Origin of the sequence: Reyranella sp., from assembly GCF_004297265.1 — a bacterium.
Classification (GTDB): Bacteria; Pseudomonadota; Alphaproteobacteria; order Reyranellales; family Reyranellaceae; genus Reyranella.
This window is the reverse complement of record NZ_SCUT01000030.1, coordinates 1-55593: the sequence shown is the minus strand read 5'-3', so window position 1 is coordinate 55593 and position 55593 is coordinate 1. Positions and strand designations below refer to the sequence as shown.

54 protein-coding genes, 1 tRNA gene and 1 riboswitch (1 of these 56 only partly in view) are annotated in these 55593 nt (G+C 65.4%); of the genes, 29 read left to right on the top strand and 26 right to left on the bottom strand.

Annotated features, from left to right (window positions below; all coding sequences use genetic code 11):
• From pyrC to EPO41_RS14130, 4 genes are all read right to left on the bottom strand, one after another.
• Positions 1-224, bottom strand: the 5' end (the start) of a protein-coding gene (pyrC, locus tag EPO41_RS14145; RefSeq protein ID WP_296326086.1) for a dihydroorotase. The gene continues 1126 nt to the left of window position 1, outside the view; only the first 224 of its 1350 coding nucleotides appear in the window; its start codon is at positions 222-224; its stop codon lies beyond the left edge, outside the window.
• Positions 221-1186 (bottom strand): aspartate carbamoyltransferase catalytic subunit, encoded by a 966-nt coding sequence (locus EPO41_RS14140; protein WP_296326084.1) that lies wholly within the window; start codon positions 1184-1186, stop codon positions 221-223. Before EPO41_RS14140 ends, pyrC begins: the two co-directional genes overlap by 4 nt.
• 74 nt (positions 1187-1260) lie before the next feature.
• On the bottom strand, positions 1261-1800 hold the full coding sequence (locus EPO41_RS14135; protein WP_296326082.1) for a cysteine hydrolase family protein: 540 nt from the start codon (positions 1798-1800) through the stop codon (positions 1261-1263).
• Positions 1801-1811: 11 nt separating this feature from the next.
• Complete coding sequence (locus EPO41_RS14130) at positions 1812-3017, bottom strand: citrate synthase family protein (RefSeq protein ID WP_296326081.1); 1206 nt, start codon at positions 3015-3017, stop codon at positions 1812-1814.
• 83 nt (positions 3018-3100) lie between these two features.
• Here EPO41_RS14130 and EPO41_RS14125 point away from each other — a divergent pair, with 83 nt between their 5' ends.
• Positions 3101-4186 (top strand): citrate synthase/methylcitrate synthase, encoded by a 1086-nt coding sequence (locus tag EPO41_RS14125; protein ID WP_296326079.1) that lies wholly within the window; start codon positions 3101-3103, stop codon positions 4184-4186.
• Positions 4187-4189: 3 nt separating this feature from the next.
• Here the strand turns inward: EPO41_RS14125 and EPO41_RS14120 are convergent, their stop codons facing one another.
• Positions 4190-4744: a hypothetical protein gene (locus tag EPO41_RS14120; protein WP_296326077.1), complete on the bottom strand. Its 555-nt coding sequence runs from the start codon at positions 4742-4744 to the stop codon at positions 4190-4192.
• Between the two features lie 12 nt (positions 4745-4756).
• Positions 4757-5647, bottom strand: a complete 891-nt coding sequence (locus tag EPO41_RS14115) for a phytanoyl-CoA dioxygenase family protein (RefSeq protein WP_296326075.1) — start codon at positions 5645-5647, stop codon at positions 4757-4759.
• A gap of 45 nt (positions 5648-5692) precedes the next feature.
• On the opposite strand from EPO41_RS14115, the gene EPO41_RS14110 reads away from it, so the two are divergent.
• From EPO41_RS14110 to EPO41_RS14095, 4 genes are read left to right on the top strand one after another with little or no spacing between them, the layout of a single operon-like run.
• Complete coding sequence (locus EPO41_RS14110; protein WP_296326073.1) at positions 5693-6325, top strand: TIGR02466 family protein; 633 nt, start codon at positions 5693-5695, stop codon at positions 6323-6325.
• A 10-nt stretch (positions 6326-6335) separates the two neighbouring features.
• Positions 6336-7154, top strand: a complete 819-nt coding sequence (locus EPO41_RS14105; protein WP_296326071.1) for an amidohydrolase family protein — start codon at positions 6336-6338, stop codon at positions 7152-7154.
• On the top strand, positions 7151-7552 hold the full coding sequence (locus EPO41_RS14100) for a hypothetical protein (protein WP_296326069.1): 402 nt from the start codon (positions 7151-7153) through the stop codon (positions 7550-7552). The genes EPO41_RS14105 and EPO41_RS14100 overlap by 4 nt, the downstream gene beginning before the upstream one ends.
• Entirely contained in the window at positions 7549-8724 is a 1176-nt protein-coding gene (locus tag EPO41_RS14095) for a cytochrome c peroxidase (protein ID WP_296326067.1), read from the top strand. The genes EPO41_RS14100 and EPO41_RS14095 overlap by 4 nt, the downstream gene beginning before the upstream one ends.
• 39 nt (positions 8725-8763) lie before the next feature.
• On the opposite strand, the gene EPO41_RS14090 is transcribed toward EPO41_RS14095, so the two are convergent.
• From EPO41_RS14090 to EPO41_RS14080, 3 genes are all read right to left on the bottom strand, one after another.
• Positions 8764-9078 carry an H-NS histone family protein gene (locus EPO41_RS14090; RefSeq protein ID WP_296326064.1) on the bottom strand — a complete coding sequence of 105 codons (315 nt, stop codon included), beginning with the start codon at positions 9076-9078 and terminating at the stop codon, positions 8764-8766.
• A 154-nt stretch (positions 9079-9232) separates the two neighbouring features.
• Positions 9233-9709: a Holliday junction resolvase RuvX gene (gene ruvX / locus EPO41_RS14085; protein WP_296326062.1), complete on the bottom strand. Its 477-nt coding sequence runs from the start codon at positions 9707-9709 to the stop codon at positions 9233-9235.
• Positions 9710-10477: an alpha/beta fold hydrolase gene (locus EPO41_RS14080; protein ID WP_296326061.1), complete on the bottom strand. Its 768-nt coding sequence runs from the start codon at positions 10475-10477 to the stop codon at positions 9710-9712.
• Between the two features lie 66 nt (positions 10478-10543).
• On the opposite strand from EPO41_RS14080, the gene EPO41_RS14075 reads away from it, so the two are divergent.
• The 4 genes from EPO41_RS14075 to EPO41_RS14060 all read left to right on the top strand — a co-directional run bounded on the left by EPO41_RS14075 (position 10544) and on the right by EPO41_RS14060 (position 16776).
• On the top strand, positions 10544-13054 hold the full coding sequence (locus EPO41_RS14075) for a cation:proton antiporter (protein ID WP_296326059.1): 2511 nt from the start codon (positions 10544-10546) through the stop codon (positions 13052-13054).
• An 89-nt stretch (positions 13055-13143) separates the two neighbouring features.
• Positions 13144-13461: an Asp-tRNA(Asn)/Glu-tRNA(Gln) amidotransferase subunit GatC gene (gene gatC / locus EPO41_RS14070; protein WP_296326057.1), complete on the top strand. Its 318-nt coding sequence runs from the start codon at positions 13144-13146 to the stop codon at positions 13459-13461.
• A 3-nt stretch (positions 13462-13464) separates the two neighbouring features.
• A complete protein-coding gene (gene gatA / locus EPO41_RS14065; protein WP_296326055.1) occupies positions 13465-14937 on the top strand; it encodes an Asp-tRNA(Asn)/Glu-tRNA(Gln) amidotransferase subunit GatA in 1473 nt (490 codons plus the stop codon).
• Between the two features lie 123 nt (positions 14938-15060).
• Complete coding sequence (locus EPO41_RS14060) at positions 15061-16776, top strand: amidohydrolase family protein (protein WP_296326054.1); 1716 nt, start codon at positions 15061-15063, stop codon at positions 16774-16776.
• A 134-nt stretch (positions 16777-16910) separates the two neighbouring features.
• Here the strand turns inward: EPO41_RS14060 and EPO41_RS14055 are convergent, their stop codons facing one another.
• Positions 16911-17894 carry a tripartite tricarboxylate transporter substrate-binding protein gene (locus tag EPO41_RS14055; RefSeq protein WP_296326052.1) on the bottom strand — a complete coding sequence of 328 codons (984 nt, stop codon included), beginning with the start codon at positions 17892-17894 and terminating at the stop codon, positions 16911-16913.
• Between the two features lie 69 nt (positions 17895-17963).
• Positions 17964-18437, bottom strand: coding sequence for a GNAT family N-acetyltransferase (locus EPO41_RS14050; RefSeq protein ID WP_363246969.1), 474 nt, complete (start codon positions 18435-18437; stop codon positions 17964-17966).
• A 196-nt stretch (positions 18438-18633) separates the two neighbouring features.
• Here EPO41_RS14050 and gatB point away from each other — a divergent pair, with 196 nt between their 5' ends.
• Together gatB and EPO41_RS14040 are read left to right on the top strand one after the other, a co-directional pair.
• Positions 18634-20082, top strand: coding sequence for an Asp-tRNA(Asn)/Glu-tRNA(Gln) amidotransferase subunit GatB (gene gatB, locus EPO41_RS14045; RefSeq protein WP_296326050.1), 1449 nt, complete (start codon positions 18634-18636; stop codon positions 20080-20082).
• A 2-nt stretch (positions 20083-20084) separates the two neighbouring features.
• Positions 20085-20852, top strand: coding sequence for an N-acyl homoserine lactonase family protein (locus EPO41_RS14040; RefSeq protein WP_296326048.1), 768 nt, complete (start codon positions 20085-20087; stop codon positions 20850-20852).
• A 15-nt stretch (positions 20853-20867) separates the two neighbouring features.
• On the opposite strand, the gene EPO41_RS14035 is transcribed toward EPO41_RS14040, so the two are convergent.
• On the bottom strand, positions 20868-21986 hold the full coding sequence (locus tag EPO41_RS14035; RefSeq protein ID WP_296326046.1) for an acyl-CoA dehydrogenase family protein: 1119 nt from the start codon (positions 21984-21986) through the stop codon (positions 20868-20870).
• Between the two features lie 73 nt (positions 21987-22059).
• Between EPO41_RS14035 and EPO41_RS14030 the strand changes: the two genes are divergently transcribed.
• The gene (locus EPO41_RS14030; protein WP_296326044.1) at positions 22060-23109 is read left to right on the top strand and encodes an AraC family transcriptional regulator; all 1050 of its coding nucleotides are present in this window, start codon (positions 22060-22062) and stop codon (positions 23107-23109) included.
• Positions 23110-23118: 9 nt separating this feature from the next.
• On the opposite strand, the gene EPO41_RS14025 is transcribed toward EPO41_RS14030, so the two are convergent.
• Entirely contained in the window at positions 23119-23871 is a 753-nt protein-coding gene (locus EPO41_RS14025; RefSeq protein WP_296326042.1) for a VOC family protein, read from the bottom strand.
• Between the two features lie 76 nt (positions 23872-23947).
• On the opposite strand from EPO41_RS14025, the gene EPO41_RS14020 reads away from it, so the two are divergent.
• A complete protein-coding gene (locus EPO41_RS14020; RefSeq protein WP_296326040.1) occupies positions 23948-24574 on the top strand; it encodes a glutathione S-transferase family protein in 627 nt (208 codons plus the stop codon).
• Here EPO41_RS14020 and EPO41_RS14015 read toward each other — a convergent pair.
• Entirely contained in the window at positions 24571-25614 is a 1044-nt protein-coding gene (locus tag EPO41_RS14015; RefSeq protein WP_296326038.1) for a GTP-binding protein, read from the bottom strand. The genes EPO41_RS14020 and EPO41_RS14015 overlap by 4 nt on opposite strands.
• A 113-nt stretch (positions 25615-25727) precedes the next feature.
• Here EPO41_RS14015 and EPO41_RS14010 point away from each other — a divergent pair, with 113 nt between their 5' ends.
• Positions 25728-26810, top strand: coding sequence for a cyclase family protein (locus tag EPO41_RS14010; RefSeq protein WP_296326036.1), 1083 nt, complete (start codon positions 25728-25730; stop codon positions 26808-26810).
• A 21-nt stretch (positions 26811-26831) separates the two neighbouring features.
• On the opposite strand, the gene EPO41_RS14005 is transcribed toward EPO41_RS14010, so the two are convergent.
• The gene (locus tag EPO41_RS14005; RefSeq protein ID WP_296326034.1) at positions 26832-28622 is read right to left on the bottom strand and encodes a fatty acyl-AMP ligase; all 1791 of its coding nucleotides are present in this window, start codon (positions 28620-28622) and stop codon (positions 26832-26834) included.
• A gap of 78 nt (positions 28623-28700) precedes the next feature.
• A riboswitch (cobalamin riboswitch) is annotated at positions 28701-28903 on the bottom strand.
• Between the two features lie 61 nt (positions 28904-28964).
• Here EPO41_RS14005 and EPO41_RS14000 point away from each other — a divergent pair.
• The 5 genes from EPO41_RS14000 to EPO41_RS13980 all read left to right on the top strand — a co-directional run bounded on the left by EPO41_RS14000 (position 28965) and on the right by EPO41_RS13980 (position 32671).
• Entirely contained in the window at positions 28965-30254 is a 1290-nt protein-coding gene (locus EPO41_RS14000) for a serine hydrolase domain-containing protein (protein WP_296326032.1), read from the top strand.
• Positions 30255-30325: 71 nt separating this feature from the next.
• Positions 30326-31006, top strand: a complete 681-nt coding sequence (locus tag EPO41_RS13995) for a DUF2076 domain-containing protein (protein WP_296326029.1) — start codon at positions 30326-30328, stop codon at positions 31004-31006.
• A gap of 38 nt (positions 31007-31044) precedes the next feature.
• The gene (locus EPO41_RS13990; protein WP_296326027.1) at positions 31045-31671 is read left to right on the top strand and encodes a glutathione binding-like protein; all 627 of its coding nucleotides are present in this window, start codon (positions 31045-31047) and stop codon (positions 31669-31671) included.
• Positions 31672-31791: 120 nt separating this feature from the next.
• On the top strand, positions 31792-32094 hold the full coding sequence (locus EPO41_RS13985; protein ID WP_296326025.1) for a DUF3574 domain-containing protein: 303 nt from the start codon (positions 31792-31794) through the stop codon (positions 32092-32094).
• Between the two features lie 58 nt (positions 32095-32152).
• Complete coding sequence (locus EPO41_RS13980) at positions 32153-32671, top strand: DNA starvation/stationary phase protection protein (RefSeq protein WP_296326024.1); 519 nt, start codon at positions 32153-32155, stop codon at positions 32669-32671.
• A 22-nt stretch (positions 32672-32693) separates the two neighbouring features.
• Here the strand turns inward: EPO41_RS13980 and argE are convergent, their stop codons facing one another.
• On the bottom strand, positions 32694-33854 hold the full coding sequence (gene argE, locus EPO41_RS13975; RefSeq protein ID WP_296326022.1) for an acetylornithine deacetylase: 1161 nt from the start codon (positions 33852-33854) through the stop codon (positions 32694-32696).
• Positions 33855-34003: 149 nt separating this feature from the next.
• Here argE and EPO41_RS13970 point away from each other — a divergent pair.
• Positions 34004-34096 (top strand) — tRNA-Ser (locus tag EPO41_RS13970).
• A 108-nt stretch (positions 34097-34204) separates the two neighbouring features.
• On the opposite strand, the gene EPO41_RS13965 is transcribed toward EPO41_RS13970, so the two are convergent.
• Positions 34205-34408 carry a hypothetical protein gene (locus EPO41_RS13965; RefSeq protein WP_296326020.1) on the bottom strand — a complete coding sequence of 68 codons (204 nt, stop codon included), beginning with the start codon at positions 34406-34408 and terminating at the stop codon, positions 34205-34207.
• 574 nt (positions 34409-34982) lie between these two features.
• Here EPO41_RS13965 and EPO41_RS13960 point away from each other — a divergent pair.
• Both EPO41_RS13960 and EPO41_RS13955 read left to right on the top strand, forming a co-directional pair.
• Positions 34983-36260 carry an acyl-CoA dehydrogenase family protein gene (locus EPO41_RS13960; RefSeq protein WP_296326018.1) on the top strand — a complete coding sequence of 426 codons (1278 nt, stop codon included), beginning with the start codon at positions 34983-34985 and terminating at the stop codon, positions 36258-36260.
• A 78-nt stretch (positions 36261-36338) separates the two neighbouring features.
• Positions 36339-36701, top strand: coding sequence for a hypothetical protein (locus EPO41_RS13955; RefSeq protein WP_296326016.1), 363 nt, complete (start codon positions 36339-36341; stop codon positions 36699-36701).
• 9 nt (positions 36702-36710) lie between these two features.
• Here the strand turns inward: EPO41_RS13955 and EPO41_RS13950 are convergent, their stop codons facing one another.
• From EPO41_RS13950 to EPO41_RS13940, 3 genes are read right to left on the bottom strand one after another with little or no spacing between them, the layout of a single operon-like run.
• Positions 36711-37154, bottom strand: a complete 444-nt coding sequence (locus tag EPO41_RS13950) for a hypothetical protein (protein WP_296326014.1) — start codon at positions 37152-37154, stop codon at positions 36711-36713.
• An 11-nt stretch (positions 37155-37165) separates the two neighbouring features.
• Positions 37166-38770 carry a GMC family oxidoreductase gene (locus tag EPO41_RS13945; RefSeq protein WP_296326011.1) on the bottom strand — a complete coding sequence of 535 codons (1605 nt, stop codon included), beginning with the start codon at positions 38768-38770 and terminating at the stop codon, positions 37166-37168.
• A 13-nt stretch (positions 38771-38783) separates the two neighbouring features.
• On the bottom strand, positions 38784-39794 hold the full coding sequence (locus EPO41_RS13940) for an SGNH/GDSL hydrolase family protein (RefSeq protein WP_296326009.1): 1011 nt from the start codon (positions 39792-39794) through the stop codon (positions 38784-38786).
• 72 nt (positions 39795-39866) lie between these two features.
• Here EPO41_RS13940 and EPO41_RS13935 point away from each other — a divergent pair, with 72 nt between their 5' ends.
• Positions 39867-41366, top strand: a complete 1500-nt coding sequence (locus EPO41_RS13935) for an NAD(P)/FAD-dependent oxidoreductase (RefSeq protein ID WP_296326007.1) — start codon at positions 39867-39869, stop codon at positions 41364-41366.
• A gap of 35 nt (positions 41367-41401) precedes the next feature.
• Positions 41402-42655, top strand: a complete 1254-nt coding sequence (locus EPO41_RS13930) for an MFS transporter (protein WP_296326005.1) — start codon at positions 41402-41404, stop codon at positions 42653-42655.
• A gap of 227 nt (positions 42656-42882) precedes the next feature.
• Here the strand turns inward: EPO41_RS13930 and EPO41_RS13925 are convergent, their stop codons facing one another.
• From EPO41_RS13925 to EPO41_RS13905, 5 genes are read right to left on the bottom strand one after another with little or no spacing between them, the layout of a single operon-like run.
• Complete coding sequence (locus EPO41_RS13925) at positions 42883-43782, bottom strand: transglutaminase domain-containing protein (RefSeq protein WP_296326002.1); 900 nt, start codon at positions 43780-43782, stop codon at positions 42883-42885.
• 7 nt (positions 43783-43789) lie between these two features.
• On the bottom strand, positions 43790-44767 hold the full coding sequence (locus tag EPO41_RS13920; protein ID WP_296326000.1) for a tripartite tricarboxylate transporter substrate-binding protein: 978 nt from the start codon (positions 44765-44767) through the stop codon (positions 43790-43792).
• Entirely contained in the window at positions 44764-45735 is a 972-nt protein-coding gene (locus EPO41_RS13915) for a 2-hydroxyacid dehydrogenase (protein ID WP_296325999.1), read from the bottom strand. The genes EPO41_RS13920 and EPO41_RS13915 overlap by 4 nt, the downstream gene beginning before the upstream one ends.
• Before the next feature lie 11 nt (positions 45736-45746).
• Complete coding sequence (locus EPO41_RS13910; RefSeq protein WP_296325997.1) at positions 45747-46712, bottom strand: peptidyl-alpha-hydroxyglycine alpha-amidating lyase family protein; 966 nt, start codon at positions 46710-46712, stop codon at positions 45747-45749.
• Positions 46713-46723: 11 nt separating this feature from the next.
• Positions 46724-48427: a GMC oxidoreductase gene (locus EPO41_RS13905; RefSeq protein WP_296325996.1), complete on the bottom strand. Its 1704-nt coding sequence runs from the start codon at positions 48425-48427 to the stop codon at positions 46724-46726.
• A gap of 119 nt (positions 48428-48546) precedes the next feature.
• Here EPO41_RS13905 and EPO41_RS13900 point away from each other — a divergent pair, with 119 nt between their 5' ends.
• The 4 genes from EPO41_RS13900 to EPO41_RS13885 all read left to right on the top strand — a co-directional run bounded on the left by EPO41_RS13900 (position 48547) and on the right by EPO41_RS13885 (position 53660).
• Positions 48547-48957 carry a nuclear transport factor 2 family protein gene (locus EPO41_RS13900; RefSeq protein WP_296325993.1) on the top strand — a complete coding sequence of 137 codons (411 nt, stop codon included), beginning with the start codon at positions 48547-48549 and terminating at the stop codon, positions 48955-48957.
• The gene (locus EPO41_RS13895; RefSeq protein ID WP_296325992.1) at positions 48957-50675 is read left to right on the top strand and encodes an amidohydrolase family protein; all 1719 of its coding nucleotides are present in this window, start codon (positions 48957-48959) and stop codon (positions 50673-50675) included. Before EPO41_RS13900 ends, EPO41_RS13895 begins: the two co-directional genes overlap by 1 nt.
• A gap of 112 nt (positions 50676-50787) precedes the next feature.
• Positions 50788-51504, top strand: coding sequence for a class I SAM-dependent methyltransferase (locus EPO41_RS13890; protein ID WP_296325990.1), 717 nt, complete (start codon positions 50788-50790; stop codon positions 51502-51504).
• Positions 51501-53660: a hypothetical protein gene (locus EPO41_RS13885; RefSeq protein ID WP_296325988.1), complete on the top strand. Its 2160-nt coding sequence runs from the start codon at positions 51501-51503 to the stop codon at positions 53658-53660. The genes EPO41_RS13890 and EPO41_RS13885 overlap by 4 nt, the downstream gene beginning before the upstream one ends.
• Here the strand turns inward: EPO41_RS13885 and EPO41_RS13880 are convergent.
• Positions 53657-54688, bottom strand: a complete 1032-nt coding sequence (locus tag EPO41_RS13880; protein ID WP_296325986.1) for a 5-methyltetrahydropteroyltriglutamate--homocysteine methyltransferase — start codon at positions 54686-54688, stop codon at positions 53657-53659. The genes EPO41_RS13885 and EPO41_RS13880 overlap by 4 nt on opposite strands.
• A 64-nt stretch (positions 54689-54752) precedes the next feature.
• On the opposite strand from EPO41_RS13880, the gene EPO41_RS13875 reads away from it, so the two are divergent.
• The coding region (locus tag EPO41_RS13875; protein ID WP_296325984.1) for a hypothetical protein at positions 54753-55593 on the top strand (841 nt) is incomplete at its 3' end.

The window sequence follows — 55593 nt, the reverse complement described above, 5'->3', positions numbered from 1 at the left end:
TCGACCAGGCCGGGTGCGAGATAGTAGCCGCGGCAGTCGACCGACTGGATGCCGTAGGGCGCGCCGGAGGCGAAGAGATTGGGGCCGAAGTCGGCGATCTTGCCGTCGCTGATCAGGACGGCGCCGCGATACTCGGTGTTGCCGGTCGGGTCGACGATGCGGGCGTTGATATAGGCCGTCGAGCCGGCGTGCGGCGGTGCGAGCTTGTCGATCTTGCCGCTCATGCCCCGTTCCCGATCTGATTACGCTGCCCGCCGATCAAGGCGTCGAGGCAGGCCATGCGCACGGTGACGCCCATCTCGACCTGCTCGTGGATGACGCTGCGGTCGAGATCGTCGGCGACTTCGGAATCGATCTCGACGCCGCGGTTCATCGGGCCGGGATGCATGATCAGCGCGTCGGGCTTGGCGTATTGCAGCTTGGCGCGGTCGAGGCCGAAGAAATGGAAGTATTCGCTGATCGAGGGGACGAACGAGCCTTGCATCCGTTCAGTCTGCAGCCGCAGCATCATGACGATGTCGACGTCCTTCAGGCCGGTTTTCATGTTGTAGTGGACCTCGACACCCATCTTGTCGACGTCGGTCGGCATCAGGGTCGGCGGCCCGACCACGCGCACGCGGGCGCCCATGATCTGCAGAAGGTGGATGTTCGAGCGGGCCACGCGGCTGTGCATGATGTCGCCGCAGATCGCCACCAGGAGACCTTCCAGGCTGCCGCGTCGTCGTCGGATGGTCAGCGCGTCGAGCAGAGCCTGCGTGGGATGCTCGTGCTGGCCGTCACCGGCGTTGATGACGGCGCAGTTGACCTTCTGCGACAGGAGATTGACGGCGCCGGATTCGTGATGGCGCACGACGATGGCGTCGGGCCGCATGGCGTTCAGCGTCATCGCCGTATCGAGCAGGGTTTCGCCCTTGCGCACGGAGGAGGTGGCGACATCCATGTTGATGACGTCGGCCCCCAGCCGCTTGGCGGCGACCTCGAAGCTCGTCCGCGTGCGCGTCGAGTTCTCGAAGAACAGATTCATGATCGTGCGGCCGGCGAGCCTGTCGCGCCGTTTGTCCACGGACCTATTCTGGTCGATGTAGGTTTCAGATAGGTCGAGCAAGCCCGAAATCGTTTCAGGCGAAAGACCTTCGATGCCGAGAAGGTGGGGCAACCTCGGCACGCCCGCGCGTTTGTTTGTCACTAAAGCGCGACGTTAAGCACGTGCGCGCGACCCTCGCAAGAAAGCGTTTTGGTGGATAACCGTCGAGATCAAATTCAGGCGTCCAGGAGGTCCGCGCAGGGACGTACCAAGGCCGGTCCACGCGGTGCAATGAAGTCCGCCCAGATCGCATTGTGATGCTCGATGATCTTCACCGCTGGCAGGTGAGGGCGGTCCGACGCGGTGTGACCATCCGAGGGCACGACCGTCGCGTGACCACGCGCCAGGGCGCTTCGAACGGTGGTGTCGACGCAATAGTCGGTGGCCCAGCCGGTGATTATCAGCCGGTCTATGGCCTGTGCGCGCAGGAATTCCTCGAGCGAGGTCTGCAGGAAGGCGTCACAGGATGTTTTGCGGATGACGGCGTCGGTCGGGCGACGAGCCAGCTCGTCGATCAGTGGCCAGCCGGGCATGTCGGGATGGAAGGGATCTCCCGGCGGGCCGTCGTGCTGGATGAAGACGACGGCGCCACCGCGATTGCGGACGGCGGCGGCGACCCGGTTCAGGCGGCCGACCAGGCCCGCGGCATCGTATTTGGGTGTCGCGTCGACGAACGCGGCCTTCTGCATGTCGATGATGATGAGCGCATCCTTCATGCGACGGCCTCTCACGCTCCCCGTCGCGGACCCGTATATCGGGCGCGCGGACGAATCAACGCGCCATGCGCGGCCTGCTCGATCGCGTGCGCGATCCAGCCGACCGTGCGGCCGAGCAAGAAGAGCGCCAGAGCCGAATCCCTGGGCAGGCTCAGCACGCGTTCCAGGGTGACTGTCGCGAAGTCGACATTCGCCTTGCGGTCGATCTGCTGCTCGACGGCATGCGCGACGCGCTCCGCGAAGGCGAGCTGGGGAGCGCCGGGAGCGAGTTCGCGCATCATGGCGAAGAGGGCGGCGGCCCGAATGTCACCGTCCGGGTAGAGCTGGTGGCCGAAGCCCGGAATGTAGATCCGCTCGCGCACCCGACGCGCCAGCTCGGCTTCGATGTCGACTGCTTCCTCAAGATCGGCGAGCAGGCCTGCCACCCGTCGCGTCTGGCCACCGTGACGCGGGCCGTTGACGGCAACCAGACCAGCCATCGTGGAGGCGTAGAGATTGGCGCCGGTCGACGCCACGACACGGGCGGCGAACGCCGAGGCGTTGAACTCGTGGTCGGCCGAGAGGACGAGCGCGGCCCGGATCAGCGCCGCGTGCTCCGCCGGGACGTTCCAGGCCGCGGCCACCTGCTCGTGGATCGGCCGGTCGGAGAGCGGCTGGCCGGTCACCGCGGCCGCCAGCAGCCGGAGAATACGTGCGCCGGTCTCCAGCATGGCGGGGCGATCCTCGACCCAGCTCGGATGGTCCCAGCGCGCCGCCGCCGGCAACAGTACGAGGCAGGCATCGACCGGTGGCAGTGCCGAGGCGGCCTGCCAGGCGCTGCGTAGCGCCGCCGACATCGGCGGCAGGTTACGGGCGGCGAAGGGCCGGTCGTCGCAATCCCAGAGAAGCTGCGCGACCTGCTCGAGTGAGCTGTTGCGCGCCAGCCGCGCTGCGTCCTGGCCGCGATAGAACAGGCGACCGTTCTCGATCAGCGTGAGTGACGATTCGAGAACGGGCGTGCCGAAGTCCAGCGCATTGGCGGCGATCGATTCCGCCTTTCGGCCGACATCGCGGCGACGCTTGAGCTGGGCGACATCATCGGCCCGGTAGCGCCGCTCGCGCTGCCCGTTGGTGCCTTCGGAGCGCAGCAGGCCGCGGCTCACATAGGCGTACAGCGTGGCGGCGGAGACACCGAGGCGTTGCGCCGCTTCCTTCGAACTGAGCCATTCCGTAGCCATGTCTTATTATGGATTAAATCAGTCAATATTGACAATACATATGCTGGACCGAATGTTGGGCGCGTACCAGCAAGGAGATTGCGATGCTGCAGACACGAGTGGACAGCGGGCTCGACGGCGTAATCGTGGCCGACACGGTGATGAGCGAGGTGGACGGGGAGGCCGGTCGGCTGATCGTCCGCGGACAGGCAATCGAAGACCTCGTCCGGGCGCGCGGATTCGAGGGCGTGGCGGCGCTGCTCTGGGAAGGCTTTGCCGAGGGCGGCGGCGACGAGGCGGCGGTCCAGGCCGGCCTGGCCGCGGCGCGTGTGCGCGCCTTCGCGGACGTCCCGAAACTGCTGAACGCCGCCACAGGGCTCAATCCCGTCGAGGGGCTGAGGGTCGGCCTCGGCATGCTGCCCGATTCGGATCCCCTGCCGCACCACTATCTGGTCTGTGGTGCGCTGCCGGTCTTCCTGGCGGCGCTGCTGCGGGCGGCCGACTCGAAGCCTGCCCTCGCACCAGATCCGACGCTCACGACGGCGCAGGATCTGCTGCGCATGATTCGTGGCCGGCGCGCCGATGCGGCGTTCGAGAAGGGACTCGATACCTATCTCGCCACGGTGACCGATCACGGGTTCAACGCCTCGACCTTCACGGCGAGGGTCGTCGCCTCGACGCGGGCCGGTTTGATTTCCTCTGTGCTGGCCGCGCTCTGCGCTCTCAAGGGTCCGCTGCATGGCGGGGCACCCGGTCCCGTCCTCGACATGTTCGACGAGATCGGGTCGCCGGAGCGGGCCGGGGCGTGGCTGGACGACGCTTTCGCCAAGGGCACGCGCCTGATGGGCTTCGGCCATCGCGTCTACAAGAAGCGCGACCCGAGAGCCGACGTGCTGAAGAACACGGTGGCGACGCTGCCGCAGACTGCAGGTCGTCTGGCCTTTGCGGTGGAGGTCGAGCGCAGCGCCATTTCAGCCTTGCGGAAGCACAAGCCGAAGCAGCGGCTGGACACCAACGTCGAATATTACACCGCGCTCCTGCTGGAGGCGCTCGAGGTGCCCCGCAGCGCCTTCACCGCCCTGTTTGCCGTTGGTCGCGCTGCCGGATGGTGTGCGCACATCTTCGAACAGGAGAAGGGCGGGCGCCTGATCCGGCCGCAATCGACATATGTCGGACCGCGGCCGGCCTGAGCCTCAAACTCGCCGGACCGTTGAGCCGCGCCAGGTGCGGGCCCGCGTGCCGGTGGCATCGAAGACCCAAAGGATCACGTCGGCACCCGCCGGCGTGAAGGTGGCCGTGAAGTAGCGGCGCCAGAAGCTGCCGTCGGCGTGGGTGAACAGCGCCTCCGTGCCGAGCTGGTTCGGCCGCACCGTCAGGCTGGCCGACCGCGGCAGGGCGCGCGCATCGGCCGAACGCAGCATCGCCACCCCGTTCGTCACGGGGCCGAAGAGCATCGTTTCACCGAGTTCGTCGGTCTGCATCGGCCCGCTATCGATCCGTAGCCAGACGCCCGGGCTGCCATCGACGCTGCGCACGGTGAACTGGATCACGAAGGGCCGGCCATCGTCGTATTCCTCGCGCGGCGATGTCGGCGGCGGGACGATGTCCTCCAGCGGGATCGAGCGGTAGAAGCGGGCGGTGCCAGAATAGGTGCCGAGCCAGTCGGCCCACCGAACGTCTTGGGCGTGCGCACAGGGCGCGGCAAGCAGCAGGCCGGAGGCCACCAGTGCGCGCCGCCGCGTGATCATGAGCGCGCGGTCCTAGCCGGCAAGAGCGGGCTGCTCCTCGTAGGTCGCGAAGAAGCGGCGGCCGGATCCCCGCTGGTTCTCGTAGATCGAACCCTGGTGATCGGCCGGCGGCAGGGGCATGCGCACCGGCGCCGGCCGCACGCGCGGCTCGATCGTCGGCTCGCCCAGCACCATGCGGCTGTTGAACTCGTCGAAGTCGGCTACCCCCATCAAAGGCCAAGCATCGGCGGCCGCATATTCATGCAGCAGGAGCCGGCGCTGGCGATTGGAACGGTTGAGCGCGGAGCCGTGCACCAGCCGCGCATGATGGATCGTCATCGAACCGGCAGGGCCCATGAGCGGGACCGCCTTCGCGATGTCGATGCCGGCTGCCTGCGGATCGAACGCGCCGCAGAACCGGCCGTTGGCATGGTGGTCGTGGACAGGGCCGTGATGGCTGCCGGGCACCACCATGAGAGGGCCGTTCGCCTCGTCGCAATCGTCGAGATAGATTCCGGTCGCCAGCACGTCGTCGTTGCTGTGCGGATAGAACGCCCAGTCCTGGTGCCATTCGACCGGCGAACCGTAGCCCGCCGACTTCATGTTGAGCTTGCCGCCGTGCAGACGGATCGACGGTCCAATGAGCTGCGCGAGCAGGGACGTAATTTTGGGGTCGCGTGCGAGCGCGCCGAAGAAGGCGTGGCGCTTGAAGATGGCCGGCTTCAGCCGGCGCACCCTCGGCATGGTGGCGCTGTGGCTGGGCTCCAGATCATAGAGCTCGTCGTTGGCCGAGATGCCACGTGCATCCGCCACCAGGCGATCGGTGAGCGAGCGCAGTTCGGCGAGCTGTTCTCCCGCTATTAGGCGCGGGATCACGAGATAGCCGTCGCGGCGGTAGGTCTCGATTTGATGATCGGTCAGCATGCGGAAAACATAGCACGCGATCGCCGCATCATCGATAATTGCTGGATGACGAGCCGTGCCCTTTTTCCGACCCTTGTCTATCGCGAGTCGCTGGTCGACCGGCGCTGGCGGCGCTTCAACCAGGATCTCGCCGACGAATGCCAGTCGCTCGCCGCTTCGGACGCGGCGGGACAGCGCTGGTCGGCCAAGCATTATCTCGGCGGCTATACCTCCTACGGCTCGCTCGACCGGCTGCACCTCGTTTCCTCGCTGTTCGATCGGCTCCGCCGCCGCATCGATCCCCATGTGAAGACGTTCGCGCGCGACCTCCACTACGATCTTTCCGGCCGCGCATTGGCGATGACCGATTGCTGGGCCAACCTGATGCCGGCCGGCACGGTCCACTCCATGCACATCCACCCGACCTCGTTCGTCAGCGGCACCTATTACGTGTCGGTGCCCAACGGCGCGGGGGCGATCAAGTTCGAGGATCCTCGGCTCGGCTACCAGATGGCGGCACCGCCGCGCCGCGCAGATGCGCCGGAGGCCTATCGCGCCTTCATCAGCGTGGCGGCGCATGACGGCGATCTTGTGCTGTTCGAGAGCTGGTTGCGCCACGAGGTGCCGCCCGCGCACTTTTCCGGCGAACGCATCTCGATTAGCTTCAACTATGCCTGCCCGCCAAGGGCCGGTCGCTGACGGAGCAACGATGCGCTTCCTTGCCCTGGTCCTTCTTCTCCTGGCAGCCGCCGGCATGTCCGCCGCGCGGGCGGCCGACGAGCTGCCGATCTTCGACGCCCACATGCACTACAGCCACGATGCCTGGTCGGTCGTGCCGCCCCGTGAGGTCGTTGAGATCCTGAAGAAGGCGGGTATCAAGCGCGCCATGGTGTCCAGCTCGAACAACGACGGCACCAGGATGCTTCAGGACGTGGCGCCGGGACTGATCGTGCCGGAGCTGCGGCCCTATCGTTCGCGCGGCGAGATATCGACTTGGGCGAAGGATCCGACCCTGATTCCCTATCTCGAGGACCTGCTGTCGAAGCGCAGGTACAGGGCGATCGGCGAGTTCCACATCTACGGCGCCGATGCCGACTTGCCAAACGTGCGGCGCGTGGTGGAGCTCGCGAAACAGTACGGGCTCTTCCTGCACTCGCATTCCGATGCCGACGCCGTGACTAGGCACTTCCAGCAGGACCCGGGTGCCAAGGTCCTGTGGGCGCATTCGGGCTTCGAACGACCGGAGAAGGTGCGCGAGATGCTGCGCCGGTATCCGACCCTGTGGTGCGACCTTGCTTTCCTCACATCGCACGTCTCGAACGGCAAGGTGGCGCCGGGCTGGCGCGATCTCTTCATCGAGTTTCCCGACCGCTTCGTGCTGGGCAGCGACACCTTCACGCCGGAGCGCTGGCACTATGTGATCGAGAATGCCCGCTGGTCGCGGCAGTGGCTTTCGGACCTGCCGCCTGACGTCGCTCGCAAGATCGCTTACGAAAACGGAGACCGGTTGTTCGGGAGCGCGCAATGAAGCTGGCCGTCGCGTTGCTGGGATTTCTTCTCGCGACGCCGGCCTGGGCCGATTGCCCGCTCGACCTTGGCCGCGGGACGGGCTGGGTGATCTATTCCGATCACTATCTGTTGGCGTTCCGTCCCGATCCACTGCGCATCGAGGTTGGTGAGCCGTTCGCGCTGGTCCTCAACGTATGCACCAAGAGCGGCGAGCCGGCCGAGTTGCTGGCCGTCGATGCAAACATGCCCGAGCATCGACATGGCATGAATTACCGGCCCGACATCGTGGCGAAGGGCGACGGCCGTTTCAGGGCCGAGGGCATGCTGTTCCACATGCCCGGCCGCTGGGAGATCACCTTCGACGTGCGCGCAGGCGAGGAAAGCGAGCGCCTGACGCACGACATCATCCTCAAGTGATCCGGTTCCCGCTGCTGCTGTTGTCGCTGCTGGGCCTTTGGGCCGGCGGCGTCTTCGCGCAGCAACTGCTCGACTGGACACCCGAGGAGATCAGGACCGTGGAGAAACACGGCCCGTGGCCGCCATCGCCGGTGCGAGATCCCTCGAACAAGGTGTCGGGTACGCCGGCCGGTATCCTGCTCGGTGAGCATCTCTTCAACGATCCCCGGCTGTCCGGCGATGGCCGCGTGAGCTGCGCCACCTGCCATCAGGCCGGCCGCGAGTGGAGCGACGGCCTCGCGAGGGCGCGCGGGACGGTCGAACTCGACCGCCGTACGCCGTCGCTGTGGAACATCGGCTACCTCCACTGGTTCGGCTGGGACGGAGCAGGCGACTCGCTCTGGGCGCAGAGCATCCGTCCACTGCTCGATCCGCGCGAGATGAACGGCGGCCCCGCGCGCGCCGCCGAACTGTTGCGCGGCGACGCTGCGCTCGCGTGCGGCTACGAAAAGGCGTTCGGCAGCGCGCCCGGCACCGACGACGAGCGGCTGCTGGTCGACACGGCCAAGGCCCTGGCAGCCTTCGAGGCGACGCTGGTCAGTCCGCGCACACCCTTCGATGATTTCCGCGATGCCCTCGTGGCCGGCAATCGCGAAGGGGCATCGCGTTATCCGCTTGCCGCGCAGCGCGGCCTCAAACTTTTCATCGGCGACGCCAATTGCAACCTCTGTCATCTCGGTCCGCGTTTCACGAGCGGCGAGTTCGGCGACATCGGGATTCCGTTCTTCGTACGGCCCGGAGAGGTCGACCCCGGTCGCCTCGGCGGGTTGGGGCGGCTGGCGGCCAGCCCCTTCAACCTGCTCGGCAAGTACAATGACGATGCCACCGGCAACAACACCCGGCGCACGCGGCACGTCCAACGCCAGCATACGAACTTCGGGGAATTTCGTGTGCCCGGCCTGCGCCAGGTGGGCCGCAGCGGCCCCTATATGCACAATGGCAGCCTTGCGACCCTCGAAGACGTTGTAAGGCACTATTCGGAGGTAAGTCCGGATCGCCTCCACAGCGACGGCATCCCGCTGGTGCGGCCGCTCGGCTTGACGGCGGAGCAGAGCGCCGATCTCGTGGCCTTTCTCCGCTCGCTCGACGCCGAGCCATTGGCTCGCCCAAGGCCAGCGCCGCTCTGCCCCTAAGGCGTATTCGACGCCACGACCCAAGGCATAGTCTTCGCCCTACTTGATGAGAAAGCTTTCCAGCTTTTTTCCGCTCTTGAGTGCCGCCGTGAGCCATCTCGGGCGATTGCCACGACCGGCCCATGTTTCTTCGGCATTCTTCGGATTGCGATAAAGGGGCGGCAGCTCTCTTCCCTTGAGGGGATGCGCTTTGCCGCGACGCTCCGAGCCGCCCCTGGTGGGGACAGTTCCACGAAGGTCCGCAATAGCTTCGATCAACTTCATGCGCTGCTTTGAAATACGCGTCTCGATCTCGGCTTCGATCTGCGCCCGCATCACCACCAAGTCATCAAAGGCCATCGACTTGATCTTCATGCTCGCCCTTCCTCATCGTTCATGTAAGTCGCAACTGAAGTACGCGCGAAGCTGCAACAACGCAACATGGTTGCATGGCGCGAAGTATGCGTCCGTAGTGCAGACTTATTCGCTCGGCTGAACTTAGGGTCCGTACTCGCGAGCCTGACAAAGGTCAGCGCAGTCGCGCGATCACGCCTTCCAGAATCCAGGCAGCGGCAGCAGCATCGACGCGCTCGGCGCGCTTGGCGCGCGTCATGTCGTAGTCGTCGATCATGCCGCGCGTCACCGCCGCGGTGCTGAGTCTCTCGTCCTGGAAGACGATGGGAAGACCGGCGAGCGACGGCGCACCATGGTTGTGGATGTTGGTCACGAACTGACGCACGGACTGGCAGCGCGGGCCCTCAGTGCCATCCATGTTGAGAGGCAGGCCGACCACCAGCGCCTTGACGTCGTGCTTGCGCGCGAGTTCGGCGAGGGCGGCGAGATCGGCCGCCAGCTTCGTGCGCTTCAGGGTGGTGAGGGGCGTCGCCAGCATTCTCATCACGTCGGATGTCGCGATGCCGATGGTCTTGCTGCCAAGGTCGAGCGCCATCAAACGGCCGTCGCGCACGAGCAGTGCCTTGAGTTCGGGAAAGTCGATGAGCGGCATTCAGGACGCCTTGGCCTTGAGCCAGGCCTCGGCGTGATCCGCAACGCGCTCCCACCCCGGCTGTCCAAGCACCCAATGTCCCTGGCCGTCAAATTCGGCATAATCGGCGACGTGGGCGAATTGCTTCGCGGTGCGCCGCACGACGCCGGGCGGTACCAGCCTGTCCCTTCCGGCCGCGACGAAGAGCAGGGGCACTGTCACGCGCCGCGGATCGACCGTCGCGGCCTTGGCCCTATCGAGCCAGGGCAAGGCGATCTCGAGCAGTGCACGTCCCGATTCGTGGACGAACGCCGAATGCTCCTTCGCGCCCATGGCGCGATCCGCGGTATTAAAGGTGTAGGAAAGCGCCTCGCCGAGACTCGCCCTGTGGGGCTTTCGCCACCATCCCCAGCGCGCCTGGATCTGGGCGAAGGCCATCACGTTGGACGGCCTGATCGCAAGAGTGCCCGAGGGCGGGGCAGGGGTGAGCAGGACACCGGCCCGTGCCAGGCCTCTGGCACACAACAGCAGCGCCAGCAGCCCGCCCATCGAATGGCCGATCACGACTGGCTTCTCCGGGAGAGCCAGGATCATCTTCTCGAGATCGGCGACATAATCGAGCAAGCTTGTTTTGCCCAGTTCATCGGGAGCTGCTTCCGGCGGCACGTCATGGTGCCTCAGCGAGGGTGCAATCGTTTGCCAGCCGCGCTCATCGAGGACCGGGCGCCAATGATGCCAGACGCCAGATGTTCCCCACATGCCGTGAATCAGGACTGCCAAGCGAGCCATGGCCAAGGTTATAAGGTGTGCAGCGGACCGGGTCGACACGGCCTGACGGAAAGGTGCTCGGACAAGGTGACAGATACTCTTTATGCCCTGCTGGCGATTGCGATCGTCCTCACCGTCGTAAGTGTGCTGGTGCCCCTCGCCGAGCGATTCCGCCTGCCGCACACCGTGCTGCTGGCGATTGCCGGCATGGGCATGGGCTTTCTCGGGTCGTGGATCATCAGCCGTGGCATTCACCTCGGAGTCCTTTCCGACGCTTTCGTCGGCCTCGACAAGCTCGAAGTCGGGACCGAGGTGTTTCTGCCGCTTTTCCTCCCACCGCTGCTGTTCACAGCTGGTCTGACGATCGACGTGCGGCGCCTGATGGACGAGATCCACGCTGTCCTCCTGCTGGCCGTTGTCGCGGTGCTGGTCTGCATCGCCTGTGTTGCAGGCGTGGTGCATTTTGCGACCGGCATCGATATCGTGATCTGCCTCCTGCTGGGTGCTGTCGTCTCGACGACGGATCCGGCGGCGGTCATCGGCATTTTCCGCGACGTTGGCGCCCCCAAGCGGCTGTCGATCCTGGCCGAGGGAGAGTCGCTGCTCAATGACGCGGTGGCGATCGCGGCCTTCGGCCTTTTCATGGGCATTCTGGTGGCGCGCGCATCTGGCGATTCCGCCATGCCCGCGGATCCAACGGCGGCCGTGGGCGTGTTCCTGCGCGAGTTCGTCGGCGGTCTGGTGCTGGGCTTTGCCATGGCGCGGGTGGCCATCATGATCCTGCCGCGGTTGGGCGAGTCCGACGCCGCGATTGCCTCGGTCACGGTAAGTCTCACCTATCTCTGCTTCATCATCGCCGACCGTTATATCCACGTTTCCGGCGTCGTCTCGGTCGTCATGGCCGCGCTCACCGTGGCGGCCTACGGGCCGACGCATCTCCATCCGCGGCAATGGACGGCGCTGCGCCAGGTCTGGGCCCAGCTCGAATTCTGGGCGAACTGCCTCATCTTCGTGTTGGCTTCGATGCTGGCGGCCGACGTATTGCTGAAGATCACTTGGCTCTATGCTTGGGGCGTCGCGGCCGTCGCGGTTGGCGCCTTCTCGGCGCGAGCGCTGGTCGTATTCGGCATGCTGCCGGTCCTCGAAACCTTCAAGCTCGTCCAGCCGGTGAACCGCCGCTACAAGGCAATCCTGGTATGGGGTGGCCTGCGTGGCGCGGTGACGATCGTGCTGGCCATGGTCGCCGCGGGCAACGAGCGGCTCCCCGAGGCCACCCGCGACTTCATCGCCATTTCAGCCGTCCTGTTCGTGCTCTTCACCCTGTTCGTGAATGCAACGACCCTCGGGCTCGTGATGCATCTGTTCGGCCTCGACAAGCTCAGCCGCCTCGAACTGGCCTTGCGCGACCGGGTGCTTGCCCTCTCGCGCATCAATGTCGAGCGGCATCTCCGGCAGATCATCCGCCAGCACAATGAACGCACCGACGGGTTCGCCGTCGATCCGGCCTCGGCAGGCGATCCTGCCGTCGAGCCGGTGCCGCCGGACCTGGCGCTGGATCTCGAGGAGCGCGTCAAGATCGGCCTGGTGACACTCTGCACACGCGAGAAGGAACTCTATCTGGACCAGTTCCAGCAGCAGATCCTGTCACGCCGCATGGTGGCCATCCTGGCGGCAAGTGCGGACCGCTTGATCGACACGGTCCGCGACAAGGGGGTTCAGGGCTACGAGGAGTGGCTCGAGGAGATTTCGAAGCCCAACTACGGCTTCCGCGTCGCGCTCTGGCTGCATCGGCGCTTCGGCTTCGAGCGTATGCTGACCGACCGGCTGGCCGACCGTTTCGAGATCCTGATGGTGTCGCTCAGCGTGTTGAGTGAGCTCGCTGTGTTCAACGCGAACTCGATCGCCGACCTCCTGGAACACGACGCCGAGGAGCGCCTCGCTAGCCTGATAAGTACCCGTCAACTGGGCGTGGAGGGCGCGCTCCGGGCGCTCTCGCTGCAGTATCCCGGTTACTCGGAGTCGGTGCAGCAGCGACAGCTCGAGCGGGCCGCGATTCGTTTCGAGGCGGCAGAGTATGTCCGCCGGCTGCACGAGGGCATCATCAGCAGAGAAGTCTACAACGATCTCCGGGATCAACTCGCCGAACGGCGCGGCGCCGTGAGCCAGCGCCCGCCGCTCGACCTTGGCCTCGAACTGCAGGCCATGATCGGTCGCGTGTCGCTGTTCGCGGCGCTCGACCGGGAGACCATCGTTCAGGTCGGCAAGCGCCTTCGCGCCCTGGTTGCCTTCCCGGGTGAGAAGATCATTCGGGTCGGCGGACCGTCCGATGCCATGTACTTCGTCGCCGCGGGCGAGGTGGTCGTGCACGTGCGCAACCTCCAGGTGACGCTGAAGGAGGGTGATTTCTTCGGCGAGATGGGGCTTCTTACGTCGCAGCCGCGAAATGCCGACGTCATCGCCAACGGCTACTGCCATCTGCTCGTCCTCGAAAAACGGGACTTCAACAAGATCCTCGCGCGCCGGCCCGACGTGCGTCAGGAAGTTGAAGCGGTCGCGGCCCGCCGCATCGCGGAGAACGAAGCCAAGGCGGCGTCCTAGTCGGTTCGTCCTGGTCGGTTGCTCCTGCAGGGCAAACCGGCTACCAACCGCGAATACTGCTTTGTTTCCGGGCGTTTTGGAGTGCTGGAATGTCGCTCGACAAGGAGACCGTGGCGCGCATCGCGCGGCTGGCCCGTCTGAAGGTTCCTGAGGAGGAGTTGGCGCCGCTGGCCGGCGAGCTTTCGGGCATTTTTGCCTGGATCGAGCAGTTGAACGAAGTCGACACCAACAATGTCGAGCCGATGTCGTCGGTGTCCGACGTCACGCTTCCGATGCGCGCCGACAAGGTCACCGACGGCGGTATCGCCGCCAGGGTGCTGGCCAACGCGCCGGGTGGCGCGGTGTATATCGACCCCGCCGACAAGAATGCCGGTGGCTTCTTTAGCGTGCCGAAGGTGGTGGAGTAGACGATGGCGGCTCTTACCGATCTCACCATCGCCCAGCTCACGTCGGCACTGGCCAAAAAGGAAGCGAGCGCCGTCGAGGTGGCCGACGCGCACCTCGCGAAGCTCGACGAGCATCGCACGCTCAACGCCTTCATCACCGAGACGCCTGACAAGGCGCGCGAGATGGCCAGAGCCTCCGACGCGCGCTTGGCGAAGGGTGAGGCCGGCCTGCTCGAGGGCGTGCCGCTCGCGATCAAGGATCTGTTCTGCACGGAGGGTGTCCAGACGACAGCCGCATCGAAGATCCTCGAGGGGTTCGTGCCGCAATACGAGAGCACGGTGACGGCAAACCTTTGGAGGTCGGGTGCGGTGATGGTCGGCAAGACCAACCTCGACGAGTTCGCCATGGGCTCCTCGAACATGACCAGCCATTTCGGTGGCGTCGAGAATCCATGGAAGCGCCGGGGCGACAACCGCAAGCTGGTGCCGGGCGGCTCCTCCGGTGGCTCAGCGGCGGCCGTCGCCGCCTACATGGTGCCCGGCAGCACGGGAACGGATACCGGCGGCTCGATCCGCCAGCCGGCGGCTTTCTGCGGTATCGTCGGGCTGAAGCCCACCTATGGCCGCTGCTCGCGCTGGGGCGTCGTAGCCTTCGCGAGCTCGCTCGACCAGCCCGGGCCTTTCGCCCGCACGGTCGAGGATACGGCGCTGCTGCTGCGAGTCATGTCGGGCCACGATCCGAAGGATTCGACGTCGGCGCCGCTGCCGGTGCCGGATTTCACTGCCGCGGCGCGCAATCCCGACATCCGGGGCATGAAAGTAGGCATCCCCAAGGAGTATCGGGTCGACGGCACGTCCGAGGAGATCGTGACACTGTGGTCCAAAGGTATGGAGATGCTGAAGGCGGCCGGCGCCGAGCCGGTAGAGGTCTCGCTGCCGCACACCAAGTACGCGCTGCCGGCCTATTACATCGTGGCGCCGGCGGAATGCTCGTCCAACCTGGCGCGCTATGATGGTGTGCGCTTCGGCCTTCGCGTGCCGGGCAAGGACCTGACCGAGCTGTACGAGAACACCCGCGGCGCAGGCTTCGGCAAGGAAACCCGCCGACGCATCCTGATCGGCACCTACGTGCTCTCGGCCGGCTACTACGACGCCTACTACAAGAAGGCACAGCAGATCCGGGCGCTGATCGCGCGCGATTTCAAGCAGGCGTTCGAGACGTGCGACGTGTTGCTGACGCCGACCGCGCCGACGGCCGCCTTCGCGGCGGGCGACAAGATGGATGATCCGGTGACCATGTACCTCAACGACATGTTCACGATTCCGGCGTCGATGGCCGGCCTCCCAGGCATCTCGGTGCCAGTGAGTCTCGACAAGGACGGGCTGCCGCTCGGCCTGCAGCTCATCGGCCGTTCCTTCGACGAAGAGACGCTGTTGCGCGCCGCCGCGGCGTTGGAGAAGGCGGCCGCGTTCGGCGGTCGCGCGGCGGGGTACTGATGCCCACCGTTTTGCGTCGTCTCGCGAAATGATGCGCTCGTCCTGCAGTTCGGCCAGAAGCTGCCCAGGAGACGCATCCATCCCGAAGGCGTAAAATTCCGGCAACCCCGGGAGTAAACGAACATGGCGGACTTCGATCTCGTAGTGCGTGGCGGCAACCTTGCGGACGGCACGGGCGCGGCGATTCGTGAAGCCGACGTCGCGATGAAGGACGGCAGGATCGCCGCTGTCGGCAAGGTCAGCGGACAGGGCCGGGAAGAGATCGACGCAAAGGGCATGCTCATCACGCCCGGCTTCGTCGACATCCATACTCACTATGACGGCCAGGCCACCTGGGATTCCTACCTGCAGCCCTCGAGCTGGCACGGCGTCACCACGGCCGTGATGGGCAATTGCGGCGTGGGCTTTGCGCCGGTGAAGATCGAGGATCGGCAGCGCCTGATCGAGCTGATGGAAGGTGTCGAGGACATTCCCGGCGCTGCGCTCGACGAGGGCCTCAACTGGTCGTGGGAATCGTTCGGCCAGTATCTCGATGCGCTCGATGCCAAGCCCCGCGACATGGATCTGGGTGCCCAGCTGCCGCATGGCGCGCTGCGCGTCTTCGTGATGGGCGAGCGTGCCGCTCGACTGGAGGAAGCGACGTCGGAGGAGGTGGCGCAGATGCGCGCGCTGACGGCGCAGGCGATGCGCGACGGCGCACTGGGCTTCTCGACCTCGCGCACGCTAAACCATCGCACGGTGAAGGGCGATCCGACGCCGTCGCTGCGCGCCTCCGAGGCGGAACTGCTCGGCATCGCGCTCGGCATGAAGGATGCGGGCCGCGGCGTCATCGAGTTCATCTCCGACTTCAACACGCCCAACCCGGAGAGCGAGTTCGAGATGCTGGACCGGCTGCTGACGGCATCCGGCCGGCCCTTCTCCGTGTCGCTGGCGCAGCGACATTCGCGGCCCGACGGCTGGCGCCGCCTGCTCGGCCTGGTCGAGGGGCTGGTCGCCAAGGGCCACAGTGCCAAGGCGCAGGTGGCGCCGCGGCCGATCGGGGTGCTGCAGGGCTTGCAGGCGAGCCGCATCCCGTTCTCGATGTGCGCCGCCTACAAGGAGATCCAGAACAAGTCGGTCGAGGAGCGGCTGGCGATCATGCGCGATCCGGCCTTCCGCGCCCGCATCCTGAAGGAGAGCCACGAGCCGCTGCGTTCGGAGATGGCGCAGCGCCTCACCGACTTCGATCGGATGTTCCCGCTGGGAGATCCGCCCAACTACGAGCCGCCGCAGGAGACCTCGTTCGGTGCCCGCGCCGCGCGCGAGGGCCGCGATCCGCGCGAACTGATCTACGACTATCTGATCGAGGGCGAGGGCAGAAACTTCATCTTCGCGCCGTTCGCCAACTACGCCGCCTACAATCTCGACTGCTGCAGCGAGATGATGCAGAGCCCGCACACGCTGATCGGCCTCGGCGACGGCGGCGCGCATGTCGGCCTGATCTCCGACGGCTCCTATCCGACCTACCTGCTGCAGCACTGGGGCCGCGACCGCAAGCAGGGCCGGCTCGACGTATCGTGGCTGGTGAAGCGTCATACGCAGGACAATGCCAAGGCCGTCGGCCTCGGCGATCGCGGCGTCGTGGCGGTCGGCAAGAAGGCCGATCTCAACGTCATCGACTTCGACAGGCTGCGTGTCGAGGCTCCCATCATGAAGTGGGACCTGCCGGCGGGTGGCAAGCGCCTGCTGCAGCGGGCAACCGGCTACCGCGCGACCGTCGTGTCGGGGCAGGTCACGTATCGTGACGGCGAGGCGACCGGCACGCTGCCCGGCCGCTTGGTCCGCGGCGCGCGAGCCTAGAGAAGGACGGATACCTCCCCATTCAAATGGGGAGGTGCCCCGCAGGGGCGGAGGGGTCATGACCCCATCGCCCTCGTAAGACGAGGGCACTTCCCCCGTTGACGGGGGAAGCAAGGCTCGATCGTCGAGGGTGACTAGTCCCCCTTGATGTCGTTGTCCTTGATGACCTTGAACCAGCGCTCCTGTTCGCTCTTCTGGTAGGCGGCGAACTCCTCGGGCGAGGTCGTCAGGATCTCCATGTTGAACTGGTCGACGAACTTCTGCGTCACGTCGGGCGCCAGGACCGCCTTCTTGATCTCCGCATGCATGCGGTCGACGATCGGGCGCGGGGTGCCGGCCGGCGCGTAGACGCCCCACCAGGAGTAGGAGGGGAAGCTCTTCACACCCTGCTCGATGAGGGTGGATGTATCGGGCAACGCCGGCGTGCGCTTCTCACCGGTGACGGCCAGCGCGCGCACCTTGTTGGCGCGAACGTGCGGGCTGAAGGAGGTCAGGCTGCCGATGGCGACGTCGGTGACGCCCGCCAGGATGTCCTGGTTGAGCGGCCCGCCGCCCTTGTAGGGAATCAGGTTGAGGTCGACGCCATTCTCTTTCTTGATCAGTGTCATCAGCACAAGCGCCTGGCTGGCGCCGAGCACACCGACATTGACCTTGCCCGGCCGCGCCTTGGCGTCGGTGATGACCTCGGCGAAGGTCTTGTAGGGCCGGTCGGGATGCGCGCAGATCGCCTGCGGCGTGCGGCCGATCAGCATGACGTTGAAGAGTTCGGAATCCTTGTAGGGCAGGCCGGTCGCAAAGGCAGGGTTCAGGATGTGGCTGTCGAAGGTCAGCATCCAGGTCTGGCCGTCGGGGGCCGCCTTGGCGGCGATCGCCGAGCCGACCGCCCCGGTGCCGCCCGGCTTGTTGTCGACGAGGATGTTCCAGCCCGTATTCTCGATCATCTTGGCCTGGATGATGCGCGCCACCGGGTCGGTCGAGCCGCCGGGCGGGAAGGGTACGATGATCTTGAGGGCCCCCTTGGGCCAGTCGGCCGCACCCTGGGCACGAGCGAGGCCGGGTGCGCCCAGCGCCGCGGCGGCAGTGCCGACGAGCAGCGTACGGCGATTGAAGGTCGTCATCTAGAATCCTCCCTGCGGATACGTCTTGTTTTGGGCGGCGCCGACGGCGACCGCCCCTTATCCACGCTTTTACTTCAGCATCTTCCGCATCGGAAAGCCCGATGTTGTGCCGAAATTGTGGCGCGCTGGACCTGTTTCCGCATAGCCGTTCGCGAGATAGAAGCTCCGCGCCGTTGCCGTGCTTGTCAGCGTGCAGATCGTATTGCCGCGTTCGGCTGCGCGCCTTTCCAGTTCGGCGAGGAGGGTCCGACTGATGCCGCGGAAACGGGCGTCGGGTGAGACATAGTTCAGGGTGATCTCACCGCGGTCGGTGACGGCGCCGACGGCGAGCACCGCTCCGTCCTCCACGGCGACCATGAGGGAATTGCCCGGCTGGGTGAGCCATCCCTTGAAGGCATCGGGATGCTTGTTGGCGAGCCAGCGGGCCAGGATTTCGGCCTTGCCCTGGTGGTCGGCGAAGCAGAGTTCGCGGATGGACCGCTGCATGACCTCGCAGCCCTGAGCCGCATCGGCCTCCGCCGCCTCGCGTATTTCAATCGTCACTGGCGGTCGGAGACACATAGGAGATTGCCGTCCGGATCCTTGTCTTTGCAACGCACCAGCCCTGCACCTTCGATGAGTTTCGACATCCTAGCACCTCGGCGGATCAGTTCCTGGCGCGCGGGGGCCCCAATTCCGGGACAGCAGGGCACGGATCGATTTTTTTGCCAAGCTGGGCGGCATTGGCTATTTACCGGTCATGTCGCTCATCAAAGGTGAAACCGGCGAGTGGGAGATCGTCCTGGGGTTGGAAGTCCATGCCCAGGTGATCTCCGACGCCAAGCTCTTCTCCGGCGCGCCGACGACGTTCGGGGCCGACCCCAACACCCAGGTGTCGCTGGTCGATGCCGCCATGCCCGGCATGCTGCCCGTGATCAACGAGCGCTGCGTGGAGCAGGCGATCCGGACCGGCCTCGGTCTCAACGCGAAGATCAACCTGCGCTCCATCTTCGACCGGAAGAATTACTTCTATCAGGACCTGCCGCAAGGCTACCAGATCTCCCAGTACAAGGATCCGATCGTGGGAGAGGGTGCGGTCGAGATCGATCTGCCGGACGGCAAGACGCGCACCATCGGCATCGAGCGGCTGCATCTGGAGCAGGATGCGGGCAAGAGCCTGCACGACCAGCATCCCAGCCAGACCTATGTCGACCTGAATCGCTCGGGGGTGGCACTGATGGAGATCGTCAGCAAGCCCGACATGCGCTCCGCCGACGAGGCAGCGGCGTATCTCACCAAGCTACGCTCGATCGTGCGCTATCTCGGCACCTGCGACGGCAACATGGACGAGGGCTCCATGCGCTGTGACGTCAACGTGTCGGTGCGCAGGCCAGGCGGCGAGCTGGGCACGCGCTGCGAGATCAAGAACGTGAACTCGATCCGCTTCGTGAAGCAGGCGATCGAGTACGAGGCGCGCCGCCAGGTCGAGGTGATCGAAGGTGGCGGCAAGATCAAGCAGGAAACCCGGAACTTCGATCCGGGGCGCGGCGAGACGCGTTCGTCGCGTTCGAAGGAAGATGCGCAGGACTATCGCTACTTCCCCGATCCCGACCTGCTGCCGCTGATCTTCACGCAGGATTATGTCGACCAGATCCGCGCGACCCTGCCGGAGCTGCCGGATGCGCGGAAGAACCGCTACATCAAGGATTTCGGCCTCTCACCCTATGATGCGGGCGTGCTGACGGCCGAGAAGGCGACGGCCGAGTTCTTCGAAGCCGTCGCCAAGGGGCGCGACGCCAAGCAGGCGGCCAACCTGGTGACTGGCGATTTCTTCGCCATGCTGAACCGGCGCGGCGCCACCTTCGAGACCTCGCCGATCAGCGCCGCCAACCTCGGCAAGCTGCTCGACCTGCAGGCCGACGGCACGATCTCAGGCCGCATCGCCAAGGATCTGTTCGCCGCCATGGAGGAGACGGGCAAGGATCCGGCCGTCCTGGTCGAGGAACGCGGCCTGAAGCAGGTGACGGATACCGGCGCCATCGAGGCCGCCATCAAGGCGGTGATCGACGCCAATCCGGGACAGGTCACCGCTTACAAGGCCAAGCCCACGCTGTTCGGCTGGTTCGTCGGCCAGGTGATGAAGTCGACCGGCGGCAAGGCCAACCCGAAGGTCGTGAACGAGCTGCTGAAGAAAGCGCTCGACGCCTGACCATGACCGTCAAGCTCTACGCCATGACCTGTGGCCGGTTGGTCGGCCGCCTCAAGGACATGATCGAGGGCGAGGACGGGCAGGTTGCGCTGCCCATTCCATCCTACCTGATCGAACATCCCAAGGGCCGGGCGGTGTTCGACACCGGCATGCACCCGCAATGCCGCACCGACGCGGCCGGCCGCATGGGCGCGCAGGTCGCGCGGATCTTCGGCTTCGAGCAGTACGGTCCCGAGGATGATATCAAGTCACGGCTGGAATCGATCGACCGCGATCCAGGCAAGGTCGACTTCATCGTGAACAGCCACCTGCATTTCGACCACGCCGGAGGCAACGAGCTGGTGCCCAATGCGACGATGGTCGTGCAGAAGCGCGAATGGGAAGCGGCGCAGGATCCGGAGACAGCCGCCAAGGTCGGCTTCTTTCGCGCCGACTTCGACCATGGCCATAAGGTGAAGCAAGTCGAGGGCGAGCACGACCTCTTCGGCGACGGCTCCGTGGTCTGCATCCCGACCTACGGCCACACGCCGGGCCATCAGTCGCTGAAGGTTCGCACCGAAGCAGGCGAGATCGTGATCACCGGCGATGCCTGCTACTTCTGCCGGACCCTGCGCGAGCGCCGCCTGCCGCGCTTCGTCTACGATCGCGACCAGATGCTGGCCTCGCTCGACCGCCTCGAAGTGCTGGAGAGAGGCGGCGCGCGCCTGTTCTTCGGGCATGATCCCGAGTTCTGGAAGGACGTGCCCCAGGCGCCGGTTCCGGCGTTCTGAAGCACGTCCAAGACCTCAACCGTCGATCGGCAGGCCCAGCGCCACGCGACCGGCCAGCTTCTGCTGCGGGCCATCCTGCAGCGGATGGAAGCGCGCGGCCTGGATGTCGCGGAACAGACGCTCCAGGCCGGTGCTGCGGAAGTAGCCCTCGCCACCGGCCGCGATCATCGCCAGCTCGACCGTCTTGATCGCGCTGCGGGCAACCAGCGCTCGATGCATAAAGATCGTGTTCGTGGTCTCCGCGCCCGGAGGCGAGGTCTCGGCAAAGGCGATCATGCTCCGGTGCGCGATGCGCGTGGCGGTCAGCTCCGTGTCCATACGACCCACGGCGTCGACGACATCTGCGGAACGCTTGCGGCTGGCCATCGTGAGGGCGATGTCTCGCGCCGCCTCGGCGATGCCGGTGTAGACCGCGTAGATCAGCGGGAACGCGACCATCGAGATCAGATGGAACGAGGGATGCCAGAGGCCGCTGGGGCGGCGCGCGGCGATCGCGGCATCCGCCACAAACACCTCGTCGAGCTTCACGCTGTGCGAGGCGGTACCACGCATGCCGAGCGTATCCCAGTTCTCGACGATGGAGATGCCGGTGCTCCTTACCGGAATGCCGAACTGCAAGGCCGTCGGGCCGTCCGCCGTTTCCTCGACCGCGCCGGTCATGAAGAGGTCGGCCGAGGGAGCGCCGCTGGCGAAGATCTTCCGGCCGTTGACCTTGTAGCCGCCATCGACCTTTTCCGCGGTACCGGAGCCCGTGAGCCAGTCCGAACCGCCGGATGAAAGGAGCTGGAGGCGCTCTGCGGCGACGCGCTTCAGCAGGCCATCGACCGGAGCTTTCTGGTTGTGCCAGCGCCAGGTTGCGGCCGCGACGGTATGGGTATGCATGGCCAGTACCAGGGCGGTGGCGCTGCAATGATGCGCAACTGTGCGAAGCATGGCCGCCAGTTCCAGACGCGAAAGGCCGCCGCCGCCGAGTTCCAGCGGGACTGCCAGCTCTAGAAACCCATGCTCCCGAAGCAGGGCAATATTGGCGCCGACATAGCGTTTCTCCGCGTCGCAAGCGCGGCCTTCCTCGGCGATCCGGGGTGCGATTTTCACAAGCTCGTTTGTCCAATTCATCGGGGCGAGCTTGTGCAAAGTCTGTACGGACATTTTTGCCTCCTTCACAATTCGACGAGGCGATGTATCTTCCTTGCGGGAAAATCACACAATGTCTGCAACGCCGCCTTCCTTTGCCGAGACGCCGGCCGCAGTGGTGCTGGCCGACATGTTGCGCGCGGTAAGGCTGACGGGCGCCATCTTCCTCAAGGCGAGCTTCACCGAGCCATTCGGCGTCCTGTCGCCGCAGCGCTACGATGCGTCGATTCCGATGGCGCATCTGCGTCACGTCAGCGTCTTTCATCTGATCGCGTCCGGCGGTTGCATGATCGAGACGGCCGGTGGCGAGCGCCGGGCACTCGAGGCCGGCGACCTTGTGCTGTTACCCTACGCTGCCGAGCACAAGCTGTGGCGCGGCGACTCGCCGAAACTCGTGCCGGCGTCAACCATCGTCACGCGCGATCCGAAGGAGGGCGTATGGACGTTCAGCCATGGCGGCGGCGGCACAGAGACACGTTTCGTCTGCGGCTTCATCGAATCGGCCGAGATGATGTTCTCGCCCATGTTCCGGTCGCTACCGGAAGTGCTGATCGAACGGGCCCACGATGACGCGATCGGCTCGGGCATCGCCTCCGTCATCTCCGATCTGCTGGCCAGGGTCGAATTGCTCGACCGCGGCGCGGAGCTTGCGCTCGGACGGATGATGGAAATGCTGTTCGTCGAGATGCTGCGTCGTCATGTCGAACGGCTGCCGGCCGGCAGCAAGGGCTTGCTGGGCGCACTGAACGATCCCGTGGTCGGGCGGGCGCTGCAGCTCCTCCACGGTGCGCCGGCGCGGGACTGGACGGCGGAAATCCTGGCGCGCGAGGCAGGATCGTCACGCACCGTGCTCGGCGAGCGCTTCAATCAGCTGCTCGGCAAGCCGCCGATCGAGTATCTCACGGGGTGGCGCATTCAGCTCGCGGCCGATCGGCTGCGCAACAGCCAGGACGGCATCGCCCGAATCGCCAGCGACATCGGCTACGAGTCCGAGGCGGCCTTCAATCGTGCGTTCAAGCGCGAGACCGGGATGACGCCGGGCCGCTGGCGGAGAGGCGGCGGCGACAGCCCCCGGCACATGCCGTTGCAGTTCAAATCGCCGCTGATTCCCCCGAGCGCCTGAATACCCGCGTCAGTTTTGCGGGATGAACTCGATCATCAGGCCGCCGGTTTGCTCCGGCGCGACCAGGACCCGATCACCCTCGGCCAGGGCGAAGGGCACGTTGTTGGCGCTGAGCAGGCCCTGAAGCGGACGCGCGCGCTCGATGGCGATGGCGGCGCCGATGACCGCCGGCAGCTCGCTCGGTGGCATCATCTCGAGCGCCTTGTATTCGAGCTGGAAGGCGAGCGGGGACCAGATCAGCAGCTCGACCGAACCCGCCTTCACGACGGTACAGCCGTCGAAGATCTCCTCGACCGTGGCGCCCCAGGCGGCCTTCAGCGCCTTGGCTGTCTCCTTTGGCGTCTCGGCGATGGCATGAACGGCCATCATGCCCAGCGCGCCATTGGGATGTACGATCCATTCCGGCTCCATGAAGGCGTCCGGCGTCTCGTGCTTCACCGGGAACCAGGGCAGGGGGCCTGCGCTCTCGCCCACCACGACGCCGGCATCGACCTCGAAGCCGTCCTCGGTTTCCCAGGCATGCGTGCGCTCCTCTCCCTCGAGCTCCGCCACGTTCAGTGCGAGTGAAACCTGCGCCGGATCGTCCTGCAGCAGCTCGATATAGTTCGGGATGTCGTCGCGATCCGGTTGGAAGCAGATGCAACGCGGCTCGACGCCTTCGGGCGTGAGATTGAAGCCCAGCCGGCCCAGCCGGTTGGCGATATCCGCCGGATCGGAAGCGGTCACGGAAAGATGGTCGATGTCGCGTGCTGAAATTTTCATGCCCGCTCATATAGGCTTACCCCCACCTCGCTCAAGTGCGATGCTGCGGGGCCTGAATCACTGGAGGAATGGATTTATGTCCAAGATGACGCTTTACGGCATTTGGCTGAGCGGCCCGACCTACAAGGTGGGACTTGCCCTCTCGCTGATGGGGCAGCCCTTCGCCTACAAGCATGTTGACCTGCGGGCTGGGGCGCACAAGCAGCCGGACTACCTCGCCATCAACCGCTTCGGGCAGGTGCCGGCACTGGTCGACGGCGACCTCAAGCTCTGCCAGTCGGGCTCGATCCTGCTCTATCTCGCCGACAAGTTCGGCAAGATGGGCGGCAAGACGCCGGAGGAGAAGGCGCGCGTGCGCGAGTGGCTGTTCTGGGAGTTCGACCGACTGGCGTCCAACATCTATCGCCCGCGCGCGATCAAGCGCGGCTTCATGAAGGCCGACGACAACGTCCATCAGATGTACGTGAACCAGGCGACCGATGCGCTCAAGGTGCTCGAGACGGCGTTGGCCAAGTCGGACTTCCTGGTCGGTAGCGAGGTGACCATCGCCGATGTCGCGGTCTATGGCGACGTGGCCTACGCCGAAGAGGGTGCGATCGATCTCACCCCCTATCCCAGCGTGAAGGCGTGGATGGCCCGGGTCGAAGAGCTTCCTGGCTTCAAGAAGTACGAGGACGTCCTGCCCAAGCAGGACGCCGCCTAGGGCAGAACGGCTTCGTGCATCTCCGCCCAGCTTGCCTCGACCGCGGCGCGGTCGAGGTCCCGGGTGATGAACACCAGCCGGGACCGGTGGTCTTCGTCGGGCCAGGCGGTGAGCAGAGTGGGGGGATGAAAGGTGCGGTGAACGCCGTGGATCACCAGGGGCCGGCTTTCTCCGACGACGTCTAGCACACCCTTCACGCGCAGTAGCCTGTCCCCCCAGGCGGCGCGCACGGCCATCAGCCAGCGATTGAAGAGGTCCCAGTCGAGCGGCGCCTCGAAGGTGAGGCAGAACGAGGCGATGTGTGCATTGTGCCGTGAGCGGTCGTGATGATCGCGGTGCACGTGGTCGTGAGCTTCGGGATTGAGCCATGCCTGCACCTTGTCGCTCTTGCCCGACGGATCGAAAGGGCCCGAGTCGAACAGCAGGGCCGGGTCGATGTCTCCCTGGACGATCTCGTAGAGCGATGCGCCTGGGTTCAGCTCGCCCAGGCGCGCGCGTAATCCGGCGCTGGCGGCGATTTCGGCGAGGTCGGTCTTGCTGATCAGCAGCCGGTCGGCGACGGCCGCCTGCTTCAGCGCCTCGGGATGCTCGTCGAGCTGGCGTGTGCCGTTCACGGCATCGACGGTCGTCACGACGCCGTCGAGCCGGAAATCGTGGCTGATCATCGGGTGATTGAGCAGGAGCTGCAGGATCGGCGCGGGATCGGCAAGGCCCGTCGTCTCCAGAAGCACCCGGTCGAAGGGTGGAATCTCGTCCTTTGCGCGGCGACGCGCGATGTCGCGCAGGGTGTTGTCCAGGTCGCCCTGGATGGTGCAGCAGACGCAACCCGACTGCAGCAGCACCATGTCGCTCCCGACCTGCTCCATGAACAGATGGTCGAGGCCGACTTCACCGAATTCGTTCACCAGCACCAGGCTACGGGCCATGCGCGGGTCGCCGAGTACACGGTTGAGCAGGGTGGTCTTGCCGCTGCCGAGGAAGCCGGTGATCAGCGTCACCGGCAGGCGCTCGGCTGACTTGTCGGGATCGAACAGGCTCATCGCGTGACACCTTCACATACGCATATGTAACAAAGTAACGATGCCGCTTCCGCTTGACGATGCAACCTGCGGGTATGACGCTTCGCAGATCAACAATAAAAGGAGGAGCGTCCATGGACTCGAGATATCTTCAGGACAAGGAACACCTCAAGCAGCCGCAGCCGGGAATAGACGAGGACCGCCGCTCGTTCCTGACGGCGGGGCTGATAGGCGGCGCCGTCGTCGCCGGCACGGTGGTGGCTGGCGTCGCGCATGCACAGCAGGTCGCGCAAGCGCCCGCGCTGACCGACAAGGCCTGGTGGCCGCATCCGAAGTGGGGCAAGGACGACCAGGCTGGCGCCTCGAACTACATGACGCCGGCCAAGGTCCTCGACACGGTGAAGCTGATCAAGGACGGCAAGGTCTATCGTATCGGCCGCATCTATGAATCCTCCATGCCGAAGTTCGGCGAACGCGCCTTCACCTTGCGCATTCCCGGCAGCCCGACCGGCGGCCCGTTCGGCACCAACAGGCTGATCTACAACGACGAGTTCCTGACGACGGAGATCGGTCAGACTGGAACCCAGTTCGACGGCTTGGCCCATATCGGCATCCAGATGGGCAAGGACGGCGACAAGAACGAAATGCGCTACTACAACGGGGTCACCGATCAGGAAATGAACACCGCCTACGGTATGAAGAAGCTCGGCATCGAGAACGTGAAGCCCTTCTTCACGCGAGGCCATCTGTTCGACGTCGAGGCCGTCAAGGGCGCCATGATGGAGGCCGGCCAGGAGATCACCGTTGCCGACCTCAAGGCCGCGCTGCAGAAGCAGAACATGCAGGAAGCCGACATCAAGGAAGGCGATGCCGTGTTCTTCAATACCGGCTGGGGCAAGCTCTGGATGAAGAACAACGACAAGTTCAACGGCGGCGAACCGGGCATCGGGCTGGAGGCCGCCAAATGGTTCATCGACAAGGGCATCGCGCTCACCGGCGCCGACACCTGGGGAACCGAGGTCGTCCCCAATCCCAACAAGGACCTGGCCTTTCCGGTGCATGCCGAGCTGATCGCGAAGAACGGCATCTTCAATCACGAGAACCTGGACTTCACGGGACTCATCGCCGACCGCAAATACCAGTTCGCCTACATCTTCTCGCCTGCACCCATCAGGGGCGCGACGGGATCGAATGGCGGCCCCATCGCGGTGACCTGATCGGGGAGAGGGCGGCGCATGTCAGGTCGAATAGTCGCCGGCGGCGAACTTCGACCTGGCGTGCGCGCGGCTCAGCTTGCCGGATGAGGTACGGGGCAGCCCGGGTTGCCGCTTGATCAGGACGACCCGGCCGTCGACACCCACGGCTTCCTTGACCGCCTGCCGTATGTCACCGACCAGCGTCTCACGCTCTGCCGGCTCGCTGGGATAGGCCTGGACGATGACCACGACGCTCTCGGCGTCGCCGTTGTCGATCGAGAAGGCGCAGGCGTCACCGCGTCCGACCTGCGGCAGCGCTTCGACGGCCCATTCGATGTCCTGCGGCCAGATGTTGCGGCCGTTCACGATGATCAGGTCCTTTGCGCGGCCCGTGATCACCAGCTCGCCCTTGTGCCAGTAGCCGAGATCGCCGGTGTCCAGCCAGCCGTCGCGCAGCACGCCCGCGCTTTCGTCGTTCTTCTGGAAATAGCCCGGCATGACGCTGGGCCCTCGGACGAACAGCCGCCCGATATGGCGTTCGCCCAGCGGCGTGCCGTCCTCGGCACGGATCTCGACGGTGTGTCCGGCCATCACCCTGCCGCAGATCACGAACTCGCGGGTTCGGCCGGACTGCGGATCGGTGAAGCTGTCGGTCCTGGCCCCGCCGAACGGCGCGCTGAAGCTCAGTCCGACGCATACCTCCGCCATGCCGTAGCTCGGCATGAAGGCGCGCTCGTCGAAGCCTGCGGCCTGGAAGGCGTCGGCAAAGCGCCGCAGCACGGGAAGCTGAATCATGTCGGCGCCGACACCGGCCAGCCGCACGCACGACAGGTCGAGCTCGCCCACCGGTCCGGTCTGCGCCCGGCGGGTGAGCAGGTCGTAGCCGAAACTCGGACTGTAGGTGATGGTCGCCCGGCGGCGCGAGATCAGGGAGAGCCACTGCATCGGCCGCCGCGCGAAGTCGCGCGGCGCCAGCAGGTCGACACTGCGCTGCGCGCACATCGGCGCCAGGACGAACCCGATCAGGCCCATGTCGTGGTAGAGCGGCAGCCAGCTCACGCCGGAGTCATATTCGTCCAAGCCCTGCGCCGTGATCGATCCGTCGATGTTCGCCATGAGCTGGTCCTGGCGTATGTCGACACCGAGCGGCGCGCGGGTACTGCCCGAGGAGAACTGCACGTAGCAGGGCAAGCCCGCGCCGAGCGGCCGCAGATCGACCTTGGCCTCGGGGAAGGCGTCGAACACGGCCATGCCGCCGGCATGGCGAGCAGTGGTGTCCTCGGCGGCGCTCCGCGCAAAGTCGATCAGCTCGTCCGGCGCAAGAATGCCCAGCGCCTGCGAAGAGAGGATCTGCCGGCGGAGCTGGAAGATGTAGTGCGCCTTGGCGCCCAGGCCGACCGGGACGGGCACGGGCACGGGCACCACGCCGGCATACTGGCAGCCGAAGAAGGCGACGCAGAAGCCCGGCCAGGTATCCGCTACGATGACCAGCCGCTCGCCGGCTCCGAAGCCGGCGGAGATCAGGCGACGGGCGAAGGACTGCGCCTCGAAGCGGAGCCGCCGGTACGAGAGGCTGCTCAGCAGTTGGCCGCGCGCATCGAAGAAGTTGAGGCCAGTCTCGCCGCGGGCGGCATAGTCCAGCGCCTCGGCCAGGCTCGCGAAGCTGCCGCGGCGGAAGGGCAGCGAGACATTGAGGGTCGGGGTCGGTTCGGCCACCCAGCGGTCGGAAGTCGAAAGCAGGGTGGACGCATAACGGTGCAGATGGCCGGAATGCCTTTCGGCAGGTCGGGCATCGGAAACGGGCGCAGGCAGGATTCCACGGATCGACGTCATCGGACGATCTCCCAAACGGTTCGCACAAAGCGCGTCACCGCTCGGTTGACCGTCCCGTTGGATCATCCCGTCCATCGGAAGAGCGACGCTATCGCCGGCAGGTCTTCTGGCTCGCGGGTCGTAGCTCCTGCCCGTCTTCCCAGACCGAAGTCCAGTGACATATGGGCTCTCGCTCGCCGCTTACAGCTGCGGGTACAGCTGCCGATTGGCTCCCAAAAGGGAGCGGCACGGCATTCCCTGTTAGCCTCCGGTTAGGGAGGACCGTCGATATGCATTCGTTAAGCTTGCGCTTGCCGCCGGTCAATTGCTTTGATGATCCAAACTTCGGGAGGAGACTGCAAAATGTCGATGATTCGGACGGCCCTTGCGGCCGCACTTGGCGTCGCGCTGGCCTGGCCCGCCGCCGCACAGGGAATTCCCAAGGTACAATCCCCGGAGGAAGTGGGATTTCTGTCGACCCGGCTGAAGCGTCTCAGCGACCGCCTCAATGAAGGGGTAAAGAACAACGAGCTGCCTGGTGCGGTCGTCCTGATCGCGCGCAACGGCAAGATCGTGATGTTCGAATCCTACGGCTTCCGCGACAAGGAAGCCAAGGTCGCGATGACCAACGACACAATCTTCCGCATCGCCTCGATGACCAAGCCGATCGTCACCCTGGCCGCGATGATGCTGATGGAGGAGGGCAAGCTCACCCTGGCTGATCGGGTGTCGATGTACATACCGGCCTTCGCCGATACCAAGGTCGCGGTGCCGAAAAAGAAGGACGACGGCACGGTCGAGATGGTGCTCGAGCCGCAGTACCGTCCGATGACGGTGCACGACCTGATGCGCCATACGTCGGGCCTGACCTACGGCGCTGCCGGCGCCAATCCGGTCAAGCAGTCGTATCTGGACATGAAGGTCGCGGATCGCAGCCAGACCAATGCCGAGATGGCCGACAAGTTGGCCAAGTTGGCGCTGCTCTACCAGCCGGGCACGACGTGGGAATATTCGATGTCGACGGACGTGCTCGGCCGCGTCGTCGAGGTCGCCTCCGGCATGCCGCTCGATAAGTTCATCGAGGAGCGCATCACCAAGCCGCTCAAGATGGGCGATACGGCGTTCGAAGCCAGCGCCGACAAGAAGGCGCGTGGCGCCAAGCCGATGAAGGAGGGGCCGAAGAACGAAGTGCCGGCGATCCCGGACGTCACCGAGAAGTTCACCTGGCGCTCGGGCGGCGGCGGCATGGTCTCCACGGCGGCCGACTATGCGCGCTTCCTGCAGATGTTTGCCAACGGCGGCCAGCTCGACGGCGTGCGCCTGATTTCGCGCAAGACCATCGACCTGATGACGGCCGACGCGCTGCCGCCGGACATCAAGATGGGCGCCGACATGTTCCGCTTCGAGGCACTGGAGCCCAGCGCCAACATGGGGCAGGGCTTTGGCCTCGGCTTCGCGGTTCGCAACGTGCAGGGCGTCAACCCGCTGCCCGGATCGCCCAACGACTATTTCTGGGGCGGCGCCTACGGGACCTACTTCTGGCACGATCCGCGCGAGCGCCTGTATGTCGTTTTCATGATGCAGTCGCCACAGGCACGGCTGCGTTACCGCTTCCTGATGCGCGACCTCGTCTACCAGGCGATGGTGAACTAGCCGCCCTTGACGCTCCGCCGACGGACAACCACGTTGGCGGAGCGCCAACGTGAACGGGCGGGAGGCTTGTCATGCAACAGCAGGAACGCGATCTGATCTCGGGTCTGTTCGACCGGCTGAAGCCGTTCGAATCCCAGCCGCGCGATGGTGAGGTCGAACAGTTCATCTGGGACCGAGCGTCGAAGCAGCCCGCTTCAGCCTATCTGCTTGTGCAGACCGTGTTGGTGCAGGAGCAGGCGCTCAAGGCCGCGCAGGACCGCATCGCCGAACTCGAGGCGAAGGTCGCTGCCGCGGCGCAACCGGAGGCCGGTTTCCTGGCCAGTGCGCCGAAGATCGGCCCGTGGGGCGCGCCACGTGCATCGGCGCCTCAGACATCCACCGCTCCCGCGCCTGCGGCGTCGATGGTTCCGTCCGCGCGCTCGCCCTTACAGGCCGCCGTCTCGCCGCAGCAACAGCCGGCCGCGGGCGGGAGCTTCCTGCGCACGGCCATGATGACGGCTGCGGGCGTGGCCGGCGGCGCGCTGCTGTTCGAAGGCATCCGCAATCTGATGGGCAGCAATCCCGGGCCGTTCGGCGGCCAGCAGCAGCAGGCGTTCGGCGGAACCCCGGACGCGACGCCGCCCGAATTGTTGCCGCCCGATTCGTCGGTGCAGCAGCAAGCCTATGCCGATGGTCAGCAGGGACAGGACGACTACGAAGCCGCCTCGCTTGATGACGGTGGCGGTGCAGGGGACGACGATAGCTGGGCCTGAACGGCCTTCTAACTTCAGTAATATTGGGGGATGAAGAGATGATCGAGCTTCATACGTGGGGCACGCCGAACGGCCGGAAGATTTCCATCATGCTCGAAGAGTGCGAACTGCCCTACAGCGTGCACAAGATCGACATCTCCAAGGGCGAACAGCACAAGCCCGAGTTCCTGCGCATCAGCCCGAACAACCGGATTCCTGCCATCGTCGACCCCGACGGTCCGGGCGGCAAGCCGTACAGTCTGTTCGAGTCAGGCGCGATCCTGATCTATCTGGCCGATAAGACGAAGAAGTTCCTGCCGGCCGATGGCGCCAAGCGCTACGATTCGCTCCAGTGGCTGATGTGGCAGATGGGCGGCTTCGGCCCGATGCTCGGGCAGGCCCATCACTTCCTGCGGGCCGCGCCGACCAAGATCGAGTACGGCATCAAGCGTTACGTCGACGAGGCCAAGCGGCTCTACGGCGTGCTCGACAAGCAGCTCTCCGGCAACGCCTTCGTGGCGGGCGAGGAGTACACGATCGCCGATATGTCGATCTTCCCGTGGGCGGCGCGTCACGAATGGCACACTGTGAATCTGGCCGAGTTCCCAAACGTGAAGCGCTGGTACGACATCGTGAACGCCCGCCCCGCCGTTACCAAGGGCATGGCCGTTCCGTACCTGAACTAGATGGTCGGCAGATCCTGTCGTGGAGCGCTCGGGGCAGTCTTGCTCTGCGCGACTATCGTCGCGTGCGCGCAGCCGGGGACGTCGCCGGTTTGTGGCGCTCCTCTCAAGCCTGCCGTTGAGGTGAACCTCTACTTCGGCCGCAACAAGCCGGCAGGCGGGCAGGTGACCGATGCGGAATGGGCTTCGTTCCTGGAAGACACCATCACACCGCAATTTCCGGCTGGCCTCACGGTGATCGATGCGCGCGGCCAGCATCGCGATCCGGCGGGTGTCATCGGAGCCGAGCGCACGAAGCTCGTGGTGGTCGTCGTCTTCGACGCGCCGGCCCATCGGCCGAAGGTCGTCTCGATCGTGGATACCTATACGAGACGCTTCGGTCAGCACGAGGTGTTCCGGGTCGAGCAGCCGGTCTGCGCAGGCTGACGGATTCGCTGAGGCGCGCTAGAGTTCGCGCACAATCCCTTTTCAGGAGGATCAGCCCATGAGCAAGGACGTCAAAGATCGCAAGAAGGCCGCGCTCGCCACCCCGACCGACCTCGGCGAGAACGCCACCAAAGATCTGAGTGGCGGGCTAAACATCCTGCTGGCAGACGTGGCTGCGCTCTACTGGAAGACCAAGAACTTCCACTGGCACATGTCGGGCCCGAATTTCCGCGATTACCATCTTCTGCTCGACGAGCAGGCGACCGAGATCGACGCAATGACGGACGTGATCGCCGAGCGCGTGCGCAAGCTCGGTGGCACGACGCTGCGTTCGATCGGCCATATCTCCCGGCTGCAGCGCATCCTCGACAACGATGCCGAGTATGTGACGCCGCTCGACATGCTTGCGGAGCTGCGCGACGATAACAAGCAGCTCTGCGTCCACATGCGCACGCTCCACGAACTCTGCGACGAGCACGGCGACATCGCGACGGCCAGCCTCATCGAGAACTGGATCGACGAGACCGAGAAGCGCGTCTGGTTCCTGTTCGAGACGACGCGCCGCACCGAAGGGTGAGGCGAGGCGCTGAGCGGGCTGCCTATTGGCGCTCCGCCCAGCCGATCATCTTGCCGATGAACGCGTCGCAGGCATCCATCTGCGACCGGGCTACGAACTCGTTGGGCTGGTGGGCCTGCGAGATGTCGCCAGGTCCGCAGATCACGGTCGGGATGCCGTGGCTGCGGAAGATGCCGGCCTCGGTGCCGTACGGCACGGCGTAGGTGCGGTTGCCGCCGGTCCATTGCAAGGCAAGCTTGGCGGCTTCCTCGTTCTCCTGCGGCATGAGGCCGGGCACGAAGGAGCGGCGCTTCATCTTGATGTCGGCGTCGGGATGCTTGGCTTTCATCTTCGGCAGCAGCAGCTCGGCGACATAGGCTTCGGCGCGCCGCTGCACCTCCCACGGATCGTCGCCGGGCAGGGTGCGGTAGCCCCAGTTCAGCGTGCATTCGCGGGCGAGGATGTTGCCCGCAGTGCCGCCGGTCACGATGCCGACGTTGATCGTGGTGTGGCCGGGAACGGTATCGATGTCGGTGCGCTTGCGGCCGGCCAGTTCGACCTGCAGCTCGTTCAGCCAGTGAATGAAGTCGCCGGCGAAATGGATGGCGCTGACGCCGAGATGCGTCATCGAGGAGTGCGCCTCGACGCCGGTGAAGGTGGCGATGATGCCGCCGCCGGCATTCTGCGCGTTGACGACGCCCATCATGGTGGGTTCGCCCACGATCACGGCCTGCGGGCGCGGCACATTGCCGACCAGTTTCTCCGCCAGCGCATGCGCGCCCAGGCAGCCGATCTCCTCGTCGTAGCTGAAGGCGAAGTGCATCGGCACCTTGAGCTTCGCCTTCTTGAGTGCGGGCACATGGGCGAGGCAGGCAGCGATGAAGCCCTTCATGTCGCAGGTGCCGCGGCCGTAGAGGTTGCCGTCGGCCTTCTCGGTCAGCGTCCACGGATCTGTTTCCCAAGGCTGACCGTCGACCGGCACGACGTCGGTATGACCCGACAGGACGATGCCGCCCTCGGTCTCGGGGCCGATCGAGGCGAAAAGGTTGGCCTTGGTGCCTTCCTCATTGGGGACCAGCGTGCTCCGGATGCCGTGTTCGTCCAGATAGGCCCGGATGTGCTTGATCAGGTCGAGGTTGGAATTGCGCGAGGTGGTGTCGAACGCCACCAGGCGCTGGAGCATGTCGATGGAGCTGGAGGTCATGGCGACACCGTCGCACGCTTCAGGTCGCTGCGCCAAGAGCCTGTAAAACCTCGCGAAATTGCGGGCTCGTTTGACACTTCCGGGGCCGGCCGCTAGAACCGCCCGGCATCCGTCGTGGGTTATGGTCGCCGGGGTCTTAACGGGTCTGCGGAGGGGTGGCCGAGTGGCCGAAGGCGGCGGTTTGCTAAACCGTTATACGGGGATAACCCGTATCGTGGGTTCGAATCCCATCCCCTCCGCCACTATCTCGTCACGCCGCGACGCCGTCTTCCTCCGTACCAGACGGGGGGGGCGAGCGTCGTTGATCGCCGGCCTCGCTCCGACGGGAAGGATCCTCAAGGGTGCCGCAGCTAGTTCAGGCTCGGCGACTTGCCCTCGCAGGCATCGGCGATGGCGGCGGACAGGGATGTCACCCAGTCGGCACTGGGCGCATTGACATAGTGGCCAAGGTGGTCACTTCCCCAGCAAATTGGCACGCCTGCAGCCAGCGAGATACTGCTGCACCAGTCGCCAATCTCACTACTCAGCACCTTTGGAACGTAGATCTTGAGCATCGTCGATCTCCTAGTCACAAGGATCGATGGACGGCCGCTCAAGAAATCAATGCAATTTGCGCGCCACTATGGGGTGCAACCGGGAGTCGAATGCTGCGCGCATCCGGTCCGAACTGAAAATCAGTCGCTGACGAGATTGCTTCGGAGGGTCCGGGAAGCACCTGGTGCCGTTCCTGGCAGTTGTCCCGTCCGTGAAGGGATTACATCGACCGTTCGCTCGCTCACGAACGGCTCTCTCCGCGCGGTCGCGGCGATTTCCGTCGCCTGGGCATACGCGACCAACAGGACGGCAAATGCCGTCGCCAGCAGCCCCAGACTGCACGCAACTTTTCTATCCATTTCACACCCAATCAGTTCGGAGCGCGTCCCACTTCGCCCCTTCCCGAAGGCTTCATATGATGATTGCATCGTCGGCGCAATATTTAAATTTGAAGACGGAGGTGGTGTGGCAGTGCCAGACCAATTGCACGGCGGCACCGGCCTGGATGCAATGTGGCTGCAGGGGATTGACCGGAAATGTCAGGCCTGTAGGGATTGCTGCAACTGGAATCGAACGAACCCCGAGGAAACCTCAATGACACAGAAGGCAGCGGCGGCGACCAAGAAGGCGGTCCGCCCGGATCTCGACGCCGAGCTGAACAATCTCGCGATGTCGAAGGAGGCGCAGCCGCTGTTCGATGCCGTGAAGGCACACATCAACGAAAACGTCGCGCCGATCACCGAGGAGTTCTTCCGCCTGGGCGAGGGCCGCAAGGATCGCTGGAGCTGGGCCCCGGGGCAGCTCGAGCTGCTCGAGGGCGCCAAGAACAAGGCCAAGGCCTCGGGCCTGTGGAACTTCTTCCTGCCGCATTCCGAGATCGGCCGCGGCCTGACCAACCTGGACTATGCCTACATCGCGGCCGAATTGGGCAAATACCAGCTCGCTTCCGAGTCGCTGAACTGCTCCGCGCCGGACACCGGCAACATGGAGGTGCTCGAGAAGGTCGGCACCCCGGAGCAGAAGGAGAAGTGGCTGAAGCCGCTGCTCAACGGCGAGATCCGTTCGGCCTATGCCATGACCGAGCCGGGTGTCGCTTCATCGGATGCCAAGAACATCGCCACGCGTGCCGAACTGGTTGGCGACGAGTGGGTGATCAACGGCGAGAAGTACTACATCTCCGGTGCCGGCGACCCGCGCTGCAAGATCATGATCGTCATGTGCAAGACCAGCCCTGACGCCTCGCCGCAGTTCCAGCAGTCGCAGATCCTGGTGCCGATCGGCACGCCCGGCCTCGAGATCGTCGGGCCGATGACCGTTTTCGGCCACGACCATGCGCCGCGCGGTCACATGCACCTCAAGTTCAACAATTGCCGCGTCCCGGCCTCGAACATGCTGCTGGGCGAGGGTCGCGGCTTCGAGATCAGCCAGGTCCGATTGGGACCGGGCCGAATCCATCACTGCATGCGGTCCATCGGCGCGGCGGAGAAGGCGCTCGACCTGATGGTCAAGCGCGGCTCTACCCGTACCGCCTTCGGCAAGCAGCTGATCGCCCTTGGCAAGAATCTCGAGCTGGTGAGCCGCGCCCGCATCGAGATCGAGGCGATGCGCCTCATGGTCCTGAAGGCCGCCAAGGCGATGGACGTGCTGGGCCATCGCGAGGCCCGCGTCTGGATCAGCATGGTCAAGGCGATGGTGCCGGAGAAGGTCTGCGTGATCATCGACCAGGCGATGCAGATCCATGGCGCCACCGGAATCTCCCAGTGGTCGCCTCTGTCGGAAATGTACGTGAACCAGCGTCATCTGCGCTTCGCCGACGGCCCGGACGAGGTCCATCACATGGTGGTGGGCCGCGCCGAGATCAGCCGGCACTGAGCGGATATCCGGGCCTGGCCTTGACAGGCCGGGCCCGGCGTAATTTTGTTGCGTAATATTACGAGACGGGAAGATCGGATGAAGGCGACGAGGACATCCCTGCAGGCGGCCATGGTGCTTCTTCCAGTGCTGCTAAGCGGCTGCGAGGCGGCGAGTTCCATGGCCGGCGCGGGCCTGTCCGATCCCAAGCTGATGAAGAGCATCAACGACGCCTATGAGGCGCGCGACAACTGCCTGGCTGCCAACGTCCATCTCGCGGACGCCTTCAGCACCAGCGCCCAGTCGCTTGCCGCCAATGTGGCGGCGTCCTGCCAGACCCAGACCGATGTGCTCAACGCCCTCAGCAATCCCCATGGCGATCCGCGGATCACATCGGCGATCCAGAAGGATTCGAGCTTCCGGGCGATGGGCTACGTGCTGAAGGCCCGCGGCCAAGGCTGACGGGCGGCCTCAGACACGACGCCACATCGGCGGGCGCGTCCTCACCGGATCGAGCAGGGACCAGTCGCCCTGTTCCACGACATGCCCCTTGGGGAAGGGTGAGCGCGGCTCCTGGCCGAGCGAGCGCATCACGCGATCATCGCGGTAGTAGCAGAGCAGTACCACGCGATTGAGGGCGAAGAGGGGAGCTCCGCCTTCCTGCTTGAAGCGGGCTGCGACCTCGCCGCGGCGCTCCGCGGTGAGATCGGAGAAGGCACCGCCGGACAGCGTGACGAGCTGCTGCAGCGCGGTCTTCGCGTCGGCGGTGTCGCGTTCCAGGCTCCTCAGGATATCGGGGAAGATCAGATCGTCGTCGGCGCCCGGCACGCCATGGGTGGCGCTGGCGGGAATCATCAGGCCGGCCAGCGCGCGCAGGTCGCGGGTCTCGGCGTCGGTCAGGGTCTCGTAGGTCATGACGTTGGGCCTCAGTCGAAGAGCGTGGCGTCGGCGAGACGCCGCTTGATGTTGTCGGCGATGTAGAGTGCCAGGGCCTGGATGGTGGAGGTCGGGTTCACGCCGCCCGATGTGACCCAGATGCTGCCGTCGACGATGAACATGTTCTTCACGTCGTGGCTGCGGCCCCATTCGTTGACAACGGACCGCTCGGGATCGGTGCCCATGCGGGCCGTCCCCATCAGGTGCCACCCGGCATTGAGCATCGGCGCATCGCTCCCGACATTCTTCGCACCGGCCGCTTCGAGGATCTCTTTCGACCGCGCAACGCCGTGGGCCATCATCTTTTTCGTGTTTTCGCCCAGAGTGTACTCGATCTTCGGCGCGGGAATGCCATTGCTGTCCTTCAGCACCGGATCGAGCGTGACCCTGTTGTGCTCTTCAGGCAGATCCTCACAGATCGCCGAAAGGCCGAGCTTGCGGTTGAAGATGGTGCGGTAGACGTCGTGATGCGCCTCGCCCCACGGCAGGAAGCCGCGCGCGGTGTTGGCGATCGCATCGACGATCATGCCGGCGCCGCGATGGAGCTGCAGGGTGTAGCCGCGCACGAATCCGCGGGACCTGTCGGTCTCGTAGAATTCCTGGCTCCACAGCGAGAGCTGCGCGCCGGTATTGCCGTCGATCGGCTCGTCGACATAGCCGTAGGTGTGGGCGAAGGGATGGAACATCAGGTTCCTGCCCACCAGCCCGCTCGAATTGCCAATGCCGTTGGGAAACCTGGCGGACACGGAATTGAGCAGCAGGCGCGGCGTGCCGATTCCGTTGCAGGCCACGATCACCATCTCGGCCGGCTGGAAATGCTCCTTGCCCTCGGCGTCGTAGTAGATTGCACCAGTCGCGAGGCCGTCGGGACCGACCGTGATCTCGCGGACGCGCGCGCGGGTCCGCAGCTGGACGCCGGCGCGGATCGCGTGCGGCCAGTAGGTGACGTCGGTGCTGGCCTTGGCGCCCTGGGCGCAACCCGGCGTGCAGTGGCCGAGATTGATGCAGGGCGCACGGCCGTCATACTCGGTCGTGGCGATGGCGGAGTCCGATGGCCACCAATGCCAACCGAGCTTGTTCATCGCCTCGCCGAAGCACTTGCCCGTCTTGCCCAGCGGCAGCGGCGGCATCGGCAGGGCATGATGCGGATAGGCCGGGTCGCCCTCTAGGCCAGCGACGCCCGTCACGCGGTCGTTCTCGGCAAAGAACGGCTCCAGGGTGGCGTAATCGACGGGCCAGTCGTCGGCCACGCCGTCCAGCGTCTTCACCCGGAAGTCGGACGGGTGCAGGCGCGGATAGTGCGCCGTGTACATGATGGTGCTGCCGCCGACGCCGTTGAAGTTCACGACCTGGATGGGCGAAGTGCCGTTGTTGATCGGGTAGTCGGTCTCGCGAGCCCGGCGGTTCGGGTTGATGGCGAAGTCGCCGAACAGGCGGGCCTCCCAGTCCCGGCCGTTGGTCGGGTAATCCGTGGGCTTCACCCAGTCGCCCTGCTCGAGGCAGAGGATGCGCATCTTGGTGTCGGCGAGGCTCCAGGCCACCGCCGCCCCCGAGGCGCCGGAACCGATGATCAGGACGTCGACCTTTTCGTGCATGGGCGTTCTTCCGTTAGCGGGCGAGATGCTGGCTTATGGCGCGGGCGGCCAGGGCATGACCGCGGACATTCCAATGGCCGTCGTTGGCGAAGTGGTAGGCGAGTGGGGCAAGTTGTGCCTCCAGGACAGGCTGCAGGTCCAGCACATCGATGCCGCGCCGTTGCAAGGCGACGATGAAGGCCGTGTGGACGCGGTCCTCGATGGCCCGGGAGCGGGAGTTGCCGACCCAGAGCGCGCGGGAAGGGATCAGCACGACGAGCGTGCGATACTGCTCCGCGATCTCCTTCAGATGATTGGCCGAAGAGTCGATGATCGCGGGATCGTAGTCGTTCTTCGCAATCCCCTCGAGGTTGGGCACGATCAGGCCGGCTTTCACGGCGAGGTCCCGCAGCCACGGCGTCTGCTGGACTGTGGTGACGGCGAGGAGATAGAGGGCCGAATGGCCAGCCAGCCACTCCTTGAGTGCGCTGCCACTGTCGGGCGGCGGTCCGCCCTGCGGGGCATCTCCATAGAGATGGAGATCGTTCTCCATGCAGATGGCGATGACGACGCGGCCGGCCCTGGAGCCGAGCTTCCTCGCATAGTCGAGGAGGGCCGCGTAGCCGTCTATGTCCGTGGGAGTCGAGAGGTTGAAGGTCCGTCGGCCGGTGAGGATCTGGAGCTGGTCGGAGAAGCGGTCCTGGGCTTCGACGCCCCAGCCCCAGGTGAAGGAATCGCCCACGACGAGGATGTCGTCCGAGCCCGCCGTCGCAACGTCGTTTGCGTCGCGCAGTCCGTGTGAATTGATGTGGACCGCGACGTCATAGTCGCCGGTGTTCTTGACCTGGCGGGCCTCCGTGCCGGGTTTGCCAAGAAGCAGGGACCCCACCGGATAGGTGAATTCGAAGCGGCCGGAGGGATCGAAGGCGGGGAAGAGCAGGCGGGTCAGACCCTCGGCGAGGCCGAATCCGGCGACGAGGCCGATCAGGACGGCCAGGATTGATAGGGCGCTGCGGCGTTTCCGGCCGGTTTCGACTCGTGGCATCTGGGGGCTGGCTTCGACACTCATGTTCAAGCAAGACTGTCGCCAGAATATCAGCGAGGAAAGAGCCTTCCCATGCCGGATACCACCCTTGCGCGGGCTGCGGCCACGCGGACCGAGCATTTCGATGTCGTCATCGTCGGCGCCGGCATTTCCGGCATCGGCGGCGCCTATCATCTCACCCACCAGATGCCCGACCGCAGCTTCGTCATCCTGGAGACGCAGGAGAGCTTCGGCGGGACCTGGCTGACCCACAAATATCCGGGCATCCGGTCCGACAGCGACCTCCACACGTTCGGCTATCGCTTCAAGGCGTGGAAGGGCAAACCGATTGCCACCGCGCACGAGATCAAGACCTACATGGGCGAGGTCATCGAAGAGAACGACCTGGCGCGGCATATCCGCTACCGGCACCGGATCGAATCCGCGTCCTGGTCGAGCAAGGACAATCTCTGGACCCTCGAGGGCGTTCGCACCGACACGGGCGAGGCTGTCCGCTTCACGGCCAACTTCCTCTGGATGTGCCAAGGCTATTACCGCCATTCCGTCGGCTACACGCCCGAATGGAAGGACATGGAGACCTTCAAGGGCCGGATCGTCCATCCCCAGACCTGGCCGGAGGATCTCGACTACACGGGCAAGAAGATCGTCGTGATCGGCTCCGGTGCGACCGCGGCAACGATCATCCCGGCGATGGCCGACAAGGCCGACCATGTGACGATGCTGCAGCGGACGCCGACCTATTTCATTCCCGGGCGCAATGCCATCGAGCTTGCCGAGACGCTGCGCCAGCTCGAGGTCGACGAGGAATGGATCCACGAGATCGTGCGCCGCAAGATCCTGCACGACCAGTCGGTGTTCACCCGGCGCTCCTTCGAGGAATCGGACAAGGTGCGGGCCGAGCTGCTGGCCGGGGTTCGCGCCCATGTCGGACCGGATTTTCCAATGGAGCCGCATTTCACGCCGAGCTACCGGCCGTGGCAGCAACGCATCGCGTTCGTCCCGGAAGGCGACCTCTTCAAGGCCGTCCGCTCCGGCAAGGCCTCGGTCGAGACCGACGAGATCGATCGCTTCGTGCCGGAGGGCATCCTGCTCAAGTCGGGCAAGGTGCTCGAGGCCGACATCATCGTGACCGCCACCGGCTTCAATCTGTCGGTAATGGGCGACATCGCCTTCGCGGTGGACGGCAAGCCGGTCGATTTCGCCGATACCGTGACCTATCGCGGCATGATGTTCACCGGCGTGCCCAACATGATCTGGGTGTTCGGCTACTTCCGCGCGAGCTGGACCTTGCGCGCCGACCTGGTCGGCGATTTCGTCTGCCGCCTGCTGGACCACATGGACAAGCATCAGGCCCGCAAGGTCGAGGTCGCCCTGCGGCCCGAGGACAAGGACATGGCCTTGTTGCCCTGGATCGATCCCGAGAACTTCAATCCGGGCTACCTGATGCGCGGCATGCATCTCCTGCCCAAGCGCGGCGACAAGCCGGAATGGCAGCACACGCAGGATTACTGGAACGAGAAGAACGTCTTTCCGGCCATCGACCTGAAGGACAAGGCGTTCGTCTACGGCTGATCTTTCGGCCGGTCAGAGGCTCGGGGGGAGCGGGGATGGAGCAGGGGAAAACGCGCCGCGTCATTGCGGCCGGCGCGATCGGCAACGTGCTGGAATGGTACGATTTCGCGGTCTACGGCTACTTTGCCGCCGCAATCGGCCGCGCCTTCTTCCCCAGCGAGGACGCCGTCGCCCAGGTCCTGGCAGCCTTCGGGATCTTCGCCGTGGGCTTCCTGATGCGCCCCATCGGCGGGGCGGTGATCGGGGCCATCGGTGACCGGCTCGGCCGCCGCGCGGCGCTCACTTTCTCCGTGGCCGCCATGGCTATCCCGACGTTCCTGGTCGGCGTGTTACCCGACTACCAGACGCTGGGAATCGCCGCACCGATCCTGCTCACGCTTCTCCGCATGATCCAGGGCCTTTCGGTGGGCGGCGAATACACGACGTCCATCATCTTCATCATCGAGCAATCGCCGCCCGACCGGCGCGCCTTCGTCGGAGCACTGGGCTGCTGCGGCGCAGTCGGTGGTATCTTGCTGGGCTCGGCGACGGGGGCGCTTCTGGCCTCCGTGATGTCGGAGCAGGCGCTGGAAAGCTGGGGCTGGCGTTTGCCGTTCCTGCTGGGGCTGGTCGTCGGCATCGCCGGTGTCGTGCTGCGCCGACATGTCCATGAGTCGCCGCGCAAGGCTTCGGCCAAGTCGCCGCTGGTCGACACGATCCGCAACCACGGCCCGCTGCTGGTCAAGCTCGCCGCGCTTTCCGTATTCAACTCGGTCGGCTTCTATCTGATGTTCGTCTACATCGTGAGCTGGCTGCAGTTCGCCGACGGCATTGCGCCCGCAACGGCGCTGGCGATCAATTCGACCAGCATGTTCGTGATGCTGCCGGTCATGGTCCTGATGGGCTGGCTGTCCGACCGCTACGGCCGGCGTCCCGTGATGCTGGGGGCCGCGGCACTGGGCTTCGTCGGCGCGCTGCCGTTCTTCTGGCTGATGCACCAGGGCCAGCCCGCGCTCGTCCTGCTGGGCCAGTTCGGCTTCGTGCTATCGGTCGGCGCTTTCATCGGCGGCCAGCCGGCCCTGATGGTGGAGGCCGTGCCGGCGGAGATCCGCTGCACCGCCATCGCGCTCGGCTACAACGTGACCCTGGGCGTCCTCGGCGGCTTCAGTCCGTTGGTCGCCACCTGGCTCGTCCACCGGACGGAGAACGACTACAGCCCGGCTTTCATGATCATGGCGGCCGCGGCGATCTCCTTCGCGGCCATCCTGAAATTCGAAGAAACCTACCGGCTGAAGCTCCAGACCGCCTAGTGCAGTGTGACTTCAGGTTCGAGCGTTACCCGCTCCTGCGGCCGAGCGGAGGGGGGGGTGATTTTGCACGTCTCATGCGCAGATTGTTGCGGTATTCAGGCCTCCGCAGACCGGGAATCGCTCTCCAGGGGGCGTTTTTCGCTTCGTTCGTTTCGGATATTGCGCATATTTCGGTTACGTGCCCTGGCGATGGTGCCGCATCGCCGTCGGAACCGTCAGGTGCGGGGCTAACGAAGGATCACTTTCGTCTCTCCGTGAAGCGGGGAGAAGCTCCGGATCGCGTCGCGCACGACAAGCTCCGGCCGGGCGAAGGTCGACTGGAGCTGCGTGAGTTCGTTCGGCGCGTCGAGTACCTGCGCAAGCTCGTCGAGCATGGGCAATTCCTCCTCCGGCAGCGCATCGATCGGTACTCGGTCGGCCAGGCCCCAATAGTCCCAGGGAAGCAACTCGACCTTGTTGAGTGCGGCGAGGTCCCGCATCAGGCTTCCGCGGATGAACCAAAGGCCTCGGATGTCGATGCTCGGAACGCCGAACCGGTCGGGCGCGACCTTCCCGTCGCGGGCTAGGCGCCAGCCGTCGGCAGCGACGACGAACTGGTCGCGCGCCAGGTCCAGTGAATTGACGGTCACGCCCAGCCTCGATTTCACGACCGGATCGACATTCGGATCGACGAGCACCCAGCGTCTCTGCGCTTCGCTCCAGTATTCGCAGACGCAATGGTCGCTGTACGTGTCCGGCTTCCCCGAGAAGTACGTCGCGAAGCCGAAGCGCAGTCGGGCCGGCATGCCCACGTGGCGAAGCAGCGAACAGAGAAGGAGTGCGTAGTCCCGGCAACTGCCGACGAAGCGCGCGCCCGGTTCGCGCGGCGCATCGAGTGGTCGATCGTCCTTCTCGATCAGTCGCCGGTAGATGTCGGAGGCATAGCGGGTGTCGACCTCGCCGAGCCGCATCCGCCCGTCGAGATCCAGCCCGTACAGACCGATGAAATCCTTGTCGATCACGAGGCCCTGGACGATCGCGGCAAGCGCCTCGATGTCGGACGGCAGGCCGATATCGAGTGGCGTGCGCTCGCCCGCATCGGTCGTTGCGCTCTGTGCACTGTAATAGGCAAGAGCGGCTGGCGGCATCTTCGCCCTACTGCAGCTTGATGCCGGCTTCGGCGATCAGCTTGCCGAGCAGCTCGCGCTGGCCGGCGATCCAGGTCCGGAACTCGGCGGGCGTGTTGGCGACCAGATCGGCGCCGGTCGGGTCAAGGCGCTCCTTCACCTTCGGATCCTTGATCGCTTCGGCCACCACGGCCTGCATGCGATCGACCAGGGCCGGCGGCGTGCCGGTGGCGGCGAAGAGGCCGTTCCAGTCGTTCAGGTCGAAGCCCGGATAACCGCTTTCCGCCAGGGTCGGCACGTCAGGGAAGGCGACGGAGCGCTTGAGGCTGGTGACCGCCAGAACGCGCGCGCGGCCGGCGGCGACGGGCGGGCGGATCGAATTGGTGGTGATGATCACCGAATCGACGGCGCCCGCACCGATGTCGCGCGCGGCGTCGGCGCCGCCGCGATAGGGCACGTGGATCAGCTTGATGCCGGCCCGGCGCTGCAGTTCCTCGCCGGCCATGTGGGCCATGCCGGCCGCCGGTGGGGTGCCGTAGCTGATCGTGCCGGGCTTGGCCTTCGCAGCGGCAATGAAATCCTGGACGGTCTTCGACGGGAAGTCCTGCTTCACGGCGACGACCTGGGGGAAGCTCGCGAGCTGGGTGACCGGCAACCAGGTCTGCGCATAGTCGAACGGCAAATCCTTCATCAGCAGGGTGTTGGTGATCTGGTTGGCGGCGTCGACCAGGAAGGTCTGACCGTCCCTCGGCGCCTGCAGCACGGCGTTGGCAGCCACGACCGCATTGCCGCCGGTACGGTTGTCGATGATCACCTGCTGGCCGATGATCTCGCTCACGCGCACGCCGATGTTACGCGCCACCGTGTCGGCAGCGCCGCCGGCCGCGAAGGCAACGACCCAGCGGACCGGGCCCTTGGGCCAGTCGCCCTGGGCAAAGCCCTCGCGGGCGATGAAGGGGGCGGCAAGGGCCGCCCCCAGGAGAGTTCTACGGGCAATCCGGCTCATTTCCTGGGTTCCAGCAGTTCGGGCACTACCCAGAGCGCGGGTTCGCCGCGGGCAACCCTCTGGACGTTGTCGAAGCCGTTGCGCAGGCGGGTGACGTTGCTCTCGAAGGTCGGGCCGGCGAGGTGCGCCGTCAGGATGACGTTGTCGAGCTTCAGGAGGGGATTGTCCGGTGGAGTCGGCTCCTCGTCGAACACGTCGAGGCCGGCGCCGAACAGGTTGCCGGAGGATAGGGCGGCGATCATTGCCTTCTCGTCGATCACGGGCCCGCGTGAGGTGTTCACGATGATCGCCGACTTCTTCATGGCGGCGAGTTCGTCCTTGCCGATCATGTGCCGGGTCGAATCGTTCAGCGGCACGTGCAGCGAGACGATGTCCGAATGCTTCAGGATTTCCGGCAGCAGGCGGAAGCGGACGCCGAGCGCGTCTTCCTCTTCCTCCTTGAGGCGGGCGATGTCGTAGTAGTGGACGGTCATGCCGAAGGCGAGGGCGAGCTTCGCGACCTTCTTGCCGATCGTGCCGAGGCCGATGATGCCCAGCACGCGGTTGCGTACCTCGTGGACGGTCGGCGGCGAGTTCCCGTGCCAGCGCCCAGCCGTGACGTTGGTGTGCTGTGTGATCAGCCGGCGCGAGACCGCCAGCATCAGCAGCATGGCGTGCTCGGAAACGGCGACCGAGTTGGCGCCGCCATTGGCGCAGAGCGGCACGCCGCTCTTGCGGGCGGCTTCCAGATCGGCGCGGTCGTAGCCGGCGCTCAGCATCTGAACGAGCTTCAGGTTCGGCGCGTCCTTGTAGAGCTGAGACGTCACATATTGCTGGATGAAGCCCACGAAATAGTGCGTGCCGGGCAGGGCGGCCTTCTGCTCCGGCGAATTATGCAGCGCCTTGACGATCTCGTAGCCCTTGGGGGCGAGGTCGTCGACCATGGACAGGGTGTCCTTGGGACCGACGACGAGTACGCGTTCAACCATTACCATTCTCCTCAGACGACTTTCTCGAGTTTCTGCAACGAGCGCAGGTACTTTGGCACCGGAGCGCCGGGAAAGGTGCTCGGCCAGTTGGTGTAGCTCACCTCGCCGACATAGATGTCGCCGCGTGAATCGACCGCGAGGCCGTGCGGCGACAGGAACCGGCCGGCCTGTTCGCCGGGTCCGTCCTGGCCACCGAGCCGGGCCAGCGTCTTGCCCTTGCTGTCGACGATCGACAGGCGGGGGCCGAGATTGGTGTGCTTGCTGTTCACCGGCATGCCCGGCCCGAGCTCGCCGATGATGAAGGTCGGATTCTTCGCCCCGCCGCAACAGTAGAGCGCACAAGGCCGGTGCATGTTGTTCCACTGGGCTTCGTATTTGCCGTTGCCGTCGAAAACCTGAACGCGGTGATTCTCCCGGTCGGCGACATAGACCCAGCCTTCGGCGTCGGTGGCGATGTTGTGCGCGATGTTGAACTCACCCGGATCGGTCCCGGTCGTGCCCCAGCACATCAGGTGCTTCCCATCGGGCGAATACTTGTGAACACGGCTGTTGCCGTAGCCGTCGGAGACGTAGATCTCGCCCTTTGGCGAGAGGGCGGTGTGGGTGCAGCGGTTGAACGGCCTGCCGCTCAGGAACGGCGCGGGCTGGTTGGGCGCGCCGATCGTCATCAGCACCTTGCCGTCGGTCGAGACCTTGCGAACCGTATGGTCGCCGTCATCGGTGCAGTAGAGATTGTCGTCGCTGTCGATGTGGATGCCGTGGGCCCGACTGAACAGGCCTTCGCCCCATGAGCGCAGGAAGTTTCCGTCCCTGTCGAACACCATCATCGGGTGTTCGCCGCGGTTGAAGACGTAGACCCGGTCCTTGCTGTCGACGGCGACGGCCGCGACATCACGGAATTCCCAGCCATCGGGGAGCTTCGCCCAGTTCTCGACCACACGATAACGATGATCGCCGCTGCCCAGCACGACCGACATGACTCTACTCCTCAGTGACCGGCGAGAACGGCTTCCGAGATCTTCTCGGCCGTCATCAAGGTGGGGAAATTGGTGTTGGCGCAGGGCACCACGGGGAAGATCGAGGCGTCGACGACACGCAGGCCCTGCACGCCGCGTACCCGGCCCTGAGTGTCGACCACGGCCATGGGATCGTCGTCGCGGCCCATGCGGCAGGTACAGGAGGCGTGCCAGACGCCGATCGCCGCCTTGCGCACGAAGGCTTCGAGTGCGTCGTCGTCGTTCATCACCTGGTCGAAAGTGAAGCCCTCGACCACGTAGTTATCGATCATGTAACGCCGAAGTGCCGCAGGCCCGTCCAGCATCGTGGCGACCAGCCGGGTCAGCCACTTGTTCTTCGTGTTGACCACGCCGATCTGACGCACCCGGTCGCTGTAGGAGGCCGGGAAGGGAACGTCGGTCACCGCGCGCAGCGCATCGGTCATCTGCACGGCGGCCATCAGCTTGAAGCCGCTCATCAGCCGGTCGAGGTCGCGCTTGTCGGACAGCAGGTTGAACTCGACGAGGGGCTCGCTGCGCCAGTCGCGCGAAGTGAGCTTGACCTGGCCGGTCTCGGAATAGGTCTTGTTGATGAAGGTGAGCAGCGAGGCGATCTGCTCGCCTACCGCATGCCAGGCCGACTTGCTGACCACGGCTACGAACATGTCGCCCTTGGGGATGCCGGGCAGATTCGACGAATAGCGCAGGCCGACATGGATGTGCCGGCGCGTATGCTCGCGCAGGCGGGCGCCGCGCTTGATGAACGACGAAAGCGCGATCGACGGATGATCCATCAGCCGCTGGCCGACGCCGGGCAGGGCGGACACGACGGGAATGCCGAGCTCGGCGAGTTGGCCGACGGGACCGATGCCGGCGCGCATGAGGTGGGCCGGGGAATGAATGGCGCCGCTGGAGAGGATCACCTCGCGGGCGCGGAATTCCTGCTCCTTGCCGGCCACCCGGGCCTTAACGCCGACGCAGCGTGTGCCCTCGAACAGCAGCGACATGACCTGCGTGTCGGTCGAGATCGTCAGGTTGGGGCGCTTGCGGGTCTCGGCGTCGAGATAGCCCATGGCGGCGGAGACGCGCCGCTCCTCGGCGTTGGAATGCGTGACCGGAAAATAACCGTCGACGAACTCGCCGTTCTGGTCGGGCAGGTACTTGAAGCCCTTGGCCTCGAAGGCGCGGCCGACTGCCTGGGCATGGCCCGCCCACTTGTCTCGCGGGATGCGGCGCACGGGAATGCGGCCGTCCTTGCCGTGCAGCGGTCCGTCGAAATCGAGATCGCGCTCGACCTTCTTGAAATAGGGCAGGACGTCGTTCCAGCTCCAGCCCGCGGCGCCCCGGCTCTCCCATTCGGCGTAATCGGTCGGTGCGCCGCGGTTGGCCATCTGGCCGTTGATCGAGGAGCCGCCGCCCAGCACGCGCGCCTGTTCGTACTTGCGCAGCGGCGGGCGGTTCTCCTGCGGGTTGTTGTGGCTGACGACCTGGGTATGCACTTTGAGTTCGGTCCAGTGGAACCGCGGGTCGAAGTAGGCCGTGCCGGAATAGCTGTCGGCGATTTCCTTCGGCTCCCGGCCGGGCGGCGTGTCCGGACCGGCCTCGCACAGCAGCACCTTGTTGGCGCTCCGGGCCGACAGCCGATGGGCCATGACCGAGCCTGCCGATCCGCCGCCGACGATGATGTAGTCGTACACTTGGCGTTTCCCCGTTTATTGCGGACACGCTAGCACGGATGGGGCCGGATGTGGTTGTCCGCTTGCCGGGTTGTGTGAAGCCTGCAATCGTCGGCAAAAGCCAGCGAGGGAGGTTTCGTATGCCGGACGTTAATGCCGCAAACGCCGATGTCGCCACGCCGGAACTGATGAAGGCGATCTCCGCTGCCTTCAACAGCCGGGACGTCGACCGCATCGTTTCCCACTTCACCGATGATGCCACCTTCTGGCTGGCCCGCGGCCCCGAGCCGGTCGGCCGCACGCTCAAGGGCAAGGAGACGATCCGCCGGACGCTCGCCGAGCGGTTCAAGGTGATCCCCGACATGCGCTGGGACCACAAGGAGTACATCTACGCCGGCAACCGCGCGATCTCGGTCTGGACGGTGAGGGGCAAGGGTGCCGACGGCGAGGACCTGAACTACCAGGGCTGCGACATCTACACGTTCCAGGGTGGCAAGATCTCCGCCAAGGACACCTACTGGAAGATCGTCGAGAACAAGGATCGCCTGTGATGGTCCACGATCTCGTCATCCGCGGCGGCACGGTCGTCGACGGTTCCGGCGCGCAGCGCTTCACGGCCGATGTCGGCATCAAGGACGGCAGGATCGCCGAAATCGGGCGCATTACTGCGCCCGTATCGAAGACCATCGACGCCGACGGGCTGATCGTCTCGCCGGGTTTCATTGACGGCCACACGCACATGGACGCGCAGGTCGCCTGGGATCCGCTGGGCAGCTGTTCCTGCTGGCATGGCGTCACGTCGGTCGTGATGAGCAATTGCGGCTTCGCCCTGGCGCCCTGCAAGCCAGGGGATCGCGACCTCTATGCGCGCTGCCTCTCGGCGGTCGAGGACATCCCGACCGAGGCGATGGCGGCCGGCATCGACTGGACTTGGGAGACCTTTCCGGAATACCTCGCGACCGTCGAACGCCTGCCCAAGGCCATCAATTACGGGATGTATATCGGCCACTCGGCGCTGCGCATGTATGCGATGGGCAAGCGGGCCTTCACCGAGAAGGCGACCGAGGACGAGATGGTCCGCATGGCCGACCTCGTGAAGGAAGCGCTGCGAGCCGGCGCCATGGGCTTCTCCAGCTCGCGCGCCTCCACGCACGTGACACCGGACAATACGCCGGTCGCCAGCCGCATCGCCGACTGGGAGGAGATCGACCGCATCGTGGCGGCGATGGCCGAGCTCGATGCCGGCATCTTCCAGGTGGGGCCCGACGTTGCAAGCGGCCCGGCGCACCGGGCCTTCCTCGCGCGGCTGCGCGAACTGGCGCTCACCTACAGGCGCCCGGTCATGTTCGGCGTGCTGGCCACCAAGCAGGGCGACGATCCGACGGGCTGGGCCTACCAGACGCGATACATCGACGAGACCGTGGCCGCCGGTGGCCGCATGTTCGGCCAGGGCACGACGCGGTCCATCAACGCGATCTTCTCTCTGAAGTCCTATCTGCCGTTCGATGTGCTGCCGGCCTGGCGCAAGGTCCGCGACCTGCCGATGGAGGAGCAGAAGCGGCAGCTGGCCGATCCCGAGGTGCGACGCGAGCTGGTGGCGGCGGAAAGCCGGATGAAGCCGCGCGACAACGTCTTTCAGGGCGGCGGGGCGGCGACCACGGATCCGCGCAAGCCGGACTACGCCAACCTGTTCGCGATGACCGGCGTCGACTGGGACGACCCCACGGTCGAGCAGCTCGCCCGGGCGCGCGGGCAGCATCCGGTCGAGGTCATGATCGACCTGTCGCTGGCAAACGAGAACCAGGTTTACGTCCAGCCTCTGGTGAACGAATCGCCGGACGACGTGCTGGGCATCCTGAAGCACGACCGCACGCTGGCGACCTTTTCGGATTCCGGCGCCCATGTCGCCCAGGAGATGGGCTCGTCGCTGCAGACCCACCTTCTCAGTTACTGGGTGCGCAAGCGCGGCGCCTTCACGCTCGAGGAGGCGGTGAAGAAGATCACCCGAGACAACGCCGCCGCCTGGGATCTGATCGACCGCGGCCTTATCGGCGAAGGATACCGCGCCGATCTCGTGCTGTTCGAGGAGGATCGCATCCGGCCGACGGTGCCCACGGTCGAGCGCGACCTGCCGGGTGGCGCACGACGTCTCGTCCAGAAGGCGGAAGGGATCAGGGCAACCCTGGTGAACGGCGCAGTGGCATTCGAGAACGGAGAGGCGACGGGCGCCTACGCCGGGACGGTTCTGAAGGGACGGCTCGCCCGCTGACGGGCCCTTGCCACTTCTTCTGCCGAGGTCCAAGAGATTCCCGATGGTCTTGCAGGAGCGATGGTCCTGCGGCCCGTCCCTGTGCGAGGCCGTGAGATCCTGACAAGCAGCAATGGAAGACGCCGTTTACGACTATGAGAAGGGAATCCCGGCAGGATTCTACGACAAGGTCTATCGGCAGGGAGCGGGCGTACGCTTCTGTTGGCACGACCTGAAATTCCGGACGGTCGCGGCTCAACTCGGCACGCCGCGACGGGTTCTCGACATCGGGTGCGGTCCCGGCACCTTCATCGGCAACTATCTGACCGGCATCGAAGCGCTCGGCCTCGACATAAGCGCCGCCCAGATCGACTACGCGACACGAACCTACGGAAGCGCGACGCATCGGTTTTCCACCCGGCCGATCGGCAGCCTGTCCGAGACGGGCGAGCGTTTCGACGTGGTGACGGTGGTGGAACTGATCGAACATCTGCCGCCGGACGCGGCGATCCGACTGCTCTCCGAAGCACGCGCGCTGCTGGCGTCCGACGGCGTCCTCGTCGTGACGACTCCCAATTACAGGTCGCTGTGGCCCCTCATCGAACTCGGCGTCAACGCCTTGTCGCCGGTGAGCTATGTCGAGCAGCACATCAACAAGTACCGTCGGGATCTGCTTGGCGAGCATCTCTCGGCGGCGGGTTATCGCGACGTCTCGATCAGGACGGCGCTGGGCCTCGCTCCGTTCGCGGCTGTGTTCGGCCTCGGAGCGGCCCACACCCTGCACGCCGTCGAGGCCGGCGCGAAGCACCTCGGCATCGGCAATCTCCTCCTGGCCACGGCCCGGCCGTGACGCCGCTACAGGGCCTGATCTGTCTCGTCGCCGCAGCGCTGATGCTGGTGGAGGTCACCGTCCTCCAGTCGCGATTTGCCTTCCTGGCCGCTGGGGCGGCGACTGCTGCGGTGGCGCTCGCCCTGGTCCATGGGGAGGCGACGCGCCGCGGAGAGGGGCGCGGCGCACTGCTTTACGCCGTGGGGCTCCTCGGGGCCGTCGGGACCTATTGCTATCTCGCGCTGGCTCCGTCCGGAGCGATCTCGACGCAGGACGAAGTCATCGAATGGGGGCGGATGGACAAGCGTCCGCTGATCTTCGGCTATCTTGGTATCGCGGCCTTCATCGCCTTCCACTGGCTCTGGGTCGCCTTCGTTCAGGGCTCGCCATCGGCCGTCCGCCCGACTCCGGCCCCGACCGCGGCGAAATGGCCGGTGCGGCTGCTGGGCGCGATCGGAATCATGGGGTTGGCCTTCTGCTGGATCGGTCTGCCGGCGCTGCGCGGCGCCGACGTAATCGGCGGTGACGGCCTCGCGAAGTTCTACGACGTTCATTCGCACGTTCACCTGAGCGCGCTGCAGCAGATCAGGCTTGGCGCGATTCCCTATCTGGAGGCGCAGACCCAGTACGGACCCGGAAACCAGCTGCTTCTGGGCGCTCTCACGGACTTCGTGCACTTCAGCAACCACGGCTTCCTTGGCGCCAACCTCCTGCTCAACGCCGTCTGCGCCATCGTCTTCTTCGTCGTCGTTCAGCAGTTCCTGGGTTTCGGCTGGGCGGTCGCCGGGCTCGTCGGCTGGGTTCTCTGGCCGAGCCCCGCCCTAAGGATCGATCTGGCCGGTTGGGCCGTGCTCACCCGATGGGTGGCGATTCCCATCCTTTCGCTTTGGTTTGCCTGGCTGCTGCTGGGCGCGGGGTCGGCGAGACGCGGCTGGGACGCGGCGATCCCTGGAGGGGTGCTCTGGGGGCTGGGCGGCTTCCTCAGCCAGGAGAACCTGAGCGGAGGCCTGCTGGTGCTCGTATTCTCGCTGGCCCTGCTCGGGCCGGCATCGGGAATGTCGCCGAAGCGGCTCGCGAGGTTCGCGGGCCTGTTCGTTGTCGCGGGTGGCGTGACCTTCGTGATGCTGGTCTCAGCCTTCGTGGGACCATCGCACCTCTTCGAGGTGGTTGCCCTCGCGAATGCGAAGTCCAGCCTGGTGATGGCCGGCGTCTCCAATTCGATATGGTCCGACAATCTCGGTCTGCAGCTCACCTGGAACATCGTGGACGGGCGGCTGGAAACGGACCTGCGGGCGACCGGCGAGTTCAGGGATCTCATCCTCACCTATGCTCTGGTGTTCCTCTTCCTGCTCGCGCTCGGCCTGTTGGGGGCATTTCTCGGACGTCGGTGGAGTACGGCCGACGAGTCGACGCGGGAGTTCTGCGCGAAGTTCGCGGGCGTGGCGGTCGGCGCGTTCGTGCTGCATCTCTTTTCGCTGCTGCGCTCGGACACTTCCCATCTGGCAGGACCGTCGTTCCTGTTGGCGCTGTTCCTGCTGATGTTGCCGGTCTTCCTCTGGCGCTGCCTGAAGCCGGGCAGGGCGCGGACGCTTCTGGTGATCATCTCGGTGGCCATCATCGCCGAGGCAGCAATCTCAGCGCGGGTCGAGGTCGAGCGGCGCGCGGCGAGCCTCGGTTCGGTCTGGCGCGAGTCGGCGGCAGTGCTCGATCTCTATACCGAGTTGCGAAGCCACCGGGGCGAGGTTTCCGATCTCGCCGGTCTCTACTCGCCGCTTCCCCGGGTGCAGGCGGCTTTTCGCAACCACCCTGATTTCGCCGAGGTGGAGGAGTTCTTCGGCCTGCTGCGCGACCGCCTCGGGGGGCGGCCCGTCGAACTGGGAGCGTACAGGTTCGATGATCTCGTTGCTCACCCCGACACGTTCTATTTCCTGGGGGGAGTGCGCTCGCTCTCGGGCATCACCTCGCCGAAGAACAGCCTCTGGCTGCGCTCGGAGCAGGAGGCGCGGATCGGCAGGATCGCCGGTATGGGCCGCGGCTGCCTCTTCTTCGCTTCCGATTCGAACAGGCTGCTGGTCGATGCCTGGATGCGGTCGGTCAAGCCGCCCCAGACCATGACGGTCGAACCGATCGCCGGCCGGCGCGACTACGGCACGCTGGCCTGCAAGGCCGGTTCCTAGGAAAGCTCCCGGCGCACGATCGCCGCACCTTCGCTCAAGGCCTTGAGCTTTCCAAAGGCGACGGCGCGCGGCAGGTACTTCATGCCGCAATCGGGCGCGGGCAGGAGTTTATCCGGTCCTATATGCTTCAGGCCGGTGCGGATGCGGTCGGCGACCTTCTGCGCCGTCTCGATCTCGGGGTCGCTGAGGTCGATGACGCCCAACATCACTTTCTTTGGTGCGAGGTCCTTCAGTACGCCGAGGTCGAGCCTGGGCTGAGCCGATTCGATGGAGATCTGCTGGGCGATCGTGTCCGAGAGCTGCGGCAGGAAGGAATAGCCGGTGGGCTTCAGGCCGGTCACCACGGCGGCATAGCCGAAGCAGAGATGGATGACCGTCGGCACGGTGATGCCTTCCAGCGCCCGGTTGATCGCCTTCACCGCGTAGCGCTTGGCCTCGTCGGGGTTGTTGCGCAGCCAGGGTTCGTCGAGCTGAATCACGTCGGCGCCGGCCTTTACCAGTTCATGCGCCTCCTCATTCACTGCGGCGGCGTAGTCCATGCACATCGCCTCGGCATCCTTGTAGAACTCGTCCTTCACCTGCTGGCCCATCGTGAAGGGGCCGGGCAGGGTGATCTTGGCCAGCCGCTCCGTATTGGCTCGCAGGAACTGCATGTCACGCAGCTCGACCGGCCCCGTCCGCCGGATCTTCCCCACGACCCGCGGCACCGGAGTCCGGCTGCCGCTGCGGTTCACGATCTCCGCCGGATTCTCGTCGTCGATGCCCTCCAGTGCGGTCGCGAAGCGGTTGGAGTAGCTCTCGCGCCGCATCTCGCCATCGGTGATGACGTCGATGCCGGCGCGTTCCATGTCACGGATGGCGAGCAGGGTGGCATCGTCCTGCGCCTGTTCGAGCCAGGGCTCCGGGACCCGCCACATGTCCTTCACGCGGGTGCGCGGCACGCCCTTGCTCAGCAGTTGGCGGTCGACCAGCCAATCCGGCTGGGGGTAGGAACCGACGACAGTGGTCTGCAGAAGCATTTCGCCCATCTGAATTCCATTTCTCGCGAACTTCGATTGCGCGGCAGTCTGCGGCCCGTTTAAGTCCCTGTCCATGTTCGGACGCATCGTGTTGCTGCTGATCTTCGTCCTCGTCGGATCCTGCAGCGGGGACCTGCCCAGCAGTTCGATGGATGGCGCTCGGGCCGAGCGAGCCTTCGGGCTGCTGCGATCGTCGGCCTCTCTCGTCGCGTTAATGCGCGACCGCGACATCCGTCCGCCCGACCTCTCGGCGCCCGATCCGTTGCAGCAACTCCGGCAAGAGCTCGCCAAGAGCGACCCGAGTGGGGCCTTTGCCGGAATGACCTACGACCTGACGCGCGGAAACACCCTGACCGTCGACTGGCTGGTTCAGACGCCCAACCGTTGGGGACGCCGGGCGGACGATCTCACCTGGTTCGCCATGGGCTGCAAGGAGTGCGAGCCCGACATCTCCCTGCCGATCTGCGCCACCGATGCCGATTGCAACGGCGGCACCTGTGCCGCGATCTGGCCGCGCACGCCGGGTCGTCGCACCACCGCGCGGAAAGTGTGCCTCGGCCATTCCGACGCCCTGCCGGTCAGGATCCACGACCTCGTCGCAAGCGCTCGTGACAGCGTCGACATCGTCGAACTGCAGCCGGCGCCGAGCGGGCGCTTCACCGCGGCGCTCAGGGCTGCCATTGCCCAGCTGGCATTCAGCCGCCGCAAGGTCGAGGTGCGGGTCCTCATCGGCCAGTTTCCGCCGGAGGGCGTCGATGCCGCGGCGTTCCTCAAGGAACTCGTCGAGACGGCGCGCAGCGTTCCGGGCTCCCGTGTGACGGTCAGCGTCTCGGCGATGCGGAGCTGCACGGTGCTCGAATCCTGCAACAGCTTCTCCTGGAACCACGGCAAGTTCATCGTCGTGGACGGACGGG

Excerpts from the sequence above, each read along its gene's own strand:
- EPO41_RS14005 (WP_296326034.1), bottom strand. The coding sequence starts at position 28,622 with ATGACGTCGATCCGTGGAATCCTGCCTGCGCCCGTTTCCGATGCCCGA.
- EPO41_RS13920 (WP_296326000.1), bottom strand. The coding sequence starts at position 44,767 with ATGAGCCGGATTGCCCGTAGAACTCTCCTGGGGGCGGCCCTTGCCGCC.
- EPO41_RS14080 (WP_296326061.1), bottom strand. The coding sequence starts at position 10,477 with ATGGCTCGCTTGGCAGTCCTGATTCACGGCATGTGGGGAACATCTGGC.
- gatC (WP_296326057.1), top strand. The coding sequence starts at position 13,144 with ATGTCGCTCGACAAGGAGACCGTGGCGCGCATCGCGCGGCTGGCCCGT.
- EPO41_RS14105 (WP_296326071.1), top strand. The coding sequence starts at position 6,336 with ATGCGCTTCCTTGCCCTGGTCCTTCTTCTCCTGGCAGCCGCCGGCATG.
- EPO41_RS13940 (WP_296326009.1), bottom strand. The coding sequence starts at position 39,794 with ATGCCACGAGTCGAAACCGGCCGGAAACGCCGCAGCGCCCTATCAATC.
- EPO41_RS13910 (WP_296325997.1), bottom strand. The coding sequence starts at position 46,712 with ATGTCGGTCGTGCTGGGCAGCGGCGATCATCGTTATCGTGTGGTCGAG.
- EPO41_RS13950 (WP_296326014.1), bottom strand. The coding sequence starts at position 37,154 with ATGACCTACGAGACCCTGACCGACGCCGAGACCCGCGACCTGCGCGCG.
- EPO41_RS13995 (WP_296326029.1), top strand. The coding sequence starts at position 30,326 with ATGCAACAGCAGGAACGCGATCTGATCTCGGGTCTGTTCGACCGGCTG.
- EPO41_RS14055 (WP_296326052.1), bottom strand. The coding sequence starts at position 17,894 with ATGACGACCTTCAATCGCCGTACGCTGCTCGTCGGCACTGCCGCCGCG.
- EPO41_RS14135 (WP_296326082.1), bottom strand. The coding sequence starts at position 1,800 with ATGAAGGATGCGCTCATCATCATCGACATGCAGAAGGCCGCGTTCGTC.
- EPO41_RS13915 (WP_296325999.1), bottom strand. The coding sequence starts at position 45,735 with ATGGTTGAACGCGTACTCGTCGTCGGTCCCAAGGACACCCTGTCCATG.
- ruvX (WP_296326062.1), bottom strand. The coding sequence starts at position 9,709 with ATGCCGCTCATCGACTTTCCCGAACTCAAGGCACTGCTCGTGCGCGAC.
- gatA (WP_296326055.1), top strand. The coding sequence starts at position 13,465 with ATGGCGGCTCTTACCGATCTCACCATCGCCCAGCTCACGTCGGCACTG.
- EPO41_RS14120 (WP_296326077.1), bottom strand. The coding sequence starts at position 4,744 with ATGATCACGCGGCGGCGCGCACTGGTGGCCTCCGGCCTGCTGCTTGCC.
- EPO41_RS13960 (WP_296326018.1), top strand. The coding sequence starts at position 34,983 with ATGACACAGAAGGCAGCGGCGGCGACCAAGAAGGCGGTCCGCCCGGAT.
- EPO41_RS14030 (WP_296326044.1), top strand. The coding sequence starts at position 22,060 with ATGTCTGCAACGCCGCCTTCCTTTGCCGAGACGCCGGCCGCAGTGGTG.
- EPO41_RS14010 (WP_296326036.1), top strand. The coding sequence starts at position 25,728 with ATGGACTCGAGATATCTTCAGGACAAGGAACACCTCAAGCAGCCGCAG.
- EPO41_RS13900 (WP_296325993.1), top strand. The coding sequence starts at position 48,547 with ATGCCGGACGTTAATGCCGCAAACGCCGATGTCGCCACGCCGGAACTG.
- EPO41_RS14020 (WP_296326040.1), top strand. The coding sequence starts at position 23,948 with ATGTCCAAGATGACGCTTTACGGCATTTGGCTGAGCGGCCCGACCTAC.
- EPO41_RS14060 (WP_296326054.1), top strand. The coding sequence starts at position 15,061 with ATGGCGGACTTCGATCTCGTAGTGCGTGGCGGCAACCTTGCGGACGGC.
- argE (WP_296326022.1), bottom strand. The coding sequence starts at position 33,854 with ATGACCTCCAGCTCCATCGACATGCTCCAGCGCCTGGTGGCGTTCGAC.
- EPO41_RS14040 (WP_296326048.1), top strand. The coding sequence starts at position 20,085 with ATGACCGTCAAGCTCTACGCCATGACCTGTGGCCGGTTGGTCGGCCGC.
- EPO41_RS14000 (WP_296326032.1), top strand. The coding sequence starts at position 28,965 with ATGTCGATGATTCGGACGGCCCTTGCGGCCGCACTTGGCGTCGCGCTG.
- EPO41_RS13930 (WP_296326005.1), top strand. The coding sequence starts at position 41,402 with ATGGAGCAGGGGAAAACGCGCCGCGTCATTGCGGCCGGCGCGATCGGC.
- EPO41_RS14100 (WP_296326069.1), top strand. The coding sequence starts at position 7,151 with ATGAAGCTGGCCGTCGCGTTGCTGGGATTTCTTCTCGCGACGCCGGCC.
- EPO41_RS13945 (WP_296326011.1), bottom strand. The coding sequence starts at position 38,770 with ATGCACGAAAAGGTCGACGTCCTGATCATCGGTTCCGGCGCCTCGGGG.
- EPO41_RS14125 (WP_296326079.1), top strand. The coding sequence starts at position 3,101 with ATGCTGCAGACACGAGTGGACAGCGGGCTCGACGGCGTAATCGTGGCC.
- EPO41_RS13990 (WP_296326027.1), top strand. The coding sequence starts at position 31,045 with ATGATCGAGCTTCATACGTGGGGCACGCCGAACGGCCGGAAGATTTCC.
- EPO41_RS13935 (WP_296326007.1), top strand. The coding sequence starts at position 39,867 with ATGCCGGATACCACCCTTGCGCGGGCTGCGGCCACGCGGACCGAGCAT.
- EPO41_RS13955 (WP_296326016.1), top strand. The coding sequence starts at position 36,339 with ATGAAGGCGACGAGGACATCCCTGCAGGCGGCCATGGTGCTTCTTCCA.
- gatB (WP_296326050.1), top strand. The coding sequence starts at position 18,634 with ATGTCGCTCATCAAAGGTGAAACCGGCGAGTGGGAGATCGTCCTGGGG.
- EPO41_RS13895 (WP_296325992.1), top strand. The coding sequence starts at position 48,957 with ATGGTCCACGATCTCGTCATCCGCGGCGGCACGGTCGTCGACGGTTCC.
- EPO41_RS14110 (WP_296326073.1), top strand. The coding sequence starts at position 5,693 with ATGACGAGCCGTGCCCTTTTTCCGACCCTTGTCTATCGCGAGTCGCTG.
- EPO41_RS14115 (WP_296326075.1), bottom strand. The coding sequence starts at position 5,647 with ATGCTGACCGATCATCAAATCGAGACCTACCGCCGCGACGGCTATCTC.
- EPO41_RS13980 (WP_296326024.1), top strand. The coding sequence starts at position 32,153 with ATGAGCAAGGACGTCAAAGATCGCAAGAAGGCCGCGCTCGCCACCCCG.
- EPO41_RS13925 (WP_296326002.1), bottom strand. The coding sequence starts at position 43,782 with ATGCCGCCAGCCGCTCTTGCCTATTACAGTGCACAGAGCGCAACGACC.
- EPO41_RS14015 (WP_296326038.1), bottom strand. The coding sequence starts at position 25,614 with ATGAGCCTGTTCGATCCCGACAAGTCAGCCGAGCGCCTGCCGGTGACG.
- EPO41_RS14090 (WP_296326064.1), bottom strand. The coding sequence starts at position 9,078 with ATGAAGATCAAGTCGATGGCCTTTGATGACTTGGTGGTGATGCGGGCG.
- EPO41_RS13880 (WP_296325986.1), bottom strand. The coding sequence starts at position 54,688 with ATGGGCGAAATGCTTCTGCAGACCACTGTCGTCGGTTCCTACCCCCAG.
- EPO41_RS14130 (WP_296326081.1), bottom strand. The coding sequence starts at position 3,017 with ATGGCTACGGAATGGCTCAGTTCGAAGGAAGCGGCGCAACGCCTCGGT.
- EPO41_RS13890 (WP_296325990.1), top strand. The coding sequence starts at position 50,788 with ATGGAAGACGCCGTTTACGACTATGAGAAGGGAATCCCGGCAGGATTC.
- EPO41_RS14025 (WP_296326042.1), bottom strand. The coding sequence starts at position 23,871 with ATGAAAATTTCAGCACGCGACATCGACCATCTTTCCGTGACCGCTTCC.
- EPO41_RS13965 (WP_296326020.1), bottom strand. The coding sequence starts at position 34,408 with ATGCTCAAGATCTACGTTCCAAAGGTGCTGAGTAGTGAGATTGGCGAC.